Source organism: Nostoc parmelioides FACHB-3921, assembly GCF_014696625.1.
In the GTDB taxonomy this organism is placed as follows: Bacteria; Cyanobacteriota; Cyanobacteriia; order Cyanobacteriales; family Nostocaceae; genus Trichormus; species Trichormus parmelioides.
Genome location: NZ_JACJQL010000011.1, coordinates 57,672 through 115,342, shown reverse-complemented (window position 1 = coordinate 115,342; position 57,671 = coordinate 57,672). Strand labels below are relative to the sequence as shown.

Annotated in this window: 52 protein-coding genes (1 of these 52 only partly in view); 19 read left to right on the top strand and 33 right to left on the bottom strand. The window is 41.6% G+C overall.

The genetic code is table 11. The features are described from left to right. Positions 1-6: 6 nt before the first annotated feature. Complete coding sequence (locus H6G14_RS10245; protein WP_190567337.1) at positions 7-1,311, bottom strand: O-antigen ligase family protein; 1,305 nt, start codon at positions 1,309-1,311, stop codon at positions 7-9. A gap of 264 nt (positions 1,312-1,575) precedes the next feature. Then, the gene (locus tag H6G14_RS10240; protein WP_190567336.1) at positions 1,576-2,418 is read right to left on the bottom strand and encodes a YaaW family protein; all 843 of its coding nucleotides are present in this window, start codon (positions 2,416-2,418) and stop codon (positions 1,576-1,578) included. 115 nt (positions 2,419-2,533) lie between these two features. Between H6G14_RS10240 and H6G14_RS10235 the strand changes: the two genes are divergently transcribed. Further along, the gene (locus tag H6G14_RS10235; RefSeq protein ID WP_190567335.1) at positions 2,534-3,574 is read left to right on the top strand and encodes an NAD(P)/FAD-dependent oxidoreductase; all 1,041 of its coding nucleotides are present in this window, start codon (positions 2,534-2,536) and stop codon (positions 3,572-3,574) included. Positions 3,575-4,260: 686 nt separating this feature from the next. After that, positions 4,261-4,638 (top strand): hypothetical protein, encoded by a 378-nt coding sequence (locus tag H6G14_RS10230; protein ID WP_190449806.1) that lies wholly within the window; start codon positions 4,261-4,263, stop codon positions 4,636-4,638. A gap of 329 nt (positions 4,639-4,967) precedes the next feature. On the opposite strand, the gene H6G14_RS10225 is transcribed toward H6G14_RS10230, so the two are convergent. The 5 genes from H6G14_RS10225 to tig all read right to left on the bottom strand — a co-directional run bounded on the left by H6G14_RS10225 (position 4,968) and on the right by tig (position 10,116). Beyond that, positions 4,968-5,201, bottom strand: coding sequence for a type II toxin-antitoxin system HicB family antitoxin (locus H6G14_RS10225; protein ID WP_011320313.1), 234 nt, complete (start codon positions 5,199-5,201; stop codon positions 4,968-4,970). 104 nt (positions 5,202-5,305) lie between these two features. Further along, positions 5,306-6,226, bottom strand: coding sequence for an alpha/beta fold hydrolase (locus H6G14_RS10220; RefSeq protein WP_190567334.1), 921 nt, complete (start codon positions 6,224-6,226; stop codon positions 5,306-5,308). Positions 6,227-6,310: 84 nt separating this feature from the next. Beyond that, a complete protein-coding gene (clpX, locus tag H6G14_RS10215; RefSeq protein WP_190567333.1) occupies positions 6,311-7,651 on the bottom strand; it encodes an ATP-dependent protease ATP-binding subunit ClpX in 1,341 nt (446 codons plus the stop codon). A gap of 9 nt (positions 7,652-7,660) precedes the next feature. After that, positions 7,661-8,359, bottom strand: a complete 699-nt coding sequence (gene clpP / locus H6G14_RS10210; protein ID WP_190567332.1) for an ATP-dependent Clp endopeptidase proteolytic subunit ClpP — start codon at positions 8,357-8,359, stop codon at positions 7,661-7,663. A 341-nt stretch (positions 8,360-8,700) separates the two neighbouring features. After that, entirely contained in the window at positions 8,701-10,116 is a 1,416-nt protein-coding gene (gene tig, locus H6G14_RS10205; protein WP_190567331.1) for a trigger factor, read from the bottom strand. A gap of 971 nt (positions 10,117-11,087) precedes the next feature. Here tig and H6G14_RS10200 point away from each other — a divergent pair. From H6G14_RS10200 to H6G14_RS34325, 4 genes are all read left to right on the top strand, one after another. Continuing rightward, a complete protein-coding gene (locus H6G14_RS10200) occupies positions 11,088-12,131 on the top strand; it encodes an aspartate-semialdehyde dehydrogenase (RefSeq protein ID WP_190567330.1) in 1,044 nt (347 codons plus the stop codon). A gap of 192 nt (positions 12,132-12,323) precedes the next feature. Beyond that, positions 12,324-13,208, top strand: coding sequence for a 4-hydroxy-tetrahydrodipicolinate synthase (gene dapA, locus H6G14_RS10195; RefSeq protein WP_011320318.1), 885 nt, complete (start codon positions 12,324-12,326; stop codon positions 13,206-13,208). 317 nt (positions 13,209-13,525) lie between these two features. Then, entirely contained in the window at positions 13,526-15,295 is a 1,770-nt protein-coding gene (locus H6G14_RS10190; protein ID WP_190567329.1) for a ribonuclease J, read from the top strand. 110 nt (positions 15,296-15,405) lie between these two features. Beyond that, positions 15,406-15,573, top strand: coding sequence for a Uma2 family endonuclease (locus tag H6G14_RS34325; RefSeq protein WP_190567368.1), 168 nt, complete (start codon positions 15,406-15,408; stop codon positions 15,571-15,573). Between the two features lie 9 nt (positions 15,574-15,582). On the opposite strand, the gene H6G14_RS10180 is transcribed toward H6G14_RS34325, so the two are convergent. After that, the gene (locus H6G14_RS10180; RefSeq protein WP_190567328.1) at positions 15,583-16,785 is read right to left on the bottom strand and encodes an SLC13 family permease; all 1,203 of its coding nucleotides are present in this window, start codon (positions 16,783-16,785) and stop codon (positions 15,583-15,585) included. A gap of 392 nt (positions 16,786-17,177) precedes the next feature. On the opposite strand from H6G14_RS10180, the gene H6G14_RS10175 reads away from it, so the two are divergent. Next, the gene (locus tag H6G14_RS10175) at positions 17,178-17,555 is read left to right on the top strand and encodes a Mo-dependent nitrogenase C-terminal domain-containing protein (RefSeq protein WP_190567327.1); all 378 of its coding nucleotides are present in this window, start codon (positions 17,178-17,180) and stop codon (positions 17,553-17,555) included. Positions 17,556-17,603: 48 nt separating this feature from the next. On the opposite strand, the gene H6G14_RS10170 is transcribed toward H6G14_RS10175, so the two are convergent. Beyond that, on the bottom strand, positions 17,604-19,553 hold the full coding sequence (locus tag H6G14_RS10170; RefSeq protein WP_190567326.1) for a caspase family protein: 1,950 nt from the start codon (positions 19,551-19,553) through the stop codon (positions 17,604-17,606). A gap of 197 nt (positions 19,554-19,750) precedes the next feature. Here H6G14_RS10170 and H6G14_RS10165 point away from each other — a divergent pair, with 197 nt between their 5' ends. The 3 genes from H6G14_RS10165 to H6G14_RS10155 all read left to right on the top strand — a co-directional run bounded on the left by H6G14_RS10165 (position 19,751) and on the right by H6G14_RS10155 (position 21,493). Continuing rightward, positions 19,751-20,299: a hypothetical protein gene (locus H6G14_RS10165; protein ID WP_190567325.1), complete on the top strand. Its 549-nt coding sequence runs from the start codon at positions 19,751-19,753 to the stop codon at positions 20,297-20,299. 195 nt (positions 20,300-20,494) lie between these two features. Next, positions 20,495-20,668: a 50S ribosomal protein L32 gene (rpmF, locus tag H6G14_RS10160; RefSeq protein WP_011320324.1), complete on the top strand. Its 174-nt coding sequence runs from the start codon at positions 20,495-20,497 to the stop codon at positions 20,666-20,668. 234 nt (positions 20,669-20,902) lie between these two features. Beyond that, on the top strand, positions 20,903-21,493 hold the full coding sequence (locus H6G14_RS10155) for a sulfite oxidase-like oxidoreductase (protein ID WP_190567324.1): 591 nt from the start codon (positions 20,903-20,905) through the stop codon (positions 21,491-21,493). Between the two features lie 193 nt (positions 21,494-21,686). Here H6G14_RS10155 and H6G14_RS10150 read toward each other — a convergent pair whose 3' ends face one another. The 8 genes from H6G14_RS10150 to H6G14_RS10115 form a co-directional block, all read right to left on the bottom strand. Further along, positions 21,687-23,069 carry an aldehyde dehydrogenase family protein gene (locus H6G14_RS10150; protein WP_190567323.1) on the bottom strand — a complete coding sequence of 461 codons (1,383 nt, stop codon included), beginning with the start codon at positions 23,067-23,069 and terminating at the stop codon, positions 21,687-21,689. Positions 23,070-23,120: 51 nt separating this feature from the next. Next, positions 23,121-24,302 carry a hybrid sensor histidine kinase/response regulator gene (locus H6G14_RS10145; protein WP_190567322.1) on the bottom strand — a complete coding sequence of 394 codons (1,182 nt, stop codon included), beginning with the start codon at positions 24,300-24,302 and terminating at the stop codon, positions 23,121-23,123. 187 nt (positions 24,303-24,489) lie between these two features. Further along, positions 24,490-24,666, bottom strand: a complete 177-nt coding sequence (locus H6G14_RS10140) for a hypothetical protein (protein ID WP_190567321.1) — start codon at positions 24,664-24,666, stop codon at positions 24,490-24,492. 129 nt (positions 24,667-24,795) lie between these two features. After that, the gene (gene ureC / locus H6G14_RS10135) at positions 24,796-26,502 is read right to left on the bottom strand and encodes an urease subunit alpha (RefSeq protein ID WP_190567320.1); all 1,707 of its coding nucleotides are present in this window, start codon (positions 26,500-26,502) and stop codon (positions 24,796-24,798) included. Between the two features lie 146 nt (positions 26,503-26,648). Then, positions 26,649-27,566, bottom strand: a complete 918-nt coding sequence (locus tag H6G14_RS10130; protein ID WP_190567319.1) for a hypothetical protein — start codon at positions 27,564-27,566, stop codon at positions 26,649-26,651. A gap of 212 nt (positions 27,567-27,778) precedes the next feature. Next, the gene (locus tag H6G14_RS10125; protein ID WP_190567318.1) at positions 27,779-28,090 is read right to left on the bottom strand and encodes an urease subunit beta; all 312 of its coding nucleotides are present in this window, start codon (positions 28,088-28,090) and stop codon (positions 27,779-27,781) included. A 20-nt stretch (positions 28,091-28,110) separates the two neighbouring features. Next, positions 28,111-28,413: an urease subunit gamma gene (gene ureA, locus H6G14_RS10120; RefSeq protein ID WP_010997811.1), complete on the bottom strand. Its 303-nt coding sequence runs from the start codon at positions 28,411-28,413 to the stop codon at positions 28,111-28,113. Positions 28,414-28,440: 27 nt separating this feature from the next. Continuing rightward, positions 28,441-29,286: an urease accessory protein UreD gene (locus H6G14_RS10115; protein WP_190567317.1), complete on the bottom strand. Its 846-nt coding sequence runs from the start codon at positions 29,284-29,286 to the stop codon at positions 28,441-28,443. A gap of 186 nt (positions 29,287-29,472) precedes the next feature. On the opposite strand from H6G14_RS10115, the gene H6G14_RS10110 reads away from it, so the two are divergent. Further along, entirely contained in the window at positions 29,473-30,330 is an 858-nt protein-coding gene (locus H6G14_RS10110) for a ParA family protein (RefSeq protein WP_190567316.1), read from the top strand. Then, positions 30,330-30,749, top strand: coding sequence for a hypothetical protein (locus H6G14_RS10105; protein ID WP_190567315.1), 420 nt, complete (start codon positions 30,330-30,332; stop codon positions 30,747-30,749). The genes H6G14_RS10110 and H6G14_RS10105 overlap by 1 nt, the downstream gene beginning before the upstream one ends. 122 nt (positions 30,750-30,871) lie before the next feature. Here the strand turns inward: H6G14_RS10105 and H6G14_RS10100 are convergent, their stop codons facing one another. From H6G14_RS10100 to groES, 4 genes are all read right to left on the bottom strand, one after another. Then, the gene (locus H6G14_RS10100) at positions 30,872-31,276 is read right to left on the bottom strand and encodes a type II toxin-antitoxin system VapC family toxin (protein ID WP_190567314.1); all 405 of its coding nucleotides are present in this window, start codon (positions 31,274-31,276) and stop codon (positions 30,872-30,874) included. Next, the gene (locus H6G14_RS10095) at positions 31,277-31,564 is read right to left on the bottom strand and encodes a hypothetical protein (protein WP_190567313.1); all 288 of its coding nucleotides are present in this window, start codon (positions 31,562-31,564) and stop codon (positions 31,277-31,279) included. 151 nt (positions 31,565-31,715) lie between these two features. Further along, positions 31,716-33,350, bottom strand: a complete 1,635-nt coding sequence (gene groL, locus H6G14_RS10090) for a chaperonin GroEL (RefSeq protein WP_011320337.1) — start codon at positions 33,348-33,350, stop codon at positions 31,716-31,718. 95 nt (positions 33,351-33,445) lie between these two features. Further along, positions 33,446-33,757 (bottom strand): co-chaperone GroES, encoded by a 312-nt coding sequence (gene groES / locus H6G14_RS10085; RefSeq protein WP_010997805.1) that lies wholly within the window; start codon positions 33,755-33,757, stop codon positions 33,446-33,448. Between the two features lie 939 nt (positions 33,758-34,696). Between groES and H6G14_RS10080 the strand changes: the two genes are divergently transcribed. Continuing rightward, positions 34,697-35,374: a response regulator transcription factor gene (locus H6G14_RS10080; protein ID WP_010997804.1), complete on the top strand. Its 678-nt coding sequence runs from the start codon at positions 34,697-34,699 to the stop codon at positions 35,372-35,374. A gap of 173 nt (positions 35,375-35,547) precedes the next feature. Here the strand turns inward: H6G14_RS10080 and H6G14_RS10075 are convergent, their stop codons facing one another. The 3 genes from H6G14_RS10075 to H6G14_RS10065 form a co-directional block, all read right to left on the bottom strand. Then, positions 35,548-37,317, bottom strand: a complete 1,770-nt coding sequence (locus H6G14_RS10075; protein ID WP_190567312.1) for a calcium-binding protein — start codon at positions 37,315-37,317, stop codon at positions 35,548-35,550. Between the two features lie 827 nt (positions 37,318-38,144). Then, the gene (gene asnS / locus H6G14_RS10070; RefSeq protein WP_190567311.1) at positions 38,145-39,536 is read right to left on the bottom strand and encodes an asparagine--tRNA ligase; all 1,392 of its coding nucleotides are present in this window, start codon (positions 39,534-39,536) and stop codon (positions 38,145-38,147) included. 2 nt (positions 39,537-39,538) lie between these two features. Continuing rightward, entirely contained in the window at positions 39,539-39,901 is a 363-nt protein-coding gene (locus tag H6G14_RS10065) for a sll0565 family protein (protein WP_190567310.1), read from the bottom strand. Positions 39,902-39,997: 96 nt separating this feature from the next. Between H6G14_RS10065 and H6G14_RS10060 the strand changes: the two genes are divergently transcribed. Then, the gene (locus H6G14_RS10060; RefSeq protein WP_190567309.1) at positions 39,998-40,294 is read left to right on the top strand and encodes a DUF6439 family protein; all 297 of its coding nucleotides are present in this window, start codon (positions 39,998-40,000) and stop codon (positions 40,292-40,294) included. A gap of 50 nt (positions 40,295-40,344) precedes the next feature. Here H6G14_RS10060 and H6G14_RS10055 read toward each other — a convergent pair whose 3' ends face one another. Then, positions 40,345-40,794 carry an ATP-binding protein gene (locus H6G14_RS10055; RefSeq protein WP_010997799.1) on the bottom strand — a complete coding sequence of 150 codons (450 nt, stop codon included), beginning with the start codon at positions 40,792-40,794 and terminating at the stop codon, positions 40,345-40,347. A gap of 407 nt (positions 40,795-41,201) precedes the next feature. Next, positions 41,202-42,584, bottom strand: a complete 1,383-nt coding sequence (gene rlmD, locus H6G14_RS10050; protein WP_190567308.1) for a 23S rRNA (uracil(1939)-C(5))-methyltransferase RlmD — start codon at positions 42,582-42,584, stop codon at positions 41,202-41,204. Between the two features lie 212 nt (positions 42,585-42,796). Here rlmD and H6G14_RS10045 point away from each other — a divergent pair, with 212 nt between their 5' ends. From H6G14_RS10045 to H6G14_RS10030, 4 genes are all read left to right on the top strand, one after another. Then, positions 42,797-43,282: an allophycocyanin subunit alpha-B gene (locus tag H6G14_RS10045; RefSeq protein WP_190567307.1), complete on the top strand. Its 486-nt coding sequence runs from the start codon at positions 42,797-42,799 to the stop codon at positions 43,280-43,282. A 754-nt stretch (positions 43,283-44,036) separates the two neighbouring features. After that, on the top strand, positions 44,037-46,427 hold the full coding sequence (gene purL, locus H6G14_RS10040) for a phosphoribosylformylglycinamidine synthase subunit PurL (RefSeq protein WP_190567306.1): 2,391 nt from the start codon (positions 44,037-44,039) through the stop codon (positions 46,425-46,427). 273 nt (positions 46,428-46,700) lie between these two features. Continuing rightward, entirely contained in the window at positions 46,701-48,200 is a 1,500-nt protein-coding gene (gene purF, locus H6G14_RS10035) for an amidophosphoribosyltransferase (RefSeq protein WP_190567305.1), read from the top strand. 99 nt (positions 48,201-48,299) lie between these two features. Continuing rightward, positions 48,300-48,866, top strand: coding sequence for a Uma2 family endonuclease (locus tag H6G14_RS10030; protein WP_190567304.1), 567 nt, complete (start codon positions 48,300-48,302; stop codon positions 48,864-48,866). A gap of 105 nt (positions 48,867-48,971) precedes the next feature. On the opposite strand, the gene H6G14_RS10025 is transcribed toward H6G14_RS10030, so the two are convergent. From H6G14_RS10025 to H6G14_RS09995, 7 genes are all read right to left on the bottom strand, one after another. Continuing rightward, entirely contained in the window at positions 48,972-49,724 is a 753-nt protein-coding gene (locus H6G14_RS10025; protein WP_190567303.1) for a DevA family ABC transporter ATP-binding protein, read from the bottom strand. Positions 49,725-49,790: 66 nt separating this feature from the next. Then, positions 49,791-50,957: an ABC transporter permease DevC gene (gene devC, locus H6G14_RS10020; RefSeq protein ID WP_190567302.1), complete on the bottom strand. Its 1,167-nt coding sequence runs from the start codon at positions 50,955-50,957 to the stop codon at positions 49,791-49,793. Between the two features lie 93 nt (positions 50,958-51,050). Beyond that, positions 51,051-52,340, bottom strand: coding sequence for an ABC exporter membrane fusion protein (locus H6G14_RS10015; RefSeq protein WP_190567301.1), 1,290 nt, complete (start codon positions 52,338-52,340; stop codon positions 51,051-51,053). A 41-nt stretch (positions 52,341-52,381) separates the two neighbouring features. Then, positions 52,382-52,984 carry a TetR/AcrR family transcriptional regulator gene (locus H6G14_RS10010; protein ID WP_190567300.1) on the bottom strand — a complete coding sequence of 201 codons (603 nt, stop codon included), beginning with the start codon at positions 52,982-52,984 and terminating at the stop codon, positions 52,382-52,384. 400 nt (positions 52,985-53,384) lie between these two features. Then, positions 53,385-53,729, bottom strand: a complete 345-nt coding sequence (locus tag H6G14_RS10005) for a XisI protein (protein ID WP_190567299.1) — start codon at positions 53,727-53,729, stop codon at positions 53,385-53,387. After that, positions 53,717-54,133, bottom strand: coding sequence for an element excision factor XisH family protein (locus tag H6G14_RS10000; protein WP_190567298.1), 417 nt, complete (start codon positions 54,131-54,133; stop codon positions 53,717-53,719). Before H6G14_RS10000 ends, H6G14_RS10005 begins: the two co-directional genes overlap by 13 nt. A gap of 65 nt (positions 54,134-54,198) precedes the next feature. Then, the gene (locus H6G14_RS09995) at positions 54,199-56,013 is read right to left on the bottom strand and encodes an aspartate kinase (RefSeq protein ID WP_190567297.1); all 1,815 of its coding nucleotides are present in this window, start codon (positions 56,011-56,013) and stop codon (positions 54,199-54,201) included. A 534-nt stretch (positions 56,014-56,547) separates the two neighbouring features. On the opposite strand from H6G14_RS09995, the gene H6G14_RS09990 reads away from it, so the two are divergent. Further along, positions 56,548-57,671, top strand: the beginning of a protein-coding gene (locus H6G14_RS09990; protein ID WP_242053396.1) for a M10 family metallopeptidase C-terminal domain-containing protein. 1,999 nt of this gene lie beyond the right edge of the window; only the first 1,124 of its 3,123 coding nucleotides appear in the window; the start codon lies at positions 56,548-56,550; its stop codon lies beyond the right edge, outside the window.

Below are 57,671 nucleotides of genomic sequence, written 5' to 3'. Positions count from 1 at the left end.
TCCTCTTTAACAAATTTTTTTGCGTTGATTGTAATAATATATATTTCCAGCAATAGCAGCCATCACTAACCAAGAGAGAGTATTCAGCCTAAAATCAAAGAGAGTTACATCCACTGTATTGAATAATAGCCACTCTCCGAAAACAACAAGATAGCCGAAAAATATCAATTTATCTTGCTGATTTATATTGTGGGATTTCCATAAAATTTGCGAACCTGCAAACAATATCCAACTAAGTAATCCAAAAAATAAAAAAGTACTAGGTAATCCGGTTTCAGCAGAGAACATCAAAAACAAATTATGGGGATGTCCCAAATCAATGTTCATCTGAGCTTTGTAAAGGTCTGTAAAATTACGCAGCCCCCATCCTGTCCAAGGACGTTGCTGAGTCAAAGACCAAGCAAATTGCCATTGAGTTTTTCGCATCAAGGCCAGTGGTCTATCTGGATACATCTGGTCGTTTAATCTCGCCCAAAAGAAAGCAGGAACAATCCGGCGCAAAACTTGAGCAATAGGGGAGGGTGCAAAAGCAGCCAGTAATACTGTGGTGACTACAGCAGCAACGGCAGCGACTAGTAAGCGCCAACCTTGATAAAACGCAAAAGCTAAACAAGCAATAATGGCGATCGCCCAGCCATTACGTGAATTAGTTAAAATCAACGCGGCAAAGTCGGCAATTACTGAGAGTGTTAGGAAAATCATAGGGACAAGGGAGTTATCTTCTCCTTGCGCCCTGTGCCTTGCTTGCCATTGTTCTAGGAGTAATCCTATACCTAATGTGAAGGCGATCGCTAAATAAGCAGCAAAAATATTGGCGTGCATAAATAGAGCGGCCATGCGTCCTGGTGGACTACCTCCAGGTGCGATCGTCCAATCTAATAAAATCCACAAAACTTGTATTTGCAGATTCCATCCCAAAAACAACTGACCAAAGCCCATAATTACGACTGGTACAGAACCAAGGACTAAAATCCAAGCTATGTGACGTAATTGAGCAGTTGTCTGAATCAGGAAACCTAAACCTGTAAATAATAAAAAGAATGGCAGTAAATTAAACAACCCCACAAAAGCGGCTGTTCTGTCATTGGCAAAGCAGGCGGAAATAAATAGCAAAAAACTCAGCAGTGCAAATCCCCAGTTGATGGGACGGCGGATAATGCTACGGTATTGGCGTACCCAGGTTACTAATACCGCTAGCATTATGCTCACAAAGCCCACAAAAGGAGTGAGTGGAAAGATTAATAGTCCTAATTGAAAGCAATTCCAAGAAAATTGGCAGTCAGGTTTGGGATGATAAAAAGCTATCTTCAAACTAAAAACCCATGTTAATAATCACACAATCAGCGCAGGAGCAAAAGGATATAAGAAGGCAAGGGAGCAGGGATAAAGAGAAGAAGTTTCATTTTAAATTTTGAATTGATAAGAAGCAGGGAGAACTAAAGGCACAAACCGAACTACGTTCCGCTTCACTAACACCCGCAAGCGGCGTGATTTTTCCCCCTGCTCCCTTGCTCCCTGCTCCCCTGCTTTTTCATTGCTTCCCAATCCCTAGTCCCCAATCCCCAATCCCTATCTTCAAGCCAATTCCCAACATTCAGCACGAGTCAGACGAATTTGGGCTAAGGCAAAAATAGTGGGGATGATCCGACCGTAGTTTGTGGCGATCGCTCTCCAGCCTAAATCGGCGAAGAACCAAGCCCACATTACCGGGCCAACAAAGGCGAAAAGACTGCGAACTGTCCCATAACGGGCTGCACTCACAGTCATACCCTGACGTGCCATTTGCAAAGTAACGTAGCTTTGAAACTGCGTCGTCGCTGCTTGAGAACCTTTAACTAAAGCATCTTTAGCCACTTGATAAGTAGCAAAATGGATAGCAAATTGACGGGCAATTTGTTGGAGTACGAACGGTTTAACAAGTGATGTGACAGCTAAAGCACTACCACCTTTTAACAGCAAGCCCAAGGGGTCACTTTGCAATAACAAAGGTAAAGGTTCTTTTACCTCTGTTTTCACAAGCTGACGTTGTACCTGCATAGCCAATTTCTGTTTTTCTTTTTCTGGTAATTTTCTCCAAACTTGTCCCAGCAGATGTAAAAATACTTCCGCTTCTAAATCAATAGTTGTTAAATCTTGAGAGTAAGGAATTTTTAAATACTTACAGACTTGAATTAATGCTTGACGGTAAGTTACTTGGTTTGTCCGTCCACGTAATACTGTCACTCCATCGGCGGCTAAAAACCGAAAGCGATTTTCTAGCGAATCTAGCCAAGCTTCTCTATTTTGGCTTTGAATTTCGATTGGTTCAGGTGTCTGAACATAATCTAGGGGATTGAACTTACGACTAAACAGAATTGCTGTTAAATCCTGCAATTCTTCATCCGTTGCTAACTCCAGCGCCGCCCTCAGTTCATCCAATTTCCCTTCCTCCCTTCCATGCAGCTTTCCTGTACCCTATTCTACTATTAGCTTTCAGCAGAAATTGGTATTGCCAAGTGCTGAGTCAATAGTCCATAGTTTTTCCCCTAAACATATGAATGATATTGTCATTATCGGTGCAGGTATTGCTGGCTTAGTTTGCGCCCAGCAATTAAGTCAGGCTGGTTATTCGGTGTTAGTTGTAGAAAAGTCCCGTGGTTTGGGGGGAAGGTTGGCTACACGGCGCTTGCACGGAACTTGGGCAGATCATGGAGCCTGTTATTTAAAACCCAAGGGTGAATTATTCACCAATTTTGTAGAGTTATTGCGTGATCGCCATATCTTAGAAATCTGGACAGATGAAGTTTACGAACTCCAGCCCAACGCCGTACCCCGTTATGTTGCACCTGCGGGAATGAGTGCGATCGCTAAATTTCTCGCCCAAAATTTAAATATTTTGCTCAATCAGCGTGTTACAGAAATTAACTTAACACCTGAAAACACCTGGCGTTTAACTTTAGAATCCAGTAACGAAGAATTAACGGCTAAAGCTTTAGTTATTGCTATTCCTGCACCCCAGGCTGCGATGTTGTTGACACCATTGGGTGGAGGTGTTTTAGGTCAAGAATTTCTCACAAATTTGAGTTCTGTAGAATTTGCTCCTTGTATTAGTGCGATCGCTGGATATCCTACTTCATCTCATCCACTGCCAAACTGGAAAGCCTTCAATTTTCTCGATAATGCTGTTTTGGGGTGGATTGGTTTAGATAGCAGTAAGCGTCATCAACCCCAACAACCAGTATTTGTTTTACAAAGTAGCGCCAATTTTGCCCAGCTTCATTTAGAATCTTCAGATTTACAACCCATAGGCCAGCAGATGCTACACCATGCAGCCCAAGCTCTGGAACTTCCTTGGTTAGATATTCCAGAGTGGTTACAAGTACATCGTTGGCGGTATGCCTTTCCAAACATTTTTTGGCACAATCAAGTTTTAGTAGCTCAAGCTAAACTACCTTTAGTTTGCTGTGGCGATTGGTGTGGTGGCAATCTTGCTGAAGGCGCTATGCTTTCTGGACTAGCCGCATCTGTGGAAATTAACGATCATTTAAACCAACTGACTCTACCTGATGTGAACTTTCTCAAAGTTTTTACCTAATATTGGCATCTATCGTTAGACTGGTTTCGCAATGTAGTCAGTCTTATTTATATGAATTAGTAAATTACTTTCTGAAAATGATGTTTCACGCAATACATAGATGATAAGGAAAGCTTTGCATAAGAACCATCAAATAATCAATTAGTCCAAAATAGCTGTTAGCAGGGTGTCACAGTCAGATAAAACTTGGAAATGCCAGAAAAACATTAGTACTCATGCACCCTGCATAGGAATATTTTTTTATCTGGAAGCATCTCAGTCTAATAGCAATAATTTTAATAAGTAATGTTAACAAGACTATTAAGTATTACTTTACTCAAAGCTTTACACCATTAATAGCTCACAAATCCATCTCATATTGATCCCTAATCATATTTAATGCGTTTTGTGTAGATTTTCGTTAAAAACGCATAAATTTGAAAAAATTAAAATATAAATAGAAAAAATTAGACTTACTAGTCTCTTGAGTCCCGTTTTTTAAACGTTATACTGTCCATCAGACTCTATTTCAAAAAAAGGTGTAAAGCCAAATTTCTGGAAACTCACCACAATAAAAAGTTCGTTTATGTCCGGTATGTATCTACAAAGATAACTTCTAAATAGTTGCCCAACAAAGATTGCTATTTAGAATGTTTATTCTTTGCACAAATCGAACTACCAAATAGATAAAAAAGGAGTTAAAAATGATTAAAACAGTAGTCAATTTAACACAACAATCAGTCTTGGGAGAGATTGAGAACGTTTTAGATACCTATCCATATCATCCTTATCAACAAGCATTTGCAATTCCTGATTTGCGCCAAGAGCTAATCGCTTTTGTTCTCAATCGTATTCCCTGCCTCTATAGCGCCATATCTGACGAACAGTTACTCATACCAAGCTGTGAACAAGAAAGCTGGTGGAACAACAAATTACCTCGTAGTCCTTTAGAGCAGCAACAACACCTACAACGCTTGATTCACCAAGGTATTTATTCTATATTCCAAGAAAAATCAGACTGGATCAGTCACCACCTTTGTGAATCAGTACAAGTAGGCTGTGAGCCATCTCACTGGTTTGGTTAACTATTTAGTCAATAGTCATTAGTCAGTGGTCATTAGTCATTGGTGATTCAACAAAAATCTCAGGCTATGGACTGTTGACTATGGACTATTGACTAATTACAACTATTAGATGATTGCTGATGTAGGCAGATGCGATAGACTACGCCTTAGTGGAAGCGCACATACTCCTGCAAAGAAGCAAGCTATGCGTAGCGTCTCGAAGCGTTTGTTGATTCCCCGATGTACAAAACGCCAATTCTACATTTGAGATATCGGCAGTTGTGGAGTAGAAGATATTCTACAGAAAGCTACTCTACACACCCTGAGAAGTGAGATAAATATCAACTTCATCACCTAAGTTGGTGACGCTCTTCTTCTGATGTTAATTCAACACTGTCTTGTAGAGAACGTTCATTTTCCTCGTACTCTTGTTGAATCATCTCAAAAACGTCAATAAGTTCACCACGAGCTTGATCCGGTGTTTTTCCCCAAGAGTGATAACCAGACATTGTTGAGATGTGTGCAACAAATGAGCCATTATCGCCAGGGCGGTTCACAGTGGTGTAGCCTTGTTGAGACTGCATGAGGATAGCCTAATGGTTGAAATTACATCTTCAGTGTAAAAGCAAAATCTCAAAAGTAGGTAAATTTAAGGGTAATATTCAACTATAGTAATCTTTTGCAGCACTTAACTAGTTTGTAATTCTGGTGTGGCCAGTTGTAAAAACTCCCGTACCCGTCGCAGATAGGTAGGCGCATCTTCCAACATAGGGAAATGTGCTGTATTGGGAATCAAGACAAACTCCACTTTGTCATTTAAGGAAGCTGCTCGTCGTCCCATCTTCGCCGGGATAATTTGATCATATTCCCCAGCCACTAATAGAGTTGGTACTTCTAACTTAGCAAACTCCTGGGGCATGACTTCAGCTTGAGCTTTACTGACAGAAGTAAAAATTGTCCCTAAAGCAGTGTCATAATCGGCTACTAGAAAATCCTCTAAGAAAGCCTTGCGCTCACTTTTAGGTATAGGACGATGTAAAAATCTCGCCATAAACATTCTGTCAACAAATGGTATTTTCCCTAACCACTTGGGACGGAACTTAACTACATAACCACCAAATTTATGAAAAGCGGCGAAAGCTTTTTCGTCATATTCAAAAATACCGCTACAGGTTAATATCCCCCGTTCTACTCGTTGGGGATAGCGGTTAAAAAACATTGTGGCGACAGACGCACCCATTGAGTGAGCATTCACATAAACACGCTGAATCTTTAATTCATCGAGCAGAACCACTAAATCCTCAGCGTATTCTTCTATCTCATAAGTTAACTCTTGAATGGCTTGAGATTTTTCCTGAGTTGAATCAGCCTCAGCTACAGACTCACTGGCTTGAGCAAAATTTGGTTTACCCTGGGAACGCCCAAAACCCCGCAAATCGTATAGTAAACAATCAAATTGATCTGATAAAGCGTTAGCAGTGCTTCTCCAGTATCTAGCTGAACCAGCCCAACCATGAATAAACACCATCACAGGCTTAACTAAATCGCCCGATGGTTGTTTCACCCACTCGTAATAATGCTCAACGCCACGAACATTGATATAAGGCATTTGCTCAAAGTCAATAGTCAATAGTCCAAAGTTGATAGTCAATAGTCAACAGTCTATTAACTAATGACCATTGACTCATGACTACTAAGCTGATTCTGGTTTAGGCAGTGAGGACGGGTGTACTAGCAATTCTGCGGTTGAGCGCTTCTCTACCATTTCCCTGGTGACTGTACATCGCGTCACATCTTTACGGGATGGTAACTCGTACATCACATCTAGCATTAGTTCTTCCACAATACCCCGTAATGCCCTCGCGCCAGTTTTCCGGCGGTAGGCTTCTTGCGCGATCGCTTTGAGGGCATCTGGTTTAAAGTCTAATTGGACATTATCCATCTTCAGCAGTTTTTGGTACTGTTTGACTAGGGCGCTGCGTGGTTGAGTCAGAATCGCCATCAAGGCTTCTTCATCTAGAGGATCTACCACCGCTACCATTGGTACCCGACCGATAAATTCGGGAATCATGCCGAATTTCACCAAGTCATCTGGTTCCAGGTGGCGCAACACATCTGCTGCCCGTTTTTCTTTAGATTGCCCTTCTCCAGGCTGCACAAAGCCTATTGACTTTTTGCCCCCTCTCTGGTCTACAACCTTCTCTAAACCAACGAAGGCTCCGCCACAGATAAATAAGATATTGCTGGTATCAATTTGGATGCAGTCTTGGTAAGGGTGTTTCCTTCCTCCTTGGGGTGGCACGTTGGCAACTGTGCCTTCCAGCATTTTTAACAAAGCTTGTTGTACACCTTCGCCGGAAACGTCCCTGGTGATGGAGGGGTTTTCACTCTTGCGGGCAATTTTATCAATTTCATCAATGTAGATGATGCCGCGCTGGGCTTCTTCTACATCCAAATCAGCTACTTGTAGTAATCGCAGTAAGATATTTTCTACATCTTCCCCTACATACCCTGCTTCCGTGAGCGTTGTCGCATCAGCCACAGCAAAGGGGACATCGAGAATTTTGGCTAGGGTTTGGGCTAGGAGAGTTTTACCACAGCCAGTAGGGCCAATTAAAAGGATGTTGGACTTTTGCAGCTCTACGGCATCATCAGCGCCATTTTTGCTACTACCCTTAGACTGCAATATGGCCAAGCGTTTGTAGTGGTTGTAAACAGCTACAGATAAAACTTTCTTGGCTTCATCTTGACCGATAACGTGTTCGTCTAGGTACTTTTTAATCTCTCTCGGCTTGGGTATTTGGCTCAGGGAGAGATTAGAAGAACGGGCGCGGCGTTTTTGAGGGGGTTCTGATTTTGGTGCTGGTTGCGCCGCCGCACCGCTAGTATCTAGCAACTCCTCATCTAGTATTTCATTACACAAGTCTACACATTCATCGCAGATGTAGACTCCCGGCCCTGCGATCAATTTCCGCACCTGCTCTTGAGACTTGCCACAGAAAGAACATTTTAAATGGGAGTCGTACTTAGACATACCAGCCTCTTATTTCACGATGGTGACATTTTCCCCTGCTGTGGGAAGATTTTGTCTGGAGATGACTTGATCGATCAAACCGTAATTTTTTGCTTCTTCTGCTGACATAAAGAAGTCGCGGTCGGTATCTGCTTCAATTCTTTCTAGGGGTTGACCAGTGTGATTAGCTAATAGCTGGTTCAACTGAGCCTTAATGTAAAGAATTTCCCGTGCTTGGATTTCTATATCAATGGCTTGACCTTGAGCGCCACCCAGGGGTTGGTGAATCATAATGCGGGAATCAGGCAGGGACATACGTTTACCTTTAGTTCCTGCGGTTAACAAAAATGCCCCCATGCTTGCTGCTAACCCAAAACATATAGTAACAACATCGGGACGGATTTGCTGAATTGTATCATAAATTGCCATGCCTGCGTAGACAGATCCACCAGGGGAGTTGATGTAGAGTTGGATATCTTTTTCTGAGTCTTCCGCGTCCAAAAACAACAACTGGGCAACAATTGTGTTGGCTACAGCATCGTCAATGGGAGTTCCTAAGAAGATAATCCGCTCTCGCAGCAGGCGGGAGTAGATATCAAAGGCTCTTTCTCCCATACCAGATTGTTCTACGACCATTGGCACGATGTTGCCTATGCCGTTGAGGTGTGAAGACATTCCAAATCGACTTAAACTATTGATGAAGTGATTTGCCGACTGCGATACAAGCATACGAGAACAGTTGGAGATAGTTGGGACAGAGATTTTGGCAACATATAGCTGCCTTTGGGTTAATAAATGAGATTTTGATTCACCTATGTGTTAACCATTATGCCTCATCTATATTCTTCTCGTGTTACCCCCAATTAGGCGAGAGAGTGTGCAAACCATTCCATTGACTACATTTTCTACATTTACGGTGAGTCTTGAGTAATAATTTTTCATACTCATGACTCAGCATTTATAACTTAAAAATTTCAATTTGGTGAGGGGGTCTTCTGGAGACAATGGCTGTTAACAGCTGGTAGGGTGTGTTGTGGTTTGAGTCTGACACACCCTACAAAATTGCCTTTTTATTCCCCTGTAGTCGATTCTGCTGCAACCTCTATGGTTTCTGCCTCAGTCTCAGGTGCAGTTATCTCAGACTCTTGGCTAGCTAATGAGCCTTCTGGTACCAGTTCAACTGTAGAATTTGCCAAAAGCCAATCGATGATTTTTTCGGATAATAGCTCGTTTTCTACGATTGTGTGCAATCTTTCTACATCAATATCCTCGTCTGGGTATTGTTGCACCAATTCTGTCACTCTGGCTTGAATTTCTTCTGGGGTGACGGTAATTGATTCACGTTTAGCAACTTCTTGCAAACCCAAAGAACGTTTCAGGCGTTCTACAGCCTCAGGGCGCGATCGCTCTCGTAACTGCGGGATAATATCCTGGGTGAATAATTTTTTCACATCCAGTCCCTGCTGGGATAGGCGCATAGCTGTTTGTGTCAGCATCGCGTCTACTTCTTTCTCAATCAAGGTTTCTGGCAAATCTACTTCGATGTGCTTAACTAGTTCGCCTAACAAAGCCTCTTGCTGATTATTCTTGGTTTTGTCTTCCGCTTCTTTTTGATAACGCTCTGCCAAAGACGCGCGCAATGCTTCTAGGGTATCGAAATCGCTGACTTCTTGAGCAAAGTCGTCATTTAATTCCGGTAGTTCTTTTTCTTTAATTTCTTTGAGCGTCACCGTAAAAATTGCTGGTTTCCCTGCCAATTCTTGGTTAACGTAAGGATCTGGGAATTGAGCTGACACTTCTTTGGTGTCCCCTGGATTCATGCCCACGATGCCAGTTACGAAACCAGGAATAAATTTATCTTCCTGTAATTCTACCTGAAAATCGCTAGCGTCACCGCCAGGAATGGGTTCTGGTTCTGCATTTTCGTCATCACCTCCAGCTTTGGCGATGACACCTTTAAAGTCCACTACAGCTACATCACCAATTTGGGCGGATCTTCCTTCTACGGGAATTAATGTCGCCAATTCTTGACGTTCTTTTTCTAAAACTTCATCAACCCGCCCTGGATCATACTTGATTTCTTCCGCTTTGGCTTCTAAACCTGTGTACTGCACTAGGTTAATTTCTGGCTCTACATCCACCGCCGCAGTAAAAGTCAGGGGTTGTCCTGGTTCGTAACTATTAATTAAATCATCGAAAGATGAGCGCAGGCGTGGTTGACCAATTGCGGCAATGGATTCTTGTTTGATTGCTTGCTCTATCCCATCTTGCAGCAATTCTTCCAGGGCTGCGGCTTTGATATGAGTTTTACCTAGACGCTGTAATAATACTTGTCTCGGTACTTTGCCTTTACGAAACCCAGGAATGTTAACGGTTCTGGATAAATTTTTAATTACCTGTTCGTAAGTTTTTTGCGTAATTTCTGGTGTAATCTCTATTTCCAGACCAATTTGGCTGGCGGGAAGTTTTTCCTGGGTAACTTTCATGCTTCGTCTCTAAATTTTGGGGGTTTGTGACTCCAAGTACATACAAGATGCGATTAACCAAAGTGAGTGCTGGGTTTTGAGTTCTGAATAGTCATCGTTACTGGGAACTTTTCCATGAGAACTTGGCACTCGTAACTTTGCATCGCTTCTGTGAGTTAATGTTTCTTGGTGATAAGTGGGAAGTGTCTACAAGGCAGATTTCTAGGCCTACAGTAGATATCCAGTTTACTGCTAATGGCAAAAAACTTGACGCTTTAGTGCTATAACTTTACCGAAAGAGTCATAGTTAACCTGCCGCATCGGTTCTATGGCACTATTATCGTGATATCCTGGTTTTCACAAACAACAAACCAATTGCCTGTATCCTATAATAGAATACCAAGTTTGTTTATTGTCCTAGCGTTAACGCCTTTACAGTAAACCAGTCCTGGCTTTTAGATGGAATATTTTAGATGAACTCTAGCCACAACGACAAAGGGCTGGAAAAATTTAAATTTGTAACTTTAGATTTGTTCTGCCTACAAAAAGTAGGGTATGTACCAAAAAATCAGTTTACAATTCAAAATAGTTTGATTGTACTGACTTAGTTGACATTGAATCATCGTACATTACAAATCAAACTAACCCACATCACAGACAAGTGTGATTGTTTTCCAGACTGAATTTTATAGATCACATTGAAAACTTACTCTTATCTGGATTTTTCTCTGCAATAGAGATTTACTGTATAATGGGTTTAATTTTTTAATTAAGCAGTGAAATTAAGCAAAAATTGCTGTAAGAACCTGCGTTTATTAAAGTTATGTAAAGTTTAAAATCAGACTACCTAATTTAAGAAATATCGCTAAAAATCAGGAAAGTTTCTACTCAATATCTAATTTTATTCTTATTTCCAAAGACTGGATAAATTATAAATCTCTAAGAAACCACCAAAAACTTAACCATAACCTCTAAGGAAGGAGGATTTTAGTTTGTCTAAAACGTATCGCGTAGCTATTTTGGGAGCGACTGGTGCTGTTGGCACAGAGTTGCTGGAATTGTTGGAAAGCCGGAATTTTCCGGTGGCAGAGCTAAAATTATTAGCATCAGAAAGGAGCGTAGGCCGATCGCTCCCTTTTAAAGGTGAAAATATAATAGTCGAGGCAGTGAGCGATCGCGCCTTGGAAAATGTTGATATAGTTTTAGCTAGTGCGGGTGGTTCCACATCCAAAGCTTGGGCATCTGTAGCAGTTGAAAAGGGTGCAGTTGTCATAGATAACTCCAGCGCCTTCCGCATGAACCCAGATGTTCCCCTGATTGTGCCAGAGGTGAACCCCCAAGCCGCCGCCGACCATAAAGGCATCATTGCCAACCCCAACTGCACCACTATTTTGATGACCTTGGCAGTATGGCCATTACATCAAGTTAGACCAGTGCAACGCATTGTAGCAGCAACTTACCAGTCTGCTAGTGGTGCAGGTGCTAAAGCAATGGCAGAAGTGAAAACCCAAAGCAGTGCCATCTTGAGAGGTGAGGAACCAGTCGCCGAAGCATTACCTTACCCCTTAGCATTTAATTTATTTCCCCATAACTCTCCCTTGACCGATTCAGGGTATTGTGAGGAAGAGTTGAAAATGGTCAACGAAACCCGCAAAATCTTTGGTACACAAGAAATTAGAATTACAGCTACTTGTGTACGGGTTCCCGTACTACGCGCCCACTCAGAAGCAATTAATCTAGAGTTCGCAGAACCATTTTCTCCAGATGAAGCTAGAGAAATTTTAAGTCACGCACCTGGAGTAAAATTATTGGAAGATTGGGGAAAAAATTACTTCCCCATGCCCATTGAAGCTAGTGGTCGTGATGAAGTTTTAGTGGGGAGAATCCGCCAAGATATTTCTCACCCCTCTGGTTTAGAACTCTGGCTTTGTGGCGACCAAATTCGTAAAGGCGCAGCGTTGAATGCGGTACAAATAGCCGAGTTGTTGGTAGAAAAAAATTTACTCCAACCTACAAAAGCTTATGTTGCTAGGTAGTCAGTGGTCATTGGTCAGTGGTCAGTAGCCATCATAAACCTTGTCCGCAGGGCTTTACAGCACTTTTCCCAGTCAGTAGCTAGCAAGAAGCGACTGACTACTGTTGACTGATGACAGTGAACAGTTAACTGTCATCTGACACCTAAATAACTAATCAACATAATTAAAAGGAAATTGAGGAGTAACAAGAGGGTGGGAGATTTTGGCACAGTTTTAACCGCTATGATTACACCGTTCAAAGCGGACGGGAGTGTTAACTATGCTGTAGCGGCAGAACTAGCAGCGCATTTAGTTGACAATGGTACAGATACATTGGTTGTGTGTGGTACAACTGGAGAATCACCCACCTTGAGTTGGGATGAAGAATACAATTTATTTGTAGAAGTTTTGCAGACAGTAGCAGGCAAAGCCAAGGTAATAGCTGGATGTGGTTCCAATTCCACCAAAGAAGCGATCGCAGCTACGCAAAAAGCAGCTAAAATAGGAGTACATGGTACTTTACAAGTTGTACCTTACTACAACAAACCGCCGCAAGCTGGACTATATCAGCACTTTCAGGCGATAGCGCAAGCCTGTCCAGACTTACCGCTATTGTTATACAACGTTCCTGGTCGTACTGGTCAAAACCTCAGTCCAGAGACAGTTGTGCGGTTAGCCGAAATCGACAATATTATTGGTGTTAAAGAAGCTAGTGGCAATCTCGACCAAGCGGGTGAAATCCGTCGCTCGACACCAAAAGAGTTCCAGATTTACGCTGGAGATGATTCGTTAACTTTGCCCTTGTTAGCGATAGGAGCAAAGGGCGTAGTTAGTGTAGCTTCCCATCTGGTAGGGAACCAACTACAACAGATGATCCAAGCTTTTAATTCCGGGCAAGTGACAGTCGCCAGTGATATTCATCTTCGACTATTGCCGTTGTTTAAAGCTTTATTTATCACTACAAATCCGATTCCCATTAAACAAGCACTAAAACTTCAAGGTTGGGAGGTTGGTTCAACCCGTCCGCCCCTAAGTGATGCGGATGCAGAAGTCAGTCAAAAACTAGAAGCAGTAATGAAACATCTCAATTTAATCTAATCACCAATATCTCAGGACTAGTTAAATTCTATTTGTCAAAACTGTATATCTATAACTAATGGGGTTTATTAGAAAAATCTGATGATTAAAGTTTTATTACCGCCCAGCTTCTAATACTCTGAAAATTTGTGCTAAAACCTAATAAATATACAATGAATTTTTCAACTTAAAATTCCTTTTTATTGAATCAGAAACTGCACATTTAATCAAAATTTGGCTGCTTGTGAAAAGTAGGCTCATGTTTGTCATTCCTAAAAGAAGCTGAATTTGCAAATTTACTTAAAGTCTAAAACAACAAACAACAATCTCAGGAGAAAATGGCTAAAAACGAAACTAATGCTGGCCTAAAAATTATTCCCTTAGGCGGTTTACATGAAATTGGTAAAAACACCTGCGTTTTTGAATATGATGATGAAATCATTCTTTTAGATGCAGGGTTGGCTTTCCCCACAGAGGCGATGCACGGAGTAAATATCGTTCTGCCAGATATGACTTATCTGCGGGAAAATCGCCACAAAATCAAAGGTATGGTTGTTACTCACGGCCATGAAGATCATATCGGTGGGATTGCTTTTCACCTCAAACAATTTGACATTCCAGTAATTTATGGGCCTAGACTAGCAATGGCAATGCTAGAGGGTAAATTAGAAGAAGCTGGAGTACGCGATCGCACAGAATTAAGAAAAGTTTTACCCCGTGATGTCGTACGCATTGGTAAATCATTTTTTGTAGAGTACATCCGCAACACCCACTCCATTGCAGATAGCTTCACCGTTGCCATTCACACTCCTTTAGGTGTGGTGATTCACACGGGAGACTTCAAATTTGACCACACCCCAGTTGATGGCGAAAAATTTGACCTGCAACGCCTTGCAGAACACGGCGAAAAAGGCGTACTTTGTCTGTTGAGTGATTCCACTAACTCGGAAGTCCCAGGCTTCACCCCTTCAGAAGCATCAGTTTTTCCCAATCTAGATAGAGTTTTTAGTCAAGCGGAAGGACGGCTATTCGTTACCACCTTTGCTTCCAGCGTTCATCGCATCAACATGATTTTGCAACTGGCGAAAAAGCATAACCGCGTCGTCACAGTTGTTGGGCGTTCCATGCTGAACTTGATTGCCCACGCCCGTAATTTGGGTTACATCAAGTGTGAAGATAACCTGTTGCAACCCTTGCACATGGTACGCAATCTGCCAGACGATAATGTTCTGGTTCTCACCACTGGTTCTCAAGGTGAAACAATGGCAGCCATGACCAGGATTGCCAACAAAGAACACCCCCATATTAAAATCCGTCAAGGTGATACTGTTGTCTTCTCTGCTAACCCAATTCCAGGGAACACAATTGCTGTAGTCAATACCATCGACAAATTGATGCAGCAAGGGGCGAAAGTGGTCTATGGAAGAGACCAAGGGATTCACGTTTCGGGTCACGGCTGTCAGGAAGACCAAAAGCTGATGATTGCCTTAACTAGACCCAAGTTCTTTGTTCCAGTCCACGGTGAACATCGGATGTTGGTGAAACATTCCCAAACCGCCCAGAAGTCAGGCATTCCCGCCGAGAATATGGTGATTATTCAAAATGGGGATATCATCGAACTGACTGAAGATTCAATTCGTGTCGCGGGGAAAGTTCAATCTGGTATCGAGTTAGTCGATACTACAAGCTCTGGAATGGTCAGTGCCAAAGTACTGCAAGAACGTCAACGCATGGCAGAGGAAGGACTGGTGACTATTGCAGCTGCTATTGATTGGCAAGGTAAATTGTTGGCTAAACCAGAAATTCACCTGCGTGGTGTTGTTACTAGTGTAGAGCGATCGCTGTTACAAAAATGGGTACAACAGCGTATTGAAGAAATTTTGGGCGTGCGCTGGTCAGAGTTTGCCACTTCTGAAGGTGAACAGCCTGAGATTGATTGGGGTGGTTTGCAAGGAACTTTAGAACGGGAGTTGCAACGTTCTATTCGTCGTGAGTTGCAATGTCAGCCATCAGTGACTTTATTGATGCAAATTCCTGATGAGCCACCTGTGAAGGTTGCTGATGGTAGAAGGCGGCGGACTCGGACTGCGGCTCAAGTAGCTTCTTAGAGAGTATTAAGAGGTAAAGCTCACGCAAAGGCGCAAAGACGCAAAGGCTCGTAAGGTGTCTTTGCGTCTTGTTGTGCGATATTAGGTGTATATAGGTTTGTGGAGGCGATATTTCTGAGTATGCGGTTATTAGTGTTAAAGAATATTGGATTGTTGACCCTCTAAAAAATATATTTACTGTCTGTTTACTAGAGAAAGGTAGTTATCAGCTAATTGTATTTATCGAAAATCAACAGATTATTTCTACCTTATTTCCAGCATTAACTTTGATTGTTTAGCAACTACTTTCAGCCTAAGTTAACCCACAGATAGGTAATTATTAAAGTACAGACTGTTAGTGGTAAGCCAAAACGTAAATGCTCTAAAAATGTAAGCTTGTAACCTAAATCGGCAGCAGCTTCTACAGTAATGAGGTTTGCAACTGCACCAAATAAAGTTAAATTACCCGCCAGAGTTGAACCGGCTGCTAGTAATAGCCAAGATTTGGTATCATCTGGTGAAATTAACGGTTGCAATAGCAGCACTGCTGGAACATTAGAAATCAAGTTAGATAAAACAACTGTCACACCCAATAAACTTGCAGCAGAGTTGATGACATGAGTAAATGGCTGTAATAAATTCAATTTTTGGGTGGCTTTCGTCAAAATAAACAGTCCCGAAAACATCACTAAAAGATTCCAATCCACTTTTTTTAAAATTCGTTGTGGTTTAATTCTTCTAGTAATTAGAAGTAAGCTAGCTGCAACTAAGGCTGACTGTGCTAAAGGTAAGCCGATAGTAAAAGCAATAAGTAAACCCGTAGTAATAACTAATGTTTTATTAAATAAAGGTTTAAATATTCGTGGGTTACTGGTGAGTGAGATTTGGCAAGGTTTAGCTGAACGCACATCTGGGTAAAGTAGCCACAGTAATCCTATCTGGATTATTAAGCCTATAAAAGCAACGGGAGCCAAGACACGCGAGAATTCTAGGTAGGGAATCCCAGAAAAGGAGCCTATTAAGATATTTTGGGGATTACCGCTTAGAGTAGCCACAGAGCCTATATTAGTTGCTCCGGCGATCGCTAGTAAATAGGGAATTGGATTTAAACTCAAAGCTTGAGCCAGACTCAAAGTCAAGGGCGTGAAAACTAACGCCAATGTGTCGTTAAGGAAAAAGGCGGAGAGAATACCGCTACCAAAGGTTAAAGCAATCAACAAACCTAAAGGACTACGGGTAAAACTCAACAACACCGCTAACGCACGCCGGAAAAACCCTGCATAGGATAAGTTGGCGTTGACTACCATCATACTTAACAGAAATACGATGGTATTAGGGTCAATTGCCTGCCAAGCTTCCTGTAAATTCAGTACACCCAAGGCAATTAAAAAAGCAGAGCCAACTAAGGCAATGGTGGCGCGGTTCATCCGTAAGCCCGGAATGTAGCCTAAGGCTAAACCCAAATATGTCAGCCCTATTACGCCATAAATCGCAAATTGGATGAGAATCACTGTTTTTAATGCGTTATTATCAGTGCTGGTACCTAAAGATAGCTTCTAAACTACCTAGCCAACAGTAAAACTATTTCCGTGTAAATATTCTTTTACTAATAAAAATACTTGTGTTAACCTTTGTGAAGATTATCGCAAACTCTACCTAACGATAGATGTCTTCACTAAAATTTAAACTGTGTCAAGTTATGAATAAGATCGGGTGATCACACTACCACTTCCGAGAAAATTGCGATTAACTTGACGTAGTAATAAGTTGTGTTCTGGCTTCAGTACTTTTACCAAATTAACGTTATATCGCTTTTAATGAGCGTTTTTCCCGACAAGCTAGTTATCACACTGTATAAGTTCATCGGAAAGATGAATACCCTCATAAAAAAAGAGGCATAATCATGAAGGTATTTGATAATACCACAAAAAAGCTTTTGGTTGCAAGCTGGGTTTGGATAAGTCACACAGAAGTTAACAATACTCGTTTAGCCCAGTTGCAGACTTCTCCGTCTCGGTCAGGTTGGGACATTCTCAGACCCTTAAGACGCTACTTAGATAGCATTGAAGTGAGCGATCGCTTATTAGCTCACCGCCTATGTCAACTAATTCCTGCTCAATGCCCCTTTGAACGCGACATTAATTTATTTGGCAAAACTCTGCTGCACATTCCGCCATTGTGCAAACTCAACCCTCTATATGAAGAAGTCGTTAGCTTGCGTTTCCGGGCGCTGTGCTATTTGGCTGATGAATGCGGCGAGGATGTATCACGGTATTGTTAGTCAATGGTCAATAGTTAAAAGCTAACAATGAAGGTTTTGAACTATGGACTATTGACTCTTTTTCCTCGCTTTCCATTTCTGGATGGCTTCTTGAGCATCTTCGTAGACAGCCGTTCCTTCTGGGACTAAGGTAGCAGTTGCGATTGCAGCACTAAAATTTTCTTGATCGGCGCGATTTTTAGCGAGATCAAGAATTTTTTCACTCCATTGATTAATAGATGTTTGTGCCAAATCAAAACCTGGTTGACTTTGGGGTACTCTTTTGGCTACTTCGATGGCACGGTTATAAGTGGAAGCCTGTCCTTCTTGAATTAAGGCGTTGGCGGCATCTATCAGAGTTTGATTAGCTAGGAATTGTTTAGCTTCTGAGCGCCACTGGGCAATTGTGGTTTGAGCTTGGGGATATAGTGTTTCGTCCTTGGGAATTAATTTAGCAGCTGCGATCGCATTGGCATATTGTCTTTGTTTGGCGCGACCTTCTGCTAAATCGAGAATCATCCGAGTCCAAATCTTAATATTTTCCTGGGCTTGTTCGTAGAGTGGTTCACCGGGTTTGATTTTCTTTGCAGTGGCGATCGCCAAGCTGAGATCGCTAGCTTGAGTTTGCCTCAAAGACATTTTTGCTAGGTCTAATACGGCTTGATTACGTTTTTTTGATTCAGAAATAGGGGCAATTTGGGCAGTTGATTGATTTTTTGGTCGATTGAGTGGAGCTAACTTGGCGACTGGACGAGGAGTTGAGGGAGTTTTGATGATTTGTGAATCGCTGGTAACAGTAGGTGGTTGCTGTCTCGCTCTTAAAACCCTGGCTTGATTACGCAGGAGAATAATAGAAATTAACGCTACAACCACCATAGTTCCGCCTCCCCACAGCAAAAACTGTCTCCATAATGGAGGCTCTGGCTTATTGCTAGGTAGGCGAGAGATGTAGGGTTGGGGAGCATTGGGGATGAACCTCCCGCCTGTTTCTTCTTCGTCGGGTATTGGCGGTTGGTATGGTTGGGGGAAGTCAGTATTTATGGGAAATGGCTGTCTATCTAAGGTGACAGTAGGTGATTTGCCATTACCGTTAGTTTCTAGCCTGGGAGAATCTTCCCATTTCCCAAATTTTGGGGGCTTGGAGGTTGTTCTAGCGGATTCTCCCAAGGATGGTGCTGTTAAGGCTACAGCAAAACTTTCTTCTGAAAAAATAAGAGGTTCGGCTTCAGAAGGTTCTAGGGTACTAGGTACGGCGGCGCTCAGTTCTACCTCAGGATTGTTGGTTGTTGCTACTGGGGGTAAAATTTCCTGTTCATCAAAGGGGATAAAGGCTACAGGATTTTGTGTAGGTCGCCAGTAATGTTGAGATAATTCGGGAGTCAAAACACTTAAGTATTTTTCTAGTTCCCCTAAATTACTGCCGTAACCAGAACGCAAGGCTGATAATAATGCACCTGTAAATATGCCGTGGCCTAGCTCTCTACTTTCTTGAGAAAACTGGTCTGGCTGACAGGAAAGAATGGTGGCTAGTTGTAGTTCTTCGGCTAGTTCGATAATTTCTTTACCTACGGGAGTATCCCCAAGGCTTGCAGAAGCACGGTTGATATCAAACAGCAGCAAAACATTGAGGTTAGCTAGCTGCAAACTTTGCATCAGCGATCGCACTTCTATACCAGTTTCTTCTACCAGTTTGGGGTCGCCTTCTGTGGGCATTAAATAATCTCTGCCGTTGTAATTAACCCCATAACCGCTAAAGAAGAACCATAAATGGTCTTCTGGTTGCCAACAGGCTGCGGCTAAGTCTTCTAGCAACAGCAATATATTTTCTTTAGTTGGATAAGTATCTCTATCGTCAATTGGTGGCGATGTATCCGTCATCAGCAAGCAGCGTTGGTTGACAAAACCTGCTTGGTGAACCAAAAAGTCCTTTAGCGCCTCGGCATCGGCTTGGGCGCAACGTAAAGGTTGAAATAATTGATATTGATTAACGCCTATGGCGATCGCCCAGTAGTTTGCCATCCCGCTCTTTGTAGGTTGTTGTGTGCTTGCCTAAAATTGCGGTTGGCTTTGCTGAAAAAACAAAGCTAACCTATGTCTAATAGTCTAGGAGATTCTCATTGAGTCATTAAAGATACGTATTTTTTATTACTTCCACTTTCGGGAAATTTTCTTGAGTTATTCAAATTACAGAACCTCAATTAAGGAGTTATCAGGTTATGACTAAGAGTAGTACTCACTCACTATCATCAATCATTCCCTTTAAAGTTATTAGCCAAATTGACAAAAAAATCCGGACATTTCCGTTAATCTTTTTGCTTTTATTTCCTGTTCCTGTATGGCTTGTAACAGAATTGGTTTTCCCGCAAATTGTCCGTGCTTACACTGCCAGAGTGGACTTGACTATCGACAGATTACCTGATGAAGCCTACGAAACGATATTACGCAGGGCAGAAATGACTGCCAGAACAGCTGCACAAAGGAGCTTTGATCAAGATATCTTAGTAACAGATATTTCCGTGATCATTTCCGTACAAAGTAATGGAGCGATCGCACCAGTGTTAGCCTTAGATGTCAGCCGTCAGCAATGGCGCACCCGTCCTGATCCGCAACGTTGGGCAACTTATTTCAAAAGCGCGCGATCGCTCTTATTTTTTGAACAGCCACAAAGCAATCCCAACCCAGCCGCCGCCGTCACTATTCCCTCAGCAACCCCATCCCCGTCCCCACAACCAATAGTAGAACCCGCCAATCAGCCACCAAAGTGAATAATTAGGGGTGTAGTAAGAGGCAAGGGAGCAGGGGGCAGGGGGAGCAGGGGAGGCGAAGAAGAATGACTAATGACTAATGACAATTGACCATTGACTATTGACTAATGACGAATCTCTGAAACTTTTCCATTTGACTTAGCCAAGCGATCGCTTAGAATAGAAAGGTTGTCAAGAATTGCGATATCGGCTATCATGGCTGTTCCTAAGAAGAAAACATCTAAATCAAAACGAGATAAACGTCGAGCTACCTGGAGACACAAGGCTGCTGTGGAAGCGCAAAAAGCTCTTTCTTTGGGTAAATCAATTTTGACTGGACGTTCTACATTTGTCTATCCTACTGCGGAAGAAGAAGACGAAGAAGAATAAAAAAATAGGTAATGAGTAATTGGCAGAACCTATTACCCATTACCTTTCACCCATGACTGATGATCAAATAATGATCTACAGCGTAAGTTATCTTTAGCTCTTAATTTTTTAGTGTTTAACAAAATTAATATTTGTAAGTATTTGTAGGGTAAATATTAATTTAGTATTGCTTTCAATAAAGTTTGTCATATTTTTAAGCCGAGTCATATCTCTATTTTTGATTGTTATATAACTATGCTAGGAAAATTTTTTCAAAAACCAGACCAAGAAAATAGCGATCGCGTTCCCCCTGGACAACATTTAGCTAAGGGTTTTCCTGTATTAACTTATGGTGCAGCGCCTAAAGTTAGTTTGGAAGGTTGGGAGTTTCGGGTTTGGGGTTTGGTAAAACCAGCTGCGTTTACTTGGTCTGATTTCATGAATTTACCTCATCATGAATTTACAGCCGACTTTCATTGTGTAACCCGTTGGTCTAAGCTTGATGTCAAGTGGACGGGGATTAAGGTAACAGATTTTATGAGTCTGATTGAGGTAGACTCTAAGGCTGCTCATATCATGGAACATTGCTATGGCGGTTACACCACAAATATCGCAATGGCAGATTTTGTCAGGGAAGAGAATTTTTTCGCTTTTAAATTATTTGGTGAAGACCTACCCTCAGAACATGGCGGGCCGATGCGTCTAGTTGTACCTCACCTCTACGCCTGGAAAAGTGCCAAGTGGATTAATGGACTGGAGTTTCTTGATAAGGAAGAATTAGGTTTTTGGGAACGCAATGGCTACCATCGTCGTGGTGAACCTTGGGAAGAAGAAAGATATAGTTGATTGAGGATTGGTAATGGGTAATGGGTAATGGGAGTATTAGCCGTTACCAGATTCTTCATTCTTTTGTGGGTGAGGAATTTTAATTTCTATTTCCTAATTTCCCAATCCCCAATCCCTAGTTCAAAGCAAAAGTAAAAAGGAAAAATCTTTTACCTTTTTACTTCTTACTTTTAACTTTTTTGCTCCCAATCCCCTACTTCATCATTCGTTTGAGTAAAGATAATTTATCTTTGTAGGGTGCATAACGCCAATCTAGGTCTAGCCAGAAGGCATTTTTCAAGACACTCTTGTAATGGGAAAATGTGTCAAAGCTGGCTTTACCATGATAGCTACCGATACCGCTATCGCCTACACCACCAAAGGGTAAAGATGAAACACCCACGTGCATAATTGTGTCGTTAATACACACTCCACCCGATGAGGTTTCTTGCAGAATTTGTTGTTGTAGGTCTTTATTTTGGGAAAATATGTATAAAGCCAGGGGTTTTGGTTGAGAATTAATGAGGGCGATCGCATCTTTTATATCTGTGTATTCAATCACAGGTAAAATCGGCCCAAAAATTTCTTCCTGCATCACAGGATCTGTCAAAGAAACGTTATCTAGTAAGGTGGGAGCAATATATTTATCCTCATAGTTCGTTTCCCCACCAACAATGACTTGACCATTGTTGAGAAATTTAGCTAAACGCTCAAAATGTTTATGGCTAATAATTCTCCCATAATCAGGGCTATCGATTGGGTTGTCGCCATAAAATTCTTGGAGATTTTTTTGTATGGTAGCAATTAAATCTTTTTTAATTTTCTGATTAACTAAAAGATAATCAGGGGCGATGCAGGTTTGTCCGGCGTTAATGAATTTGCCCCAAGCAATGCGTTTAGCTGTATATTCGAGATGAATCTCACTATCAACAATGCAAGGACTTTTACCACCCAACTCTAAAGTAACTGGTGTGAGATGTTTGGCGGCGGCTTCCATCACAATTTTGCCTATGGCTGTTCCACCAGTAAAAAATATATGATCGAACTTTTCGGTTAGTAACTCTTGGCTAGTTTCTGCGCCACCTTCTACTACTGCAAGATACTCGCTGGGAAAATATTTACTAATCAGGTCTGCTACTAAATTAGAGGTATGAGGTGCAAGTTCTGAAGGTTTGATAATGGCACAGTTTCCGGCAGCGATCGCCCCTACTAACGGTGAAATTATTAATCCGAATGGATAATTCCAAGGGCAAATAATTAAAACAACTCCTAGTGGTTCTGGATAAATTCGCGCTGAATAAGAAAAGAAATCTAGGGGAACATCTGCTTTTTTAGGCTTAGACCAATTTTTCAGATTTTTTATGGCGTAATCAATTTCTTTAATGACACCAATCTCGGCAAAGTAAGCTTCGTATTCCGATTTGTTTAAATCCGCTTTTAATGCCTTAGTTATTGCTGTTTTATTATCAGTAACTAATTTTCTCAGTTTTTTGAGTTGTTCCAGCCGGAAGTTGATATTTTTAGTTTGTCCAGTCTGAAAAAAATTACGTTGTTGTTGAATTATTTCCCTAATTTTTGATGTTTCAATAGTAAGCATTTTTTCCAGCCCTTAATTTTCTACTTTCTCAAACTCTAAAAATATTTTCATCTAGTCTGCTTTACCTACTATTTGAATAGGTAAACTAACGACAAAAACACTGCCTTTGCCTAACTCTGAATTAACTACTATTTTACCGTGATGAGCCTCAACAATGCGCCGAGAAAGATACAAGCCTAGACCACTACCGGAGATTTTATGATTCCCTTGACGAAATCTTTCAAATAATGTGGCGTGTTCTTCTAATGGAATACCTGCGCCTGTATCGGCTATTTCAACTTGTATATAGTCACCGTTGGTAGAAGGTAGGGAAGGTTCAGAAAAATCTTGTTGATTATTTAATATGATGGCTTTAAGGCGGATAGTTACTGAGCCAGAGGCGGTAAATTTGATGGCATTACCGATAAGGTTGGTAAATAAGCGATGTAACTCTAAGCGATCGCCTACGGTGGACGGAATGCCATCGCCTGGTATATTTGGTGTTGATGTGTCGCCAAAATCGCTATTAATTGCCAAGTTTTTTTCTTGAGCCAAGGGTGTTAGTTCTGCAATCACCTCATTTAATAATTGGCTAAGATTTACTGGTTGAAATGCCAAGGTTTTGCGACCAGCTTCAAAGCGATAAACTTCTAATAAAGTATTCACCATCGACAGTAAGTTGATATTACTCCGCGCCATGATGGTGATTACCTCCTGCATTTGCGGTGATAAATTTCCCAAAGCACCTTGTTGAAATAGTGCCAGCATCCGATCAGCAGCTACTAAGGGGGTACGCAAATCGTGGGTGAGACGAGAGACAAAATCTTCGCGCTGGCGAGCTATTTCGTCTCGTTCGTCCATACTATGCTTTAAACGGAGAAGCGATCGCACTCTTGCCAGTAATTCGTCCACTGTGACGGGTTTACGAATAAAATCATCAGCACCCAAATCTAATCCATGCGCCACATTTGGGGCATCATGGGCGGTAATCAGCAAGATGGGGATGTATTGCTGCAAATTCATCTCCCCGCGCACTCGCCTGGTGACTTCATAACCATCCATCCCTGGCATCATTAAATCCAACAGCACCAAATCACAAGGGGATGCTTGCAGTACTGCTAATGCTGAAATGCCATTTTCGGCGGTACTAACTGTATAACCTTCTTCCTCTAGAATGGTTTTAATCAAAAACACGTTATCTGGAGAATCATCAACAACTAGAATTTTTCCAGATTGAGCAGTTTGTAAACTCATGGGATGCCAAAGTATAGAGTAATAGGGATTTTTTTATTAGCAAGTACTTAGCTAAATATGAGGCTTGACTCTTCCGTAGAGTAGGATAGCTCCCTATCAACAATCTGGCAATTAAAAATTTGATGGAATTGATAAAAACTATATAAATACAAGATTACATTTGTATCTAACAAAAATAAGGCTTGTGTCAAGTCCATTCATTCTTAATATTCTGCTGATACTCTAAAGGATATTGCTTCAGTTTTATAACACCGGAATACTTGTTAATGTTGAAGTCTTGACTCTCCTGTAATTGATAAGTCTCTAGAATTTTTTCTATTTGTTGCCAATCTTGATAATCAATCAAAACAGCTACTGGATTCATTGCTTCATCTGTAACAATTTTTTCTTAAAAGGTCGCATTACTTTCGAGTTTAACTGTCGGTTTAACTCTTTGAACATAACTCCAAAACAAAATTTCAGCTAATAGTAAAACTCTAAAAGAATTAACGCTTTAAAATAAAAAATACCTCTGCGCCATTGGTAACACTGTTGCAGGTTCACAAGTTAACAATTCCCCATCTGCCCTGACTTGGTATGTTTCCGAATCTACTTCTATATGAGGTAAAGCATCATTCAGTTTCATATCCTGTTTAGTTAATTGGCGAGTTCCAGAAACTGCGACTGCTGATTTTCCTAAACCCAATTGCTGAGGAATTTCTCTTTCTAAAGCGGCTTGGGAAACAAAGGTTAAAGATGTGGCATTTCTCGCGCCTGCAAAACTGCCAAACATAGGACGCATATGCACAGGTTGCGGTGTGGGAATGCTGGCGTTAGCATCACCCATTTGTGACCAAGCAATCATCCCGCCTTTAATGACTATCTCTGGCTTCACACCAAAAAACGCTGGTCGCCACAAACATAAATCTGCAAGTTTACCTGCTTCTACAGAACCTACATACTGAGCGATTCCATGCGTAATTGCAGGATTGATTGTGTATTTAGCAACATATCTTTTAGCTCTTAAATTGTCTGCTTCACCATCTCCGGTAAGGCTTCCCCGTTGTACTTTCATTTTGTGGGATGTCTGCCAAGTGCGAATTATTACTTCCCCTACTCTGCCCATTGCTTGGGAATCGGAAGCAATCATACTAAATGCGCCTAAGTCATGGAGAATATCTTCGGCGGCGATGGTTTCGCGGCGGATGCGGGATTCGGCAAAAGCTACATCTTCGGCGATCGCCGGATCAAGGTGATGACATACCATCAACATATCGAGGTGTTCGTCTAAGGTGTTGACGGTGTAAGGGCGGGTAGGGTTGGTGGAAGATGGAAGAACGTTGGCTTGTCCACAGACTTTGATAATATCTGGTGCGTGTCCACCGCCTGCGCCTTCGGTGTGGTAGGTGTGGATGGCGCGATTTTTAAAGGCGGCGATGGTATCTTCAACAAATCCGGCTTCGTTGAGGGTGTCGGTGTGGATGGCTACTTGTACGTCGTATTCATCGGCTACACTCAAGCAAGTGTCAATGGTGGCGGGGGTGGTTCCCCAGTCTTCATGGAGTTTTAAACCAATTGCACCAGCAAAAATTTGTTCTGTCAGTCCTTGGGGTTGACTGGCGTTACCTTTACCTAAAAATCCTAAGTTCATAGGAAAAGCATCAGCCGCTTGCAGCATCCTGTACATATTCCAAGGGCCGGGGGTGCAGGTAGTGGCGTTTGTTCCTGTGGCTGGGCCTGTACCGCCGCCAATCATGGTAGTGATACCGGAGGCGATCGCTACTTCAATTTGTTGGGGGCAAATAAAATGGATATGAGTATCAATACCGCCAGCCGTGAGAATCATTCCTTCCCCAGCTAAGGCTTCGGTTCCAGGGCCGATAATAATATCTACATGATCTTGAATATAGGGATTCCCGGCTTTCCCAATTTTAAATATCTTGCCATCTTTAATCCCAATATCTGCTTTAACTATTCCCCACCAATCGAGAATCAAAGCATTAGTAATCACTAAATCTACTGCACCATCAGCGTTGGAAATGGGGGATTGTCCCATACCATCCCTGATGACTTTACCACCGCCGAATTTCACTTCGTCACCGTAGGTTGTGAAGTCTTGTTCTACTTGTATAAATAATTCGGTGTCAGCTAGTCGGATGCGATCGCCTACTGTGGGGCCGTAGGTTTCAGCGTAGGCGCGGCGGGACATTCTGTAGGGCATGGTATACTCCCGGTAAAAGTATTATAGTGTTTACTTATGATCTGATAAAATTTGAGTACAAATATTCATTCATTGTTTAAATAAAGTCAACTTACTTTTTATAAGAAATAGATAGTAGATTGCATGAGTTTTATCAAACTTCAGGGTTACTCTTCATTATTAAATCTATTTTCTTCTAAATTTTCCTTTGAAGGTGGCAGCGCTTTTTGTTCCTTTCCTGAAAGCTTTCTTATTGAATCTCTGCTAAATATCTCTGAAGCTTTTTCAAAAATAGCTTGTACACTTGATTCATCATCTATAAGTTTTTCTATTTTTTCTGTACCGTTAGTTAATTCCTCAATTTTAGGTATCCAAAATTCTGTTATATCAGGTACGGCTCCAATTATGTCATAAACGCTAGTAGGTTGAAGAAACATTACTAGGCTGATAATAAATGCTTTAAATCCTTTATAGGTACCATTCTTTTTATCATCATCTTTTAGTGTATTCTCTATGACAAGCAAATCAGTCATTAAGGATTTAGCCGTCTTTTCTAGTCCTTCATTTCCATCAATGTAATATCGACGCAAGGCTTGTAAAATATCTTCAATTTTCTCAATTAAATATCTTTTTAATTGTTGAGACAAATCCGAATTTATTATTTTCTTCCGAATAGACTCAACTTCAAAGTTAAGTTTTTCTAAAAAATCTATATCTAGAAATACTGTACGTTTTTGAGCATGACAATAGTTTGCTAGTGCATCTAGAGTATTGAGTACATTTCTACTTTCAATATAATCAGCAAAAGTATGCCATCCTGTAGACCAAAGATGATTAACCACAAAAAGCTGATGCAGCCCATCTATTACTTGAATGTATCTATCAATTTTGGGAATATTATTTAATTTTCTTGCTTCTTCTTCAGCTTTTTTTAAAATTAGATAAAAATCTAAGATATTTTTAGGATCATCAGGAAGTTTCATGGCATTTAATAATACATTCCTTGCTGGTTCATCTCTCTTCTTAGATTTAATCGCATCGTCGAGAATAGTTTCGAGTAGTCTTAACGTGTTAGATTGCATCATTGTTAAATTTAACCAAATCTAGAAAGTTTTACTGATTAATTTCCGCGCCTATGATTAGCTAAATATCATATTTATGTTGGCTTTGTAAAAGTGAAAAAGCAATCGATTTGTATAGGGTAATCGCCTACGATGGGAGCCTAGATTTTTGCTTAGGTACGATGAAAAATTAGCTAATATATTATAGCCTTCAACAAATAAGACTAGAATTGGTGTTAAGTTAGTAATTGCCCATTCACCTTCCCATTAAACCCATAAACCTCACGACTCCCAACCAAAGGAACTAAAATCACTTCCTTCTCATCCCCAGGTTCAAACCTAACCGCCGTCCCCGCAGGAATATCCAGACGCATTCCTAAAGCCAATTCCCTATCAAAAATTAGCGCATTATTAACTTCATAAAAGTGAAAATGCGAACCAACTTGAATTGGTCTATCTCCTGTATTAGCAACCAGCAATTTTACAGTCTCACGACCAGCATTTAATTCAATTTCACCGGTTGGTGTAATTATTTCCCCTGGAATCATAATTAATTAAATTTATTAAATTAACGAATAGGATTATGCACAGTTACCAACTTTGTCCCATCAGGAAAAGTTGCCTCTACCTGCACTTCATGCACCATTTCCGCTATCCCTTCCATAACATCATCTCGTGTTAAAAGAGTTGTGCCATAACTCATCAACTCTGATACTGTATTGCCATCCCTCGCACCTTCTAAAATAGCAGCAGAAATATACGCCACGGCTTCTGGATAGTTAAGTTTCAACCCCCTATTTTTGCGCCTCTCTGCTACTAAAGCGGCTGTAAAAATCAATAATTTATCTTTCTCTTGTGGCGTAAGCTGCATAATTAATTAGGAATTACAAATTACGAATTAAGTTTGCCACACTCTGGGTATACATTTACCACGACTGAAAAACTCAACTCGCAGCAATTGCCAAACAGACGTAAACCAGTTTCTCACCTCAGATGTGGAAGCACCACGATATCTACATAAAAATCCATTTTCTAAGGAAGTAACGCCTGCTTCGCCTTGAGTATTCCCTAAATTTCGCGCTTTTTCGATGATTTCTGTGGAAATGGGACTACCCAACCAAACTAGACTACCTACTATTGGTTGTCCAGCCAAACCGTGAGGACTGTGAAAAACGGCTTCGTTTCCTGGTAGCCATTGACGATCTATCCACAAGGGAACGCCTTGTTGCCAAATTTCTGTATGCGATCGCCATTCTCCTTGGTAGAATTTCTCTCCTCTAGCACTACGACCAAATCGGGTAATCTCCCAGCCTAAAAAATTGGCTCCAGTGGCTAATTCTACCCGTAAATCTTGGCGATAAATTGCCCCGTTAAATAATATTGTTTCTTGCGGTAGCCATTCTAAACAAGCACCCGCATCAACTTGTATCTCGATGGTTTGTCTGGCTTGTAAACCTTCGCTGCGATATACCTTCCCGGCGGCGGCGGTGGTAATTAAAGCTTGCGCGTTGGGTTGGAGGCGGAGGTTATAAGATAAGCGATCGCCTCCCACTACACCCCCAGCCGTATGTAAAATCACGCTATGACAGACCTTTTCCCCTTCTGGATAAAAGGGACGTTGTACTTTTAGCGGTGCTTGCTGGTGATTGTAAATTAACTGGGTGGAATTTGAGCGATCGGCATAAACTAAATCAAGTTTGCCATGCCAAGCATTAGAAACTTCTTTTTCTAGAATTTCACTCATAATTGTGTCTAGCAACAGACATAATAATCTCACGCATACCGCTAACGCGGAACTCGTAGAGTAGGCGCAAAGACGCAGAGAAAATAGAGATAATTTTCACCCCTGAACATTGCACCTGTTACTTTGTCTGAGTTTCCGGGAAGTCTATAAATATAGTCCCAAAAATTTTTCAGTCAATCGTAAATTATGACAGCTAAAGTGATTAGTATCTGCAACCTCAAGGGAGGAGTAGGTAAAACTACTATTGTCATGGCATTAGCGGAATATTTGGCAGGCGATACCATGTGTAATAAGCGAGTTTTAGTGATTGATCTTGATCCGCAGTGTAATTTAACAAATATTTTAATGTCAGAAGATATATGGTTTAAAGATTTTGAAACAAGGAAGTTGACTTTGCCTTATTTGTTTAAATATCCCAAAGACTTTTTAGATAATATTAAAGCTGAAAAATTTATAGTTAAACAACATATTTCTAACTTAAAAGCTAAGTTCAAATGCCTACACATTATACCAAGCAGTCCTATACTATTTGAAATTCAGGAAGATTTACCTGATGGATTCTATTTTAATCTAGGGTTAAAAGCAATTGATTTACTAAATGAAGTTATCAAGAATGTATCCCAAAATTATGATTATATTTTGATTGATTGCCCACCCACAATTAATAAAACAATAAAAAGTGCATTTTTAGCAAGCAATTTTTGTATTCTACCTTGCACTCCCAATCGTATGTCTATAGGTGGATTAAGATTAATTTTAAAACATATTAATAAATTTAATGATGAAGCTGGGCATAACTTAAAACCTTTAGGAACTTTAATATCTAGATTTAACATATCTAGAGCTAATGAAAATCAATTAGTTGAGTTTATTACTACTAGTTCTGATTTTCCATCTGTTTTTAAAATTAAAATTGCCGAAAGGGCAAAATTAGCTGAAAATTTGGATTTTGGTGGTAAATTGACATATAAACAAAAATATGGCGATTTATATGAGTCTTTAAAAGATTTATCTCAAGAAGTTATTCAAAGAGTAGGTAGATAATGGAAACATCACAAATTGCCAATTTACTAAGAGCTATTGCAGAAATCGTAGAATCTGATCCGCAAGTTGCCAAGGTTGTAAAAAAATATCTGGCTAATAGTTCAAATTCTCATAAAGTGCAAGATTTATCTGATGTAAAACAAAAGCAGCCACATCTTAGTAAAACTCTAGAAAATGGTGATTTAATCCTTGCTGAATGTCGGCAAATTTTACGCGCACAGGGTGAAGAACAACTAAAGCTTTACTTATTAGAGTTAGGGGAGCAGGTGAGAGAATTACTGAAACATGGTCAACTTGATCCAAATCGCTCTATACGTCGTCGAAAAGATTTGAGTAATATTATTGAGCATATTATTCAAAAATTACAAGCTCAAGATAAAAGCGGAAAATTACTTGCAGCATCAATTTCTAAAACGTGACAGGTATGCAATACATGATATTAATTGTAGGAAATATTTGATAATGGCGTAGGATGAGCAAATCCTTGTTTAGTAAAAGCAGAATTATTAAAATCTCCCAAAAGATGACTTTAAAAAATAAACTAATCAATTAACCAATTTTCTAACTGTAAATTTTTTACTCTAGTTAAATCTGAATCATGAGAGACTAAAATTAAATCATGAATTATAGCCGTAGCAGCTATCAAAATATCCGCATCCTGAATAATTTGACCTCTGCTGGTTAAATCAGCATGAATTTCTGAGGCTTTTTCAAAAATCTTGATATCATCTAAAAATAAAATAGGATAATCTTGGCAAAATTGTTGAAATAAAACTAGTTTCTTTGTAGCATTGCTTCTTAAAAGTCCTCTTTGAACTTCATAGTAAGTTATTCCACTAATGCTAATAAATTGACCTTGGCGACGTATTTCTGTAATTTTTAATCCTATTTCAATATTTTGTTTCAGTGATGCGGAAACAATATTAGTATCTAATAAATAACCCATCTAACCTCGTCTTACAGATTCATCAAAAAGTTGCATTTGCTCTGGAGTCAAATCATTTAGCATTCCTGAAACTAAATTTAAAGACAAAATACTTTTAATCCGTTTCGTCAATTCTTCCTCAGAGATGCTTTCCAGATCAGGAACAGCAGCCGGATCAAAAGTGCGATTAATCATTTCAATCATTTCCTGTTGATTTAAGTTTTCCTTATAAATATGATTGTTGTCAATTAAGGTTTTGACAATTTTAGTTAATCTCTGAGAATTAGGTTGATGATTAATCAAAGTCATAGTTAAATTTCCTCAAAATAATATGTCTGTCGCTTAAATCTTATGTTAGCAGTTTCCCTTTTTCTGGAAAGGGAAGAGTTGACAAAAAAATAGCCGCCTCCACTAGTAGGGAAGCAGCTGTTTTTTAAATTATCTGACTGACTACAGAATATTAGTAATCGAAGTCACCGCCGCCAGCGCCAGCGCCAGCAGGAGCAGCATCCTTGGGTTCTGGCTTGTCAACAACGATGCACTCGGTTGTCAACACCATTCCAGCGATGGAAGCTGCGTTTTGCAGTGCAGAACGTGTTACCTTCGCGGGGTCAACGATACCAGCCTCGAACATATCTACAAATTCGTTGGTAGCAGCGTTGAAACCAACGTTGAATGCTTTTTCTTTGACGCGTTCAGCAATTACAGCGCCGTTTTGACCAGCGTTTTCCGCAATTCTCTTCAGAGGTGCGGGTAATGCACGAGCGACAATCAAAGCACCAGTCAACTCTTCATCTTTGAGGTTGCTGTTAGCCCAAACTTCCAATTCAGGAGTGAGGTGAGCTAGGGTTGTACCGCCACCAGGAACGATACCTTCTTCTACAGCCGCCTTGGTAGCGTTGATAGCGTCTTCTAGGCGCAGTTTCTTGTCTTTCATTTCGGTTTCGGTAGCTGCACCAACTTTAACTACAGCTACACCACCAGAAAGTTTAGCCAGACGTTCTTGTAATTTCTCTTTGTCATAGGAAGATTCAGTTTCTTCCATTTGACGGCGAATTTGTTCTACACGACCTTTAACTGCAACATCGTTACCTTCAGCAACAATTGTGGTGCTGTCTTTGGTGATGGTGATGCGGCGAGCTTTACCCAAGCTTTCCAGCTTAGTATTTTCTAGCTTCAGACCAGCATCTTCGGTGATTAGTTGACCGCCGGTGAGGATAGCGATATCTTCTAGCATAGCCTTACGGCGATCGCCAAAGCCAGGAGCCTTCACAGCAGCAACGTTGAGTACACCGCGTAAACGGTTAACTACTAGGGTTGCTAGAGCTTCTTTTTCAATATCTTCAGCGATAATCACCAGAGGACGACCAGCACGAGCTACTTGCTCTAGAACTGGTACTAAATCTTGAACGAGAGCAATTTTCTTATCGGTCAACAGTAAGAAAGGCTCATCGAAAATCGCTTCCATCCGCTCTGGGTCGGTAGCGAAGTAGGGGGAGATATAGCCTTTGTCAAAGCGCATCCCTTCGGTGATTTCCAATTCGGTAGTTACAGACTTACCTTCTTCTAAAGAGATAACGCCTTCCTTACCTACTTTGTCCATTGCTTCGGCAATCATCTGACCGACTTCATCGTCGTTACCAGCAGAGATTGAGCCAACTTGAGCAATAGATTTCGAATCTTCTACAGGGCGAGCGTGTTCTTTGATTCTGTCAACCAAGAAGCCGGTAGCTTTATCAATACCGCGCTTCAACAGAATTGCGTTAGCACCAGCCGCTACGTTCCGCAAACCTTCTTTCACAATGGCATGAGCCAAAACTGTCGCAGTGGTTGTACCGTCACCTGCTGCATCGTTGGTTTTGGAAGCTGCTTGGCGAATCAAAGCAACGCCAGTGTTTTCAATATGATCTTCTAATTCTATTTCTTTAGCGATGGTTACACCGTCATTAACGATTTGCGGCGCACCAAATTTTTTCTCTAATACTACGTTACGACCTTTGGGGCCAAGGGTAACAGCTACAGCCTCAGCCAGGATATCAATGCCTCGTTCTAGAGCGCGACGAGCGTTTTCGTTGTAGATAATGCGCTTTGCCATAGGTGTCTCAATCTCAGGAAGTTAAATCAAGTTTTGTGTCGTGAAATTTGATCATCAGTAAATAGGTATTGCGATTACCTATTACCTATTACCCATTAGCCAACGACTGCTAGAATGTCTTTTTCAGACAGTAGGACGTATTCTTCGGTTCCCAGCTTGACATCGGTGCCAGCGTACTTGGAGTACAGCACTTTATCGCCAACTTTTACTTCCAATTCTTGACGGCTACCGTCGTCATTCCGTTTGCCTGCTCCAAGAGCAACTACTTCACCTACTTGGGGTTTTTCCTTAGCGGTGTCGGGCAAATACAAACCACCTGCGGTCTTTTCTTCAGAGGCGCTCACTTTCACGAAAACGCGATCGCCTAAAGGTTTAACGGTGGATACGCTTAGAGATACTGCTGCCATACTTTAATTTCTCCAGAGTTAGCACTCTCAACTCCTGAGTGCTAATCTACCGAAGAATAGTCCCCAATGGCAATATTTACGTGTGTACGGGTTTCCGAACTAGAATGATTGGGGAGTAGGGAGTAGTTGTTTGGCAGGCTTTCCATTACGAATTACAAATTAAATAGCTTGCTTCTTGCTTTTGGTGAGTATTACGAATTACAACTAAGAAGTCATCATCTATACGTTTCCCAACAAGACCGTAAGTACTAATACTCAATTATTCGTATTTTTCAGGTTCTTTTCTGTAAGTAATGAATATTTTTATATGGACAACTTTATTTGCAAACTGGGGAAATTGTTATAGAACAGTAATCAGGGAGACGCTCAATGAGTAACAATACAGTGATGTAGTGCAACAAAACTCAAGCTTATAGCTTGCTAGTTTGTTGTTCTAGATCGATAATAGTTGTCTAACCGGAAGTGTCTGGTATCGCCAAGCAAACCCGGAGGTTATTGAGCGAATCGTCCAAAAACACTTGATAGGCATAATGGTGGCGCAAGAATCAGCATTTTTAACCCATCCTTTGCCAACAACTCCCTTACTTGCTTGTGAACATCTAAACAAAGGCTGAACATCAGAAGGGTATTGTAGAGCAGTAAGCCGATGAAAACGCGGGTTGTGTTGCAGCTAGGGTCATCTTAAGCCAATACTTACTTGTGAACTAGAAAGATTATTATTTAATCAGTGTATTTTCACCCGCCACTTTCAAAGGGATATATAATAGCGCATTATAATACTATTGCTCTGCGTATCCTTACTAGAATATTGCCAATGCACTGGTGTGTCATCGAAAGTGAAAACCACTTTTAAGACTCCAAGGAAGAAAGGGCAACTTAAGTGGGAAAAATGACAACATCTCAACAATCCACCATAAAGGATAACCATTCAAGACCTTGATGGATCGAAGCGCGACAAGTGCCACTGCTATGAAAGAGCCCAGCATGAAAGATCACAAACGACTTCTATTGATTGATGATGACCCTAACCTCATCTTGCTGGTGAAGGACTACTTGGAATTCAGAGGATATGAAGTCATCACGGCGGAAAACGGACGAGAAGCTCTGGAAATTCTCGAACATGATGTTCCAGATATGATCATCTGTGACGTGATGATGCCAGAAATGGACGGATATACCTTTGTCGAACAAGTCCGGCAAAACGAACGCACCAGTTGGATTCCTGTTTTGTTCCTGTCAGCAAAAGGACAAAGTGCAGACCGAGTTAAAGGTCTAAACAAAGGTGCAGATGTTTATATGGTCAAGCCTTTTGAACCAGAAGAACTCGTAGCACAAGTAGAATCTTCACTGAAACAAACTATCCGTTGGAAGGAACACCAAGCCAAAGGCGGGGAAAACGGTTCTCGCATCCAAGTTCCCTTCGATGTGCAGTTAACCCCAACCGAACTGAAGGTAGTGCAGTTTGTAGCTAGGGGTCTAGCTAACCGGGAAATCGCTGAAGAATTAAATGTTAGTCAGCGCACTGTTGAAAGCCATGTGTCCAATATGTTGGGCAAAACCAATCTCCACAACCGCACCGAACTAGCACGGTGGGCGATTGAAAATCAAATGGCTTAAATAGCTATCAGCATTCAGCCGTCAGCTTTGAAAAATTAACTGACAGCTGACAGCTGATAGCTTAAATTATTTATTTGGTAATGGGTAATGGCTCACAGGTAATTGTTTTAGCGGATGTTAAGATTTTCCACAAGGATATGAGAAGAATCCCTCATTCCCTATTTCAAGAATAATCAAACCACTACAAAATTGCTGACACTGAGTGAAGGTACACCATATAGTTGGGCAATTTGTACCTGATTGAATCCGCTACCATTACCATCTTGGTCAAAGTAAAGCGCTCCATTACTTGTGTCGTAAATAAATCGTTGGTCATTTGTGGTAGCAACTGTGCCGAGGGTAAACTGACCAGCAGAGAGTGAATCTGGTGATAAGCCACCACCGAAACCTACGGCACATATTTGAATGCGGTCAAGATGATCGAAGTTGTAGATATGATCAACACCCTCGTTATAATTTTTGAAAACAAAGGTATCCTCATTTAAACCACCAATCAGGATATCATTACCTGCACCGCCGATTAGCTTATTCTTGGCACGGGCAGACCCAACATCCAAGATATCATTACCTGCACCACCATCCAGAATGTGAGTATTGATGATAAAGCGGCTGCTGGAGCCTTTGGCAGATAGATAATCGTCTCCATCACCACCGTCTAGTGTATGGGGGCCAACTGAATAGTCTGCGTAAAGGGAATCATTACCTGCACCTCCATAAAGGAAGTTGTTACCATAGGAACCGCTAACATCCAAGGTATCATCACCTGCTCCACCAATTAGAGTCTGACTGGCGTTGAAGAAGTAGGAATAATTATTCGTAGCAGACAGATAATCATTGCCATCTCCACCATCTAATAAGTTCGTTCCAGCAGTACCGTTTGCATATAAAGAGTCGTTTCCTGCACCACCATAGGCAGTATTGTTATTACGTGAATTGCCTCTAATGCTTAAGATGTCATTACCTGCATCGCCATTGAGGGTGTCATTACCTCCACTACCGCCATCAATGATATCGTCGCTGTTGCCCCCGACAATAATGTCATCATAGGCTGTACCTATGATTTTCAATTGTTCGATATTTTTGTAGCGGACTTGATTGGTGTCGGCGGTAATTAAACCTTGCTTGGTGGTAGTGTTGAAACTTGAAGTGATGCCAGCGATCGCACTACTATAGTTAATGCACAAGTAATCATAGCCTGTCCCTCCATCAACTGTTTGAATTGCCAAGGGATGCACAACTGTGTCTGCATCTGGGCTACTAATATAGAAAGAGTCGTCACCACTACCACCATTGAGAGTGTTAGAACCTTGAACTCCATAGGCATAAAAAATATCATTTCCGTTTCCACCGGAAACTATATTTTTGCCTTTCCATTGATAACTAACATCAAGGATATCATTTCCATCACCTCCATCGAGAACGTTATTCCCAGCAGACAAATCAACTCCGAGATAATCGTCTCCACTTCCACCCCGGAGGGTATTATTTCCTTGGGAATAGCGAGCATAAAGCCAATCATGTCCAGAACCACCATCTAAGATATTCTTTCCATAGGAAAAGCGAACATCTAAAATATCATTTCCCACTCCACCCTTGAGGATGTTATTTCCACTGGAACTATAAGCGTAAATTTCATCATTTCCAGAACCACCATCTAAAAGGTTGTTCCCAGTGGAGTTACCTGCATCTAAAGTATCATCGCCTGCTTCACCATAGAGGCTATTATTACCTTGTTCTCCGTTTAAATTGTCATTACCTTCACCACCATAGAGTTTGTCATTACCTAAGCCGCCATAGAGTTTGTCATTATCTAAGCCGCCATATAGATAGTCATCACCTAAGCCGCCATATAGATAGTCATATCCCGCAAATCCTTTGATGGTATCGCTCTCATCACCACCATAGAGATAGTCATTGCTATTTGTTCCATGAATAATTGTCATAAATTTTGCTCCCTGTAAATCAAATTTTTATGCTATTTGGAAGTTTTAAATTGGCAATTTAGTCCTGTTTTATGCACTCATGATTAGTTAAGATTTGGCACAATCAGCACGCTTTATTTCATCTTTAGATACAATAAGTTATGTATGAGATTCACCCTATTGATGGGCTTAATGGCGGTACTCATCTAGCTGTTTGGACAAATGTTTACAGCAGATTGCAACTAAATTAACTATGGAATTGATAACTCTCAGATAGAGAGTCAAAGTGTTTTAATTCTGTTAGGTTGAGTTTGGTATTAGGGTGTTTTGACTGCTAATTGCTGAATTCTTTTGTATATCCGGCGAAGTGTATACTGACCATGAATGAATCAAGAATATTCAGTCATCTTAGGTTCTTAATTCATGACCTTCTGATGAAAGGTAACCCAATATTTACATTGTTTTGTTAGGTGGTAATGCGCTGAATCAAACTCACTTTTCAATGTTGAGAACGCGCACTAGGGGTAAGAGCTTAGGATATACCTTCTGAAATGGAAAACTGTTATAAAAAAGTGATTAAGACTAAGCTGATTCGCTCAGAATTTAGCAAAACGAATACACAGAACACCTAATTAAGTTCATACCGTATATTTATGTATGAGTCTATAGTTGTATAAACATATTTACATATCATTCATAAAACTTATATTATGCGATGTGCAACTTTCTCTTAACCCTAACCCCCAACCCCTTACCTAGTAAGGAATTGAAGCGAGATTCTACCAATTCAAAATTCAAAATTAAGAATCAAGACAGTCGCACATCGCATTATCTGACCGATGACTCTACTAAAACTCAGCGTTTTGTGGTGTCCGAGGGAAGGGAATTACATCCCGAATATTGCCCATACCCGTGATAAATTGCACGAGTCGTTCAAAACCCAAACCAAAGCCAGCGTGAGGAACAGTACCATAACGACGTAAATCGAGATACCACCACAAATCTTCTGGTTGCATTCCTTGTGCTAATACTCGGCGTTCCAACACATCTAAACGTTCTTCTCTTTGGGAACCACCAATGATTTCCCCAATTTTTGGTGCAAGGACATCCATCGCGCGGACTGTTTTTTCATCGTCGCTCAACCGCATATAAAAGGCTTTAATCTGTGCGGGATAATCTGTAACGATGACTGGCTTTTTGAACAGTTGTTCTGCTAGGTAACGTTCGTGTTCTGATTGTAAATCTAAGCCCCAACTTACAGGATATTCAAATTTAACATCAGCTTTTTCTAAAAGTTTGATGGCATCGGTGTAAGTCAGACGCTCAAATTGATTATTAATAATATTTTCGGCTGTTGCTAAGACAGTATTATCAATGCGTTGATTGAAAAATTCCATGTCTTCTGGACATTTTTCCAACACATGGTTAAAAATGTGTTTGAGAAACGCCTCCGCTAAATCCATATCGCCCTCTAAGTCGCAAAATGCCATTTCTGGCTCAACCATCCAAAATTCTGCTAGGTGGCGGGAGGTATTGGAGTTTTCTGCACGGAAGGTGGGGCCGAAGGTGTAGACATTGCTAAAAGCCATCGCCATAACTTCGGCTTCTAGTTGTCCACTGACTGTTAAGTATGTGGGTTTAGCAAAAAAGTCTTGGCTGTAATCAATTCCTTGGTTTTCTGTGCGGGGAATCTGCTTTAAATCCAAGCTGGTGACGCTAAATAGTTCCCCTGCGCCTTCGCAGTCGCTAGCGGTGATGATGGGGGTGTGTACCCACAAAAAGCCCCTTTCCTGGAAGAATTGGTGAATGGCTGCGGAACAAGCATTACGGACACGGAACACTGCACCGAAGGAATTGGTACGCGATCGCAAATGTCCAATTGTGCGTAAAAATTCAAAAGAGTGGCGTTTCTTTTGCAGTGGATAAGTTTCGGGGTCAGCTTCACCGTAGACTTTCAATGCTTCGGCTTTTAATTCAATACGCTGTCCTTTTCCTTGGGAAGCCACCAATACGCCATTAACTTCAACTGACGCACCTGTATTCAGTTGTTTGACAATTACTGCGTAGTCTGGCAAATCCTGATTGATGACAACTTGCAAATTACCTAGTGATGAGCCGTCATTAACTTCAATAAAAGCAAATCCCTTGAGTTCACGCTTCGTTCTTACCCAGCCTTGAACTACCAGAGACTCATCAGGTTGACCACTCCGCAATATTTCTGCAATTCGTCGGTTTACCATATTTACCCAGCACAGGACTTTAATATCCAGCCTATAATAACGCCCATTCCACCAAAGCGGACGGCTTGCCAGAAAGGTTTTTTCAGGCTCCGCCAAGAAAACAACTGGCTTTCTAAGTTTAGTTCTAGCATTTCCAGTTGCTGTTTGATTTGTCGTAACTCTGTTTTAATTTCCGGGGTTTGGTATTTATTGTGCTGTAATTCTTGACGGCGTTGTTGCCATTGTGCCTGTTGCTCACGATCGCGCGTTACTTGATCATACCTTTGTTTTAAGCTCAAAAGCGATCGCTCTACTTCCTCTAGCTCCTGTTCAAAGTGCGGTTCTTGATTTTCCCCTGACGATTGTGGTTGTTTTGGCGGCTTCATGGACAAGTAGTAAACTATGATTAACAGCGAGTCTGCCAATATTTAAGGAGTCATTAGACTCAGCACCCAGCACTCATTACTCAGCACTTGTCAATTATGTCTCAACCCAGCCAGCTTTCTAAAACCAGTCAACTCAATGAATTTAGTGATTTGGAACTAGCCCAAGCCCTCATGGAAAGACTGAGTATTTCACCTGACGATTGGCATCGCCTCAAGTCTAACCGCAATTCTCGCGCTAGTGAACAATTAGCCGCCGCTATGGTATTTATACTCAAAAACCAACCCCAGGAAGCTCTTGCTAGACTAGAACAAGCTGTTGGTTGGTTAAATCGTTCAATATCTGCCCCTCCCTGTCCGTCTCATGGAAATAAGGGACTAGGAACCGGAGAGTAGGGACTGGGATAATTTACCCAATACCTAGTTCCCAATACCCATTCCCTTAATTATCGCCGCAGAGATAGACGGGGGCGGCTTTCCATTTGTTTACATAATCTCAATTCTGTGCCTTTGCGATTCCACTCTACTTGGTCAAAAATTTGGTGCAGAAGACACATCCCTCTACCGTTTTCTGATTCATCGGGTGGTAAATAGTCTGTAGGATCTTCTTCATGACTGGTTATAGGGCTAAAGCCTTGTCCTTGGTCTGATATTACCCACCAATACTGATTATCTATGAGGGAGAAACGGACTACAACTGTTTTACTTGGGTCAAGGTTGTTGCCGTGTTTAGCTGCATTAACTAAAGCTTCTTGTAGCCCTAATCGCAGTTCTGCTTGTAGTTTGGCGGGAATTTCCGCCAACAATAAATCTAATATAGGACAAAGATAGAGAGTCGAGGCGAAACTAATAGTACCCCAATAACGTCCAACTGGACGGAGCGAAATGGTTATCACGAGAGAAACCCCATAGCTTTCAGTTAGCTAGACATCAGTTTGCTTTTGCAGGCACTCTGATAAAAATGGAGGTGGTCATACTGCCTTCAAACTTGCGTCTTTATTACTAAGTTTTGAAAATGCTGGGGAGCATTGACTCTGTTTATGAAGTTTGATTGTGGATACATAAAGCGGCTATGAGTGATATGCTAAGAGTTTTAGCAGGCTAAGAATGGGGGAAATTACAATAGATTTGTAATTATCTTAATGTTGCCGATTTGTACTTTAAACAATCTTATTCATGGGTTATTGGAGCCATGCAACTTTAATTTTTTTAACAAAATCATTGCTATGTTTAAGTTAATTCGATCTTAGCATTTTTACTATGCAATAGACTACAAATTTGAGATTTGAGTTTTTCTCAAGGATTAAATATCCTTACCAGACTGTGATAGCACAAGAAAAGCGGCAGCTTCCACATGAGATGTTTGGGGGAAAAAATCGGCGCTTTGGATACGTTGGATAGTATATGTTCCATCTGCACACAGTAACTTGAGGTCACGAGCCAGGGTGGCTACTTTACAGCTGACGTAAACAATGCGGGCAGGTTTCGATGCTAATAAAGATTCGATGACAATGCGATCGCACCCTTTACGCGGCGGGTCTAGTAATACCACATCTGGTATTATTCCCATCTTGGGCAGCAATTTCTCAACAGCCCCCACTTGAAATTCCACATTATTAATCCCGTTGTGTTGGGCATTGATGATTGCTTGTTGTACAGCTTCTGGTTGCAATTCCAATCCTATAGCTTGGCGTACCTGTTTACTTAAAGGTAAGGTTAAGGTGCCAATGCCACAGTAGGCATCAATTAACGTCTCATGCCCTTGCAGATTTAGTTGTGACTCAATTACTTGTAATAATGCTTCGGCTGTTTCTGTAAATACCTGAAAAAATGTATCGGGGCGGACTTGAAACTCCATTCCAGCAAAAATCTCTCGCAAATAGGGAACCCCAGCAATACATCGAGTTTCTCTGCCAAAAATCGCATTGGTGCGTTCGGGATTACGATTTAAGGACACACCCACCAACTGGGGATAGCGCTGCAACCATTCCTGGGCTTGCTGTTCAATTCCTGGTAAGTTTCCATCTTTGACAACTAAAGTTAATAAAATTTCACCTGTGCGCCTACCGATACGTAAACCAAGATGGCGAATTTGTCCTTGGTGGCGTTTTTCATCGTAGATAGGCCAGCCACGCTGTTGGATATCTTGCTTAACTTGTGCCAGTAGAGGATTTAAGCGGGGATCTTGGACTGGGCATTGATTTAAGTTAACTACATGATGGCTACCTTTTTGATAGTAACCAGCTTGTACTTGACCTGTAGCAGAAACATCGAGGGGATAGGTAGCTTTATTGCGATAGCCTAAAGATGAGGCTGTCACCAGTAGGGGATCTACTGGTAGTTGAGCAAAACCACCAATGCGTTGTAAAGCTTGAATAACTTGGTGGCGTTTAGCAATTAACTGATATTCATAATCAATATGTTGCCACTGACAACCGCCGCACTTGTCAGCCACAATACAACTGGGGCGAATGCGGTGAGGGGATGGTTCTAGTAGCTGGTGAACTTTGCCGTGGGCGTAATTGGGCTTGACGTGTACTAAGCGTACCAAAACGCGATCGCCTGGTACAGTATCCGGGACAAACACCACACGCTCTGCAAAGCGTCCTACACCATCACCAGTATCACTCAAGTCGGCGATCGCTACTTCAATTAATTCACCCTGATGCCAAGTAGATTTAGTCATTTGTCAGTTGTCAATTGTTAGTAGGGGCGGGTTTATTTGGATCTTTGTTAATGAATGAGGATATCTGTGAACCCGCCCGTACAGATATCTGTAAACTCGCCCATACAGTTGTCAGTAGTTCTTCCGTTTGTTTCCCTATCTACCATCCCCTTCACTTCTGTACCTCCAACTCGTTAAACTAGCAAATAATATTTCGCGTGATTTAAATAATCATGACTGTAATTAGCCAAGTTATTCTCCAAGCCGACGACGAACTGCGTTATCCCAGCAGTGGCGAACTCAAGAGCATCAGTGATTTTTTACAAACTGGTGTCCAAAGAACAAGAATCGTCGCTATCCTAGCGGAAAACGAGAAGAAAATTGTTCAGGAAGCCACCAAACAACTTTGGCAGAAACGTCCTGATTTTATCGCACCTGGTGGCAACGCTTATGGCGAACGCCAGCGTGCGTTGTGTATCCGTGACTTTGGCTGGTACTTACGCCTAATTACCTATGGTGTACTAGCCGGAGACATAGAACCAATCGAAAAAATCGGCATCATCGGTGTGCGAGAAATGTACAATTCTTTGGGCGTTCCCGTACCCGGAATGGTAGAAGCCATCAATTCTCTGAAAAAAGCCTCTCTTGATTTATTAAGTTCAGAAGATGCTGCTGCTGCTGCACCTTACTTTGACTACATCATTCAGGCAATGTCCTAGTACCGCTACGCGGAATTCAAAATTTAAAATTCAAAATTCAAAAAGCTGATTAACTGAGCTTTTCTCTGATTTTGGATGGTAGATTTACCTCCTCCGCGTTGTAGTAATACAAAGTCTGTGTTGATCCAAGTAAATTGAGTCTTAGGTAATAAGCTTAACAATCCATAAGATTCTCATTTGATCATAACCTCCCCATATTTGGTAGTGGCTCTGGCAAGCTCTCTCTGTCAAGTTACCAACCAGATGTGGGGAAATTTTATTTAATCATTGGTCAACAGTTCCCAAACAAAAAACCGACAACCTCTTATAGAGGACTGTCGGCAATTAGTGTGTTCCCTATTAATGACTCGGCTAGAGTTCAGTAATACGTAAATACTGTCATCTAGTAGATTACACGTAAGCGATCTTAATCATAGGCCTATGTGATTGTTATCACATTATTTTTCCGAATAACCTGTATTTACGTGAATATCTTTATTCTTTTAATAAAAAATATAGCGAACCGGTGAGTCTGATGAATGTATGGACTTAACTATAGGAGCTTTGCGTTCATCCTATATCCGGATAAATACTTTTGAAATCCTTCTATTGAGGGAGTGATGCCAAAATAAGAACATTTTTCTATGGGGAATTTATGAAAAAGCTTGGTTAATTCTCAGCAGCAAAAACTTATCCAGTAAAACAACTAACAACTGACACGCATAGCGCACTAAATCGATACAATAATGCTCTGTCCTGTTGGTGCATTATTTCCATGACTGCCACATCTCCCTTTTCCCCTCAAGAAATTGCTGCTGAAGGCATCAAACCAGAAGAATATGCAGAAATTGTCCGACGATTAGGCCGTCATCCCAATAAAGCTGAACTGGGAATGTTTGGGGTGATGTGGTCAGAACACTGCTGTTACAAAAATTCCCGCCCCTTACTCAAACAATTCCCCACCACAGGCCCCCGCATTCTCGTAGGGCCAGGGGAAAACGCTGGGGTTGTGGATTTAGGTGCAGGATTGCAACTGGCATTTAAGATTGAATCTCACAACCACCCTTCAGCCGTTGAACCCTTTCAAGGAGCTGCAACTGGTGTAGGTGGCATTCTCCGAGATATTTTTACAATGGGTGCGCGTCCCATTGCTTTGTTAAATTCCTTACGCTTCGGTTCTCTAGAAGACCCCAAAACCCAAAGATTATTCTCTGGTGTAGTTGCCGGAATTTCCCACTATGGTAACTGTGTAGGTGTTCCTACTGTCGGTGGTGAAGTTTATTTTGATCCCGCCTATTCAGGCAATCCCCTGGTGAATGTTATGGCTTTGGGATTAATGGAAACACCAGAAATTGTCAAATCTGGAGCATCTGGTATCGGTAATCCTGTATTGTACGTGGGTTCTACTACGGGACGGGATGGTATGGGAGGGGCAAGTTTTGCCAGCGCGGAATTAAGTGATGAGTCCATTGATGACCGGCCAGCAGTGCAAGTGGGCGATCCTTTTTTAGAAAAATCCTTAATTGAAGCTTGTTTAGAAGCGTTCAAGACAGGTGCAGTGGTTGCAGCGCAAGATATGGGTGCGGCGGGAATCACCTGTTCTACATCTGAGATGGCGGCTAAAGGTGGCGTAGGAATTGAATTAGATTTAGATAAAATTCCTGTGCGGGAAACAGGGATGATTCCCTATGAATATCTCCTATCAGAATCTCAAGAACGAATGTTATTTGTTGCTCATCAAGGACGAGAGCAAGAATTAATCGATATTTTCCACCGTTGGGGACTACAGGCGGTTGTTGCCGGTACAGTCATCGCTGAACCGATTGTGCGTATTCTCTTTCAAGGTGCAATTGCTGCGGAAATTCCGGCTGATGCTTTAGCTGAGAATACCCCACTGTACGAGCGTGAGTTATTGGCAGAACCCCCAGAATATGCCCGTCAAGCATGGGAATGGTCTTCTGATTCTTTACCTGCCTGTACAATTGCTGGTGTTGAGATTCAAGGAAATCTGCAAAGTTGGCAGGAGATTTTGTTAACGTTGCTCAATACTCCCACGATCGCCTCGAAAAATTGGGTATATCGTCAATATGACCACCAAGTGCAGAATAATACAGTTTTTCTCCCTGGTGGTGCAGATGCGGCAGTTGTGCGCTTACGTCCCCTAGAAGGGCAGGGGAGCAGAGAGAAGTCCGAGCGGAGGCTTCCTCCGATCGGAACTTCGGAGGGAGCAGAGGAGCAGGGGGGAGTTAATACTCTCAGTGGTGTTGCGGCTACGGTGGATTGCAATCCTCGGTATGTTTACCTTGATCCCTATGAGGGAGCTAAGGCCGTGGTGGCAGAAGCAGCCCGGAATCTTAGCTGTGTGGGCGCGGAACCTCTGGCGGTGACAGATAACTTAAATTTTGGCAGCCCAGAAAAACCCATTGGTTATTGGCAATTGTCAGAGGCTTGTCGGGGTTTGGCGGAAGGTTGCCGAGAATTGGCAACCCCAGTTACTGGTGGTAATGTCTCTTTATATAACGAGACCCTTGATCCTCAAGGCAACCCCCAGCCAATTTACCCAACGCCAGTTGTGGGAATGGTGGGATTGATTGCTAATTTAACCAAAATTTGCGGTCAAGGTTGGCAAACCCCAGGTGATGTGATTTACCTTTTAGGCTCATCTACTACGACTTTAGGCGCATCTGAATACTTAGCGACTATTCACGACACTGTAGCAGGTAGACCCCCACGGGTAGATTTCGATTTAGAACGCCGTGTACAAAAAGTTTGTCGTGAAGGGATTCACGCAGGTTCGGTACGTTCAGCTCATGATTGTGCTGAGGGTGGTTTAGCCGTTGCTGTGGCAGAATCTTGTCTTGCTGGCAACCTGGGGGCGGAAATTCACTTAGAAGTATCTGGAACTCAGTTACAGCGCTTGGATGAAGTACTTTTTGGTGAGGGTGGAGCCAGAATTTTAGTATCTGTAGCATCAACACAACAGGAAAATTGGGAATCCTATTTACAGGAACATCTAGGACAAAATTGGCAAAAATTGGGCATAGTCGGAAATACCGATGCAGATTTGACGGTTTTAACCACTGATAATCAAATTTTAATGCGCGTTAGCATCGAAGAAATGAACGATCGCTATCAAAATGCGATCGCCAGAAGGTTAGCCCTGTGAATCAGTAGATAGTGACAACTGTAGGGGCGGGTTTACAGATATCCTGACTCTTGAACGATGATCTTCATAAACCCGCCCCTACTAAACCAATGACAACTGACAACTGACAAATTCCCCAAATCAATAGCATCTTTAATCACAATTAAGGTACTGTTTTAATAGATGGTTAAAGATATGTTAAGAAAATTCCGCAACTATCCCTAGACATAATCCCAGTGACCCAATAGTTACGAATTATTTTGACTTGACACCCCAACCAGGAGCAAAGCTAGCATGATTCCCATTGATTCCGTCACTCCGGATGAGTACCCCAGTCAGACTAACAACCCAATCGATAGTCAAGAAAATCGTCCTGACAAGCCAGAAGAGGCTTGTGGAGTTTTCGGTATTTACGCCCCAGGAGAAAATGTTGCCAAACTAACCTACTTTGGATTATATGCCCTGCAACATCGGGGTCAAGAATCAGCTGGTATTGCCACGTTTGAGGGGACAACAGTTCACCTGCATAAAGACATGGGCTTGGTTTCTCAAGTCTTTAATGAGTCGATTTTAGAAGAGTTGCCTGGTGATATCGGTGTTGGTCATACCCGTTACTCTACCACTGGTTCCAGTCGTAAAGTTAATGCCCAACCTGCTGTACTGGATACTCGTTTAGGTAAGTTGGCTCTAGCACATAATGGTAACTTAGTCAATACTGTGAAGTTGCGAGAAGAGTTAGTTAATAGCAACTGCAACCTAGTAACAACCACAGACTCAGAAATGATTGCCTTTGCGATCGCCCAAGCAGTCAACGCCGGTGCAGAATGGTTAGATGGCGCAATTCAAGCATTTCATCGTTGCGAGGGAGCTTTTAGCTTAGTTATTGGTACACCTGTTGGCGTGATGGGGGTGCGTGACACCAACGGCATTCGTCCTCTGGTAATTGGAACTTTGCCTGGTAATCCAGTGCGTTATGTTTTATCTTCGGAAACCTGTGGTTTAGATATTATTGGCGCTGATTATCTCCGCGATGTAGAACCAGGTGAAGTAGTTTGGATTACCGAAGAAGGTTTAGCTTCCTACCATTGGAGCCAAAAACCAGAACGAAGATTGTGTATTTTCGAGATGATTTATTTTGCTCGTCCCGATAGCCAAATGCACAACGAGACTTTATACAGTTATCGAATGCGTTTAGGACGACAACTAGCAGCCGAATCCTACGTAGACGCGGATATTGTCTTTGGTGTCCCTGACTCTGGAATTCCTGCCGCCATTGGATTTTCTCAGGCTTCTGGTGTGGCCTACGGCGAAGGGTTGATTAAGAATCGTTATGTTGGTCGCACCTTTATTCAGCCTACCCAAACCATGCGGGAGTCGGGGATTAAGATGAAACTCAACCCCCTCAAAGATGTGCTGGCGGGTAAAAGAGTAATTATCGTTGATGACTCCATTGTCAGAGGTACTACTAGCCGCAAACTAGTTAAAGCCTTACGTGACGCTGGTGCAGCCGAAGTACATATGCGGATTTCTTCTCCACCAGTAACTCATCCTTGTTTCTACGGAATTGACACTGATTCTCAAGACCAGTTAATAGCTGCTACTAAGTCAGTAGAAGAAATTGCCAAGCAATTAGAAGTAGAAAGTCTCGCCTATCTCAGTTGGGATGGGATGTTAGAAGCAACCAGAGAAGATAAAAATAGTTTCTGTTCTGCCTGTTTTACTGGCGATTACCCTGTGACAATTCCTGAGCAAGTGAAGCGGTCTAAGTTGATTTTGGAAAAGGTAGTAGTTTAGGGATTAGGAACAAATCAGTGCTGGGTTTTGAGAATTCACTCAGCACTGTCTCAAGCCTAACCAAGCTAAAATAGTTGAATATCTCAACATTGATAATTTATGAACCAGCCGACCACAAGAAAAGTTCGCTGGAATACCACAGACTTAGAGTTATTTCCCGAAGACGGGAAGCGGTATGAAATTATCGATGGGGAATTGTTCGTGACGAGAGCGCCTCACTGGAAACATCAGCGAGTTTGTGTCAGAATTAGTACCGCTTTAGATAATTGGTCACAAATTACTGGTCTGGGGGAAGTGGCGATCGCTCCAGGGATAATTCTCGGTGATAATGATAATGTAATTCCCGATGTTGTTTGGGCTAGCAATGAGAGACTATCTAATTTATTAGATGAGGCTGGTCATTTGACGGCTGCACCGGAACTGGTGGTAGAGGTATTATCACTGGGAAATGAGAATGAAAGGCGAGATAGAGAACTGAAACTTAAGCTCTACTCATCACAAGGTGTCAGAGAATATTGGATTATAGATTGGCGTAAGCAACAGGTGGAAGTATATCGGCGTGAACAGGGGATTTTAAAGTTAGTGGTCACGTTGTTTCATGGTGATGAACTTAACTCACCCCTGTTGCCTAATTTTACTTGTGCGATCGCTCCTTTGTTTGGTTAGTTTTTTTCAACGCAGAGGGACGCTAAGGAAAGCGCAGCGAAAAGTTCTGGAGGAGGGTTTCCCTCCGTAGGAAACTTTTCAAGAGAGAGTAACGCAGAGTGTTATTTAGTGCATTTTAGCGGCAATATCCATGTCATCGCTTTTTAGCTGACCGTCTTCCATGTAGATGATGCGGTCGGCAATATCTAAGATGCGGTTGTCGTGGGTAACTAGTAGAATGGTACAGCCTTGTTCTTTGGCTAGTTTTTGCATCAGTTCTACAACATCACGTCCCGATTTTTTATCTAGAGCGGCTGTAGGTTCATCTGCTAAAACAATTTTAGGATGACTGACGAGGGCGCGGGCGATCGCTACCCGTTGTTTTTGACCTCCAGACAGATTTTCGGCGTAGTAATTTACCCTATCACCTAAACCAACAGTTTCTAACATAGCGATCGCTTTGGCGTTAATGTCTTCATGAAAAAACTCTTCATGCAATTCTAAAGACATTCGCACATTTTCTTTTGCTGTTAAAAAAGTCATCAGGTTATGAGCTTGGAATATATAACCAATTTGACGGCGTAGTTTTGTTAATTGATTTTTGCTAGCTCCACAAATTTCCTGTCCTAAAATCTTCAAACTCCCTTCTTGAGCCGAACGCAATCCACCCATCAAAGTTAATAAGGTAGTTTTCCCGGAGCCTGAAGGCCCTGTCATAATGACAATTTCCCCGGCATTAATAGTCAAATTAATATCAAACAACACCTGTTTTTGCAGCGAACCTGAACCAAAATAATGATTAAGATTGCTAACAGAAATCACGGGTTCTAAATCAAAGGATTGTGAGTTAGTGGTAGCTGGAATAAAGTCTTGTAACATTTTTAAGAAGAGTAGAAAGTGGTAAATAGAAATAAAGGATATTGACCAATGACCAATGACAAATGACTAAAACACATCCGCAGGATCAGCAGAGCGGAGTTTTCGCATAGCGATCGCACCGGAAGCGGTACACATGATAATAGTGAGAATAAATACGGTGATTGCTCGTTCTAGCTTCATGGCTATGGGCAACATGGTTGCAGCATAAGTAATTTGATATAGCCCAAAAGACAAGATATAAGCTGGGAGATAACCAAGGAAGGCTAATAACAATGCTTCTTGCAGTAGGACTACTAACAGATAGCGGTCTGTATAGCCCATAGCTTTGAGGGTGGCGTATTCTGGCAAGTGATCAGAAACATCAGAGTAGAGAATCTGATAAACAATCACAATACCGACAATAAAACCTACTCCCACACCTAACCCGAAAATGAAACCAATCCCAGTACCGTTTGCCCAGTATTCTTTTTCAGTTTGGGCAAACCCTTCGGGAGTCAAGACTTTGACATCATTGGGTAGGCCTGCGGCTAGTTGCGATCGCACTTTTTCTTTATCTACTCCCGGTTTGAGGGTGATTAATCCCACTTCAATGCGCTCTGGTTTGCGTTCGGGAAATAGTCTTAAAAATGTGGAATCGCTAGCAATGACGTTACCATCAGCCGCAAAAGAGGCTCCATTACTAAACACACCGCTAACATTAACGCCAATATTATTGAGTTCTGTTTGAAAGCTGTTGGTTTTTTTGAATATATCACCCACGGCTCCATATTCTGGACGACCAGCTTGATCAAATAAGACTTGATTTAGCTGTTTAATTTGATTTTGATTTTGTTGGATTTCGGGAAATTTAAAAGCAGATGCAGCCGGATCTATACCCCATACTAAGATGGCTCGATCCTGACGAGTTTCCGGATTACGCCACTGTCCAGTACCTATGTAAAGGGGAGTTACTGACTGTACACCCTCATAACCTAAAGCTTGATATAGCCGTTCTCTAGAAAAGCTCTTGACTGAAAACAAAGTTTGAAATTGAGGATTAATTAACACCAAATCCGCTTGTAAATTGCGGTGAGGTTTAACAGCCGCATCAAACAGCGCACTTTCAAACCCTAGCTGAATAAACATCAGCATATCGGCAAAAGTAATACCAGCAACTGCAACCGCTAACCGAGTCTTTTCCTTCATTAACTGCCGCCAAGCTAGCGGAGTTTTACGAAACATTTGAGACAACATAATTTTATTTAGTCATTAGTCATTGGTCAACAGTCAACAGTCAACAGTCAACAGTCAACTGTTTTCTCACTACTTCCTAATCCTCTGCACTTTTTAAAGTTCGATTGCTGTTTGTACTTGCAAGTTTGTGAAACCTGCAACTTTTTTGCTGTCTTCAGGGTTGAGGCGAATTTTGACTTCAACGACTCGGCTATCTAGGTTTTCTCCAGGCTGGTTGCTAAATACGTTTTGTCGTCCTACCTGCAAGCCGATTTGAGAAACTTTTCCTCGCAATTCGCCACCAAAGGCTTGGCTGGTAATGACTGCTGGCTGTCCCAGTTTCACTTTACCGATGTCGGTTTGATAGACTTCGGCAACAGCTAACATTTGGTCGGTTTGTGCTAAGTCAGCAATGCCGTCATCACTGATTTTTTCGCCGACACGGGTATGAATTTTGAGAATCTGTCCCGCTTGTGGCGCTCTGATATAAGCTGCTTCTAAATCGGTTGTGGCGCGTTTGAGGGAAGCGATCGCATCTTCAACTTCTGTTTGTGCTGCTTGCACGTCCACTGGTCTAATTTCGGCAATACTGGTGAGTGTGGCTTTGGCTTCGCTAATTTGCTTGTTACTGGTGGCGTTAATGCGGTTCAGTGCAACTTTGGCTTCCGCTAGTTCTTTGCTAGCAGTGGAATTAATCCGGTTCAGCACTGCTTTGGCTTCGTCTAGTTGCTCTTTGGCAGTTTCCACACTCAAGCGTCTGGTATCAATTGCTGAACTAGAAATTGCCCCTTCTGAGTAAAGCTGCTGATAGCGTTGATACTCGGCTTCGGCATTTTTCAGCTCTGCTTCTATCTTCCTAATTGTGGCTTCTTGGGCGATTTTGTCACCTTGCCATTGTGCTTCTATCCGCGCAATTGTTTGTTGTTGTCCTGTTCTATCGCCTTGGGATTGGGCTTGTAAGCGTTCTACACTAGCTTGCTGGGCGCGAATATCACCAGTTTTGGCTCCAGCTTTGACTTGATTCAGTTTGGCTTGAGCAACGCGTATTTGTTTTTCGGCTTGGAGTACGGCGGTTTGCAAGCGGGCGCGAGAGTCTAAAATTGCGACTACTTGTCCAGTTTGCACTTCCTCACCTTCTTCCACTAGGATTTGAGCGATGCGATCGCCATCTAAGGCCAATGGTGCAGATAAGCTGATCACTTCTGTTTCTGGTTCTAGTCTACCCAAAGCAGTTATCTTGGGAGCGATCGCCTCAGTTGGTACAGCATCGGATGCACTGGTTTTACTAACTTGCCCGAACTGACTAACTGCATACAAAACAATTCCCGATGTCATGGCGGTAGCTGCAATTACTAGTGCAATTACCCCTTGATTAGCAGGCTTAAATAATAGTTTTTGACTCATTTTCTCCTCACAAAATAAGTTAATTTAACCGAAAAATGAAATCAATTAAGATAAGAGTTGGCAATTTTATTTGTTTGATTATTTTTTAAATAAAGCGTCAGCATTTTACCTAATAAAGCACATTGTTCTGGAAAATTAATTGTCTGGTTGCACCAAAGTTTTTCTAAAATTAAGCCATTAATCAAGCTCAAAACAAAGGTCGCTATCGCTGTATCTTGAATACCTAAAAAGTCACAAACAGCTTGCTGATATCGTTGATTAACACGTTTGAATACAATATTTTTCTGTACTTCTTTTACATCTTGACTTTGGCAAAAATCTACCCAAACATACGTCCATTTAATACAGTAATCTTCATGTTTAATCAAATATCTACCTAAAGCTGTCATCGCCTCTTCTATGGTTTCGGCTCCATCCATCTCAGCTAATGCTGCACTCACATCTTGTTGACTTATTTCTTCTACTAATTGCTCAAACAACGTTTGTTTACTAGGAAAGTAATGGTACAGCGTACCTGTAGAAACATTTAAACCTTGAGCAATCTGCCGCATGGTGATGGAACCGTAACCCTTTTCAGCAAATAAATCAAAGCATTTACTGAGCAGTTCTTTCCGATATTGGTCATGATCAACAATTTTAGGCATAATTACGGATTATTTATATCGAACGCTCGTTATTTAATAATATCTGTTTTTGTTCGGTCGTCAAGTGAGAGCTTTCAAAGGCTTTATTTTTGGTCGGAGGATATTATTGTGACTAGAAAGTGATATCAGAAAAAGCTTTCTGTTGCAGGAAAAATATTAAGTCAATATTAAATTGCTATACATTTCTTAATGTATTCTAGCTTTCCAGTACTGTCAAGGCTACTGAAAATACCAACCGAATAGAAATAAAGTTTACTTTGGGCAGAGAGTGCGATCGCTATATATAGTGATCTTGTTCAGAGATTGCTAGAAAATTTCGCAATAGACCAAGGGGTTGAATTGAATCTAATCAACAAAGTTGTCGGGCTGCCCTTCAAAACCAACCCCTGCATTCCACACATCATGAAACTACAGCAAAATCTGTATACTTTCTCATACTAGGCTCATGGAATGCTAGCACAATGTCTTCTTTAGGAACACCTAAACGAACTAGATCAGTTGCGATCCCATCTTCAGTCCAATCTTCTTCGATCCAAAACTTACCATCACGAATCCGCACATAGACCGTCATACCAGTAACACGCTCGCCATTTTGCCAGCCGAGATTCATCCAAATATATTGAGCTTTAGATTCATCCACAATCAAAAATGTCTCAATATCTGGATTTGAATGGCGGTTACTCAGTTCTATATATTCAGACAAAATGCGCTGAATTAATTTAGGATAATCGGTTAATTTATCCATTGTGTAATCTCCTCTGTCTCTAAATTTACAACAATAATTGGAAGTTGATGTTTATTGAGAATAAGTTGAGTTACGTCCTGAATAAAGAAGGAGTTGTATGCAACTGTACTGATAGCGATATACAACTTACGGTCTGGTGCTGTTTCCTCTAGAAGATAGCGGTAGATATCGTACTGACCAAGTGCCTCTTTCAAATCCTGTATCTTTGATGCGCCAATAAAGCTTTTTACTTCCACAACCAGCTTTTGCCCAGATCGTTCAGCTCCAATTGGATATTCAGCACCAAGATCAGCATACAACACGGTTCTTCGATACTGAATGATGTAGGGGTCATCTGTAATCGACCAGCCATCGTTGATTAGTGCATTTTTTACCGAGTTGTGGATGATGTCTAGCTTGGGCATAGTTTAACTATAAATCAACCTTTCTATCGTTAAAATCATGAGTTAAATTAGCCCAAACTCAGCAACTACGCAGGTACAACAAATTTCTCGGTACCTGCTAACTCAAAAGCAGTGTGAATGACTTGCAAAGCTTGTACACCTTGTTCTTGAGAGACAACACAGCTAATTTTAATTTCGGAAGTGGCAATCATTTGAATGTTGATTTGGTGTTTAGCTAATGCTTCAAACATTTTGGCGGCTACACCTGGTTGACCTACCATCCCCGCACCGACAATACTAACTTTAGCGATCGCACTATCCAAAACCACATCACCCCAACCCAACTCTGGGGCTACTTGACAGAGCAATTTTTGGGCAGTTTCCCCATCCATGCGGGGGACTGTAAAAGCAATATCCCGGCGGGGAACACCATCAACAATGCGACAACGTTGAGACTGAATGATCATGTCTACGCTGATATTGTGCTGGGCGAGAATACCAAACAGTTGCGCCGCCATCCCTGGACGGTCTGGGACTTGACGAATCGCCAGACGGGCTTGGTTTAAGTCTAAGGCGACACCGCGAACGGGAGGGGAGTTGTGAGTGGAGAGGGAAGGGGGGGTGGGGGAGTGGAGGGGAGTTTCAATTTCAAAGGCTTTACGGAGGGCGATAATAGCGCGATCGCCGTCTTGGGCATCAATAACACAACTAACTTTGACTTCGCTGGTGGAAATCATTTGAATATTTACGCCGGCTTCGGCTAAGGTGGCGAACATTTTGGCGGCTACCCCAGGACGACCAATCATCCCTGCACCAGCAATACTGACTTTGGCAATGTTTTGTTCTACCATCACCTCAGCTTCGTCTGATTTGGGATGAGATGGACTGCGGAGGGACGGGGCGATCGCGGCGGCTACGGCTTCTGCTCGTTTTAATATAGGTGTGGTGACAGTAAAGGCGATGTCGTTACTGTTCCCTTCATGGATTGATTGAATAATTAAATCTACGTCTACTTTTTGACGGGAAATTTCCCCAAATAATTTTGCTGCTACTCCTGGTTTATCGGGTACGCGTAACAGAGCGACTTTAGCTTGGTCTGTATCAAGTTCTACATCATCCACTGGCCGGGCTAGTTCTAAATTGATGAGCGATCGCCCTTGGGGTTTTGGTGTAGTTACCCATGTACCAGGGTCATCTGTCCAGCTAGACTTGACCACCAGAGGCATACCATAGTTACGGGCAATTTCCACCGCACGGGGATGTAACACTTTTGCCCCTAAACTTGCCAACTCCAGCATTTCATTACAGGTGATTTCACCCATTAACTGGGCTTCAGGTACTATGCGGGGGTCTGTAGTTAAAATCCCTGGTACATCTGTATAAATTTCACAAAAATCCGCCTGTAATGCTGCTGCCAAAGCCACTGCTGATGTATCGGAACCACCACGTCCCAAAGTGGTGATTTCTAGTGAGCCATTGCTAGATATACCTTGAAAACCAGCGACTACAACTACTTTACCTTCCTTAATATGGCCTTCTACTCGTTCAGTTTCGATGTGTAAAATTCTGGCGCGGGTATGTTCGGCTTCCGTCACAATGCCTACTTGAGCGCCGGTCATGGAAATCGCTGGTTGTCCAAGTTCTTGCAATGCCATACTGAGTAGGGCAATGGTGACTTGTTCCCCTGTGGAGAGTAACATATCCATTTCCCGACGATTAGGGTTGCGAGAAATTTCATTAGCTAGTTTGACGAGTCCATCGGTGGTTTTGCCCATTGCAGAAACCACTACAACCAGTGAATTTCCTGCTTTCACTGTTTTGTAGACACGCTGTGCCACTGCTTGAATACGTTCTACTGAACCGACAGATGAACCACCGAACTTTTGAACTATAAGCGCCATAACTTTTATCTAACCAAGTTGCCTACTTGTTTCCATGCTTCCGCCGCGTTAGGAAGGCTTGAAGGCTTGTTAGTAATCTAGTGTACTAAACATCGTGCAATATACAGGCAATAAGTTAACGCGATGTGCGACTTATTCTTAAAACCCCTCTCCATAGCGCGGAACGCTTCTCGTAGAGTACCTCTCCCCTGCAAGGAGGAGCTACCTGGTGCTAAATATGCCTAAATATTTTATGTTTAACAGAAAAATTGTGGGTGCGATCGCCTGCGATATCGACATATAGATTTAAAAATTAGGCATTAAGAAAACACGTAAATATCCAGAGGCTCAGATACCGGACTTCTTCAAGAAGTCCGGTATCTTTTTTTGGTTCGTAACTTATGTATGATTGCTGGATACATTTGTCTTGCCACAATAGGAAAAAGATGCGAGAATTTACCGGTAAAACTAATTAACCAAGATTTTTAAGGCTTTGCATTGCAAAGTCTCTACGCATTCGCACGATTTTCCAACCCAAAACAGGACAGTACAAATATGGCTACTACAGGAACAAACGGCAACGATAATTTAAGCGGCACTTCTGGCGACGATATTATTCAAGGCTTCAATGGTAATGATACACTTTCTGGGCTAGGTGGAAATGACCGTTTGGAAGGTGGTCGGGGTGATGATACTTTAACCGGCGGTGCTGGTAACGATGTCTTTAACTTTGAACAGTTGCAAGACAATGATGTAGTTACAGATTTTGTGCGTGGACAAGACAAAATAGACGTCAGAAACCTGAATATTAATGATTGGGCTACCCTGCAATTACTCATTAGTAATGATGGTCAAGACAATGCCTTAATTACTACTTTTTCTAGTGGTTCTCAGTCACAAATCAAACTACTGAATATCAATCCGAACCTACTCCAAGCTAGTGATTTTATCTTCAACACCGTTAACCTCAATCAAACTATTGAGGGTACCAACTTTGCAGATCAGTTATTCGGTGGTTTAGGTAATGATACCCTCAGAGGATTTAATGGTAATGATGTCTTGTTTGGTGAACAAGGTGATGACCGTTTTGAAGGTGGTCGAGGTGATGATACTTTCTATGGTGGTGCTGGTAACGATGTCTTTAACTTGGAACAGTTGCAAGACAATGATGTAGTTACAGATTTTGTGCGTGGACAAGACAAAATAGATGTCAGAAACCTGAATATTAATGATTGGGCTACCCTGCAATTACTCATTAGTAATGATGGTCAAGACAATGCCTTAATTACTACTTTTTCTAGTGGTTCTCAGTCACAAATCAAACTACTGAATATCAATCCGAACCTACTCCAAGCTAGTGATTTCATCTTCAACACCGTTAACCTCAATCAAACTATTGAGGGTACCAACTTTGCAGATCAGTTATTCGGTGGTTTAGGTAATGATACCCTCAGAGGATTTAATGGTAATGATGTCTTGTTTGGTGAACAAGGTGATGACCGTTTTGAAGGTGGTCGAGGTGATGATACTTTCTATGGTGGTGCTGGTAACGATGTCTTTAACTTGGAACAGCAGCAAGACAATGATGTAGTCATAGATTTTGTCCAAGGACAAGACAAAATAGATGTCAGAAGCCTCAATATTAGTGATTGGGCTACATTGCAAACACTCATTAGTAA

Coding starts and splice junctions, on each gene's coding strand:
- H6G14_RS10105 (WP_190567315.1), top strand. CDS start 30,330: ATGGAAACATCACAAATTGCCAATTTACTAAGAGCTATTGCAGAAATC.
- H6G14_RS10015 (WP_190567301.1), bottom strand. CDS start 52,340: ATGAGTCAAAAACTATTATTTAAGCCTGCTAATCAAGGGGTAATTGCA.
- rpmF (WP_011320324.1), top strand. CDS start 20,495: ATGGCTGTTCCTAAGAAGAAAACATCTAAATCAAAACGAGATAAACGT.
- H6G14_RS10225 (WP_011320313.1), bottom strand. CDS start 5,201: ATGCAGTCTCAACAAGGCTACACCACTGTGAACCGCCCTGGCGATAAT.
- H6G14_RS10100 (WP_190567314.1), bottom strand. CDS start 31,276: ATGGGTTATTTATTAGATACTAATATTGTTTCCGCATCACTGAAACAA.
- H6G14_RS10150 (WP_190567323.1), bottom strand. CDS start 23,069: ATGCTTACTATTGAAACATCAAAAATTAGGGAAATAATTCAACAACAA.
- groL (WP_011320337.1), bottom strand. CDS start 33,350: ATGGCAAAGCGCATTATCTACAACGAAAACGCTCGTCGCGCTCTAGAA.
- clpP (WP_190567332.1), bottom strand. CDS start 8,359: ATGCTTGTATCGCAGTCGGCAAATCACTTCATCAATAGTTTAAGTCGA.
- H6G14_RS10125 (WP_190567318.1), bottom strand. CDS start 28,090: ATGATTCCAGGGGAAATAATTACACCAACCGGTGAAATTGAATTAAAT.
- purL (WP_190567306.1), top strand. CDS start 44,037: ATGACTGCCACATCTCCCTTTTCCCCTCAAGAAATTGCTGCTGAAGGC.
- H6G14_RS10110 (WP_190567316.1), top strand. CDS start 29,473: ATGACAGCTAAAGTGATTAGTATCTGCAACCTCAAGGGAGGAGTAGGT.
- H6G14_RS09995 (WP_190567297.1), bottom strand. CDS start 56,013: ATGGCGCTTATAGTTCAAAAGTTCGGTGGTTCATCTGTCGGTTCAGTA.
- clpX (WP_190567333.1), bottom strand. CDS start 7,651: ATGTCTAAGTACGACTCCCATTTAAAATGTTCTTTCTGTGGCAAGTCT.
- ureC (WP_190567320.1), bottom strand. CDS start 26,502: ATGCCCTACAGAATGTCCCGCCGCGCCTACGCTGAAACCTACGGCCCC.
- H6G14_RS10220 (WP_190567334.1), bottom strand. CDS start 6,226: ATGCCTTATATCAATGTTCGTGGCGTTGAGCATTATTACGAGTGGGTG.
- H6G14_RS10030 (WP_190567304.1), top strand. CDS start 48,300: ATGAACCAGCCGACCACAAGAAAAGTTCGCTGGAATACCACAGACTTA.
- H6G14_RS10005 (WP_190567299.1), bottom strand. CDS start 53,729: ATGGATAAATTAACCGATTATCCTAAATTAATTCAGCGCATTTTGTCT.
- asnS (WP_190567311.1), bottom strand. CDS start 39,536: ATGGTAAACCGACGAATTGCAGAAATATTGCGGAGTGGTCAACCTGAT.
- H6G14_RS10095 (WP_190567313.1), bottom strand. CDS start 31,564: ATGACTTTGATTAATCATCAACCTAATTCTCAGAGATTAACTAAAATT.
- H6G14_RS10140 (WP_190567321.1), bottom strand. CDS start 24,666: ATGAATCCAGTAGCTGTTTTGATTGATTATCAAGATTGGCAACAAATA.
- H6G14_RS10170 (WP_190567326.1), bottom strand. CDS start 19,553: ATGGCAAACTACTGGGCGATCGCCATAGGCGTTAATCAATATCAATTA.
- tig (WP_190567331.1), bottom strand. CDS start 10,116: ATGAAAGTTACCCAGGAAAAACTTCCCGCCAGCCAAATTGGTCTGGAA.
- devC (WP_190567302.1), bottom strand. CDS start 50,957: ATGTTGTCTCAAATGTTTCGTAAAACTCCGCTAGCTTGGCGGCAGTTA.
- H6G14_RS10130 (WP_190567319.1), bottom strand. CDS start 27,566: ATGATGCAATCTAACACGTTAAGACTACTCGAAACTATTCTCGACGAT.
- H6G14_RS10080 (WP_010997804.1), top strand. CDS start 34,697: ATGGATCGAAGCGCGACAAGTGCCACTGCTATGAAAGAGCCCAGCATG.
- H6G14_RS10235 (WP_190567335.1), top strand. CDS start 2,534: ATGAATGATATTGTCATTATCGGTGCAGGTATTGCTGGCTTAGTTTGC.
- groES (WP_010997805.1), bottom strand. CDS start 33,757: ATGGCAGCAGTATCTCTAAGCGTATCCACCGTTAAACCTTTAGGCGAT.
- H6G14_RS10060 (WP_190567309.1), top strand. CDS start 39,998: ATGTCTCAACCCAGCCAGCTTTCTAAAACCAGTCAACTCAATGAATTT.
- H6G14_RS10145 (WP_190567322.1), bottom strand. CDS start 24,302: ATGAGTTTACAAACTGCTCAATCTGGAAAAATTCTAGTTGTTGATGAT.
- H6G14_RS10075 (WP_190567312.1), bottom strand. CDS start 37,317: ATGACAATTATTCATGGAACAAATAGCAATGACTATCTCTATGGTGGT.
- purF (WP_190567305.1), top strand. CDS start 46,701: ATGATTCCCATTGATTCCGTCACTCCGGATGAGTACCCCAGTCAGACT.
- H6G14_RS10165 (WP_190567325.1), top strand. CDS start 19,751: ATGACTAAGAGTAGTACTCACTCACTATCATCAATCATTCCCTTTAAA.
- H6G14_RS10155 (WP_190567324.1), top strand. CDS start 20,903: ATGCTAGGAAAATTTTTTCAAAAACCAGACCAAGAAAATAGCGATCGC.
- H6G14_RS10175 (WP_190567327.1), top strand. CDS start 17,178: ATGAAGGTATTTGATAATACCACAAAAAAGCTTTTGGTTGCAAGCTGG.
- H6G14_RS10065 (WP_190567310.1), bottom strand. CDS start 39,901: ATGAAGCCGCCAAAACAACCACAATCGTCAGGGGAAAATCAAGAACCG.
- H6G14_RS10025 (WP_190567303.1), bottom strand. CDS start 49,724: ATGTTACAAGACTTTATTCCAGCTACCACTAACTCACAATCCTTTGAT.
- H6G14_RS10000 (WP_190567298.1), bottom strand. CDS start 54,133: ATGCCCAAGCTAGACATCATCCACAACTCGGTAAAAAATGCACTAATC.
- rlmD (WP_190567308.1), bottom strand. CDS start 42,584: ATGACTAAATCTACTTGGCATCAGGGTGAATTAATTGAAGTAGCGATC.
- H6G14_RS10010 (WP_190567300.1), bottom strand. CDS start 52,984: ATGCCTAAAATTGTTGATCATGACCAATATCGGAAAGAACTGCTCAGT.
- H6G14_RS10045 (WP_190567307.1), top strand. CDS start 42,797: ATGACTGTAATTAGCCAAGTTATTCTCCAAGCCGACGACGAACTGCGT.
- ureA (WP_010997811.1), bottom strand. CDS start 28,413: ATGCAGCTTACGCCACAAGAGAAAGATAAATTATTGATTTTTACAGCC.
- H6G14_RS10115 (WP_190567317.1), bottom strand. CDS start 29,286: ATGAGTGAAATTCTAGAAAAAGAAGTTTCTAATGCTTGGCATGGCAAA.
- H6G14_RS10190 (WP_190567329.1), top strand. CDS start 13,526: ATGGCTAAAAACGAAACTAATGCTGGCCTAAAAATTATTCCCTTAGGC.